The following is a 55,421-nucleotide window of genomic DNA, read 5'->3' on the forward strand; positions in this document are numbered from 1 at the left end:
CCAAGCCGCGCCTCGAGGTCGCGCGACATTTCCTCCGGCAGGTCCCAGGACCCGCACACGGCCTCGCGGATGGGGAGCAGCGGAATGCGCTTCAGCTCGGGGAGGGCCAGGGGGATGAGCCGGGTGAGGAGCTGTGCCTGAGTCGTCTGGAGCCCGTCGAAGAAGACCTCCATGGCGGACCAGAACGCGTCCTTGCGCGGGTCCTCCTGAGCCGGTGTCTCGGGCAGGGCGAAGGCGGGGAGCTCCTTCGGGGTCGGCCTGCGGTCGTCCAGATGGATGACGGGAGCTGGCTCCTCGCGCTCTTTCATGGGGGCCCATGCTAGCGCGAGGCCCACCCGCCGTGTCGGCCTCCGCAACGTGCGGCGTAGACCTCAGGGGGGATTGAAGGTACCTGCCCTCCATTGTTCCAACGTTCTCTCCGCGGAGAAGCCCACCAGACCATCAACGTGTTGAGCGATTTCGGTAAGCACCCGTTCTCCCTCGTCTGGTGCGAACTCCAACACCGAGCCAGCAGCCCAACAACGGGTTCCCGGATCTGGATCATCGAGCAATTTCAGTAACTGGCGCTGCGCTTCGCTACCTCTTGCCCGCAGCTCCCCGCGAGCCGCCACGAGAAGATCGTACATGCGGTTTGCCTCCTTCGGCTTGCCCGCATGAATCACGCGCCATCTCTCGGCGGACAGGGTTCTGACCTTTTCGATCAACTCTTCCGTCGGGAGCTTCTTGATCTGCGCCTTCTTCATGGAATGACTCCGAACCGCTTCAGGATCATCAAACCAAAAATGCGCTGTTCTTCATAAGATCTCGTGCGGAGCCATTCGCGCACGACCATTCCCCCCGTGTCGTCGGACCTTGTCGAGTAGTACGCGCTTATCGCATCATGCTTGGCCTTATCTACGGCGATCACATTTTCCGTGTTGTGAATGGCCTCTGGACCAAAGCGCTCCACGTTGGGCTTCCGCTGTTCGACGATGTGGTGCCATGCCTTGTCCTCGCCAGCAGAGCCCATCGCACGCTTGAACGCGTCAAAGGATTTGAATGCGCGATGAAGGGGCTTACTCCCCTCCGGCTTCACGCCCGCTCCGCTCGAGGAGCGTCCTCCGCCTCCGTTCCACGCAGTCATGGACACGGCGTTGACTGGCAGCACAATGCGGAGCGCGCCCTCGTTCACGGAAACAATGGCCCGCTCGGCGCCGATTGCCGCATCCATCAGACGCAGGCCGGTTTTCATCTCGACCGTACGTGAGGCTTGCCCGAAGCCCGGCAACTTCGGCCCCTTCGATACGAGCGCCGCCGTTTCACCAATAGCAGCCGTCGCCACCATGACGAGAATTCGCACGCTATTGGGGCCGATGACTCTTCCGAACCTTTCAGCAACCTCCCGCAGCTCCGCGAAGCTCGAGGCTTGCGGCGCGTCTTCGTAGAGCTGCGCATAGGCTCGCAGGAGGTCGAAGAACTCCCATCCAAGGTAGCCCCACATGAGCACGGAGAACGCGAGGGCCGCGCCTTTTGTCACCGGCTCCGGCCAACGTACAACGGGGGGCACGAGGCGGACACCCGCAGCGGAACCTGGAGCCAAAACACCGCCAGCGTAGCCGAAAGATCGGAGTCACCGACCTGCACTGGCTGAAAGTCCGTGGGCAGGATGGAGAAGACGGCTTCGGCTTCCACTTCCCACGTTTCGGGCGAGTCGTCCGGAATGGGCTGGCGGTAGCGATATGCCGAGCCTCCGCCCATGGACCCGCCCGTGGCGCACGCTGTCACCAGCATCAACCCCGAGAGGGCTAGCGCCCCCCACGCGCAAGGGCTTCCATGAGGCCACGCGGAGAGAATTGACGAGATGCTTGAACATTGCCGCACCTTTTCCGGATGTAATGATTATGACCTCTTGGTGCGAGACCCGCGTCTCAGTCCCGGTTGCGCAGGAGCGATTCAGGGCGCACGGCGGACGGGTTGCGCCAGTCGGCGAGCCGCTCGGCCAGATCCTCGTCCCCCTCCTCCCGGGCCCGGGCGAGGAAGGCCTCGTACACGTCCTCGCGCACGTAGACATAGTCCCGATCCAACCGCACGGGCCCGGGCAGGCCCTCCTGCGTGGGCGCGTAGGCCATCCACTCGCCATCGCGCACGCCCCACACGAGCCTCCCGATCCGGGTGCGATCCAATCCCGGCTCGGGGGCCCAGGCCATGGCCTCGTGGCCGGTGACATGGTCGTAGAGGAAGTTCATGCCCTGGTGCGCGATGAGCAGCCCGGGCAGGGGCTGGGGGATGCGCGAGATGAGCGCGCGATAGCGGCCGTACGGAGGCGTCGCGCCCGGCTCGAAACCGAAGCGAGCCAGAGGCAGGAGCGCCAGCGTCACGAGCGCCACGGCCCCGAGGCGGAGCTGGAGCCCCGGCCGCGCGGAAGGCAGGGCGAGCAGCACCAGGGGCGCGGCGAGCAATGGCGCGAGGAGCGAGATGCGGTAGCCGAGATCGAGCACGTCCCTGCGCCAGAGGGGGAACAGGCACACCGCGAGCGGGAGCACGAGCCCCATCACGAGCGGGCGTGACTCCCTGCGCCGCCAGAGGAGCACGGCCCCGCACACGAGCCCGAGCCACGAGGCGCCCAGCTCCACCTGCTGGGGCAGCCAGGTGTGGCGGAGCGCGAAGTACGGGAAGGGCGGAGGCACACCGGGGGACAGGTCGAGCTGCGAGGAGACGCGCTCCAGGTCCTTCGGGTGCAGCAGGTTGGGCAACACGGTGGTGAGCACCGCGAAGGAGGCCACGCACAGCACGCCCATGAGGACGAGGGGCCACTTGCGCTCGGGAGCCGCCCCACGCCCGCGCAGCACGAGTCCCAGCCCCGCCCCCACCGCCCCCAACCCGAGCAACGAGGCCCCGAGCCGGTGCGCCGTAGCGGCGAGCAACACCGCCACCAGGCCCCCGAGCATCGCCCCCCACCCGCGCCGGCCGGACACGACCCAGGCGAGCACGACGAGGAGCGGAGCCACGGCCCCGAGCGTCTTCGGAAAGTCCCCGGCGAGGTGCGTGAGCGTCGGAGACGCCGCGGCCCAGGCCGCCAACCCAAAGGCCGCGGGATACCCCCGCCCGAGCGCCAACCCCGCGAACCACGCGGCCGGGACACACAGCGCGGCGAGCAGCGCGCTCACGGCCTTCACGCCCACGGGCCCACCCAAGACGGCGCAGCCCAGGGCAATCACCCGGAGCACCCAGCTCGCGTCGCGGACGTGGAAGCGTCCCTCGGCGAGCCAGTGCTCCACCTGGACCACGTAGTAGTAGCCGTCGGTACCGGGGGGTTCGGGACTCTCCAGCAGCAGCGACAGCCGGACGAGGAACGCACCCACGGTGAGCGCCGCCACCACCGCGGCGGCGCTCCAGCTCCTCGACTCAGGAGGTCGGGAGGTCAATCTTGAAGCCCGAGCGCTCGAGCATCTGCTTGAACTCGCCCTTGGCGATCGCCTTGATGTAGGCGTCGTTGGGCTCGCACAGCTTCTTCTTCACCAGATCCAGCAGGGCGTCGTTGAGCGTCTGCATGCCGATGCCGCGCGACGTCTGCATGATGGAGGGAATCTGGAACGTCTTGCCCTCGCGGATGAGGTTGGCCACCGAGTTGGTGCACAGGAGCACTTCCTGCGCGGGCACGCGGCCTCCGCCGATCTTCTTCACCAGCATCTGCGAGATGACGCCCTTGAGGGACTCGGAGAGCATCATGCGGATCTGCTCCTGCCGGTCCGCGGGGAACTGGTCGATGATGCGGTCCACCGTCGAGGGCGCCGTGTTGGTGTGCAGCGTTCCGAAGACGAGGTGGCCCGTTTCGGCCGTTTCAATCGCGATGGCGATCGTCTCGAGGTCTCGCATTTCGCCCACGAGCACGATGTCCGGGTCCTCGCGGAGCGCGGCGCGCAGGGCGTTCTTGAAGCCATGCGTGTGGACGTGCACCTCGCGCTGGTTGACCAGGCACTTCTTGTTCGGGTGCACGAACTCGATCGGGTCCTCGATCGTGATGATGTGGTCCTCGCGATTGCGATTGATGTAGTCGATCATCGCGGCGAGGGTCGTGGACTTACCCGAGCCCGTGGGGCCCGTGACGAGCACCAGGCCCTTGCTCAGGAAGCACAGGTCGAGGATGTGCTTGGAGAGCCCCATTTCCTCGGCGGTCATGATCTTCGTGGGGATCTGCCGCATCACCGAGCCGATGCCCTTGCGATCCTCGAAGACGTTGACGCGGAAGCGGGCACGATCGGTCTCGTGGGCGAAGTCCGTGTCGCGCGTCTCCTCCCACTGCTTCTTGTTCTTCTCCGGCGCGATGCTCCAGAGCATGGCCTTGAGGCGATCGGACGTGAGGGGCCGGTAGTCCTCCTGCGGCTGCATGTCACCGTCGATGCGCAGCATGGGGACCACCTGGCTCGACAGGTGGAGGTCCGAGGCCTTCTTGTCGAGCATGCGATTCAACAGCGTAAGCAGGGCCTGCCCCGCGTCCGAGTCCGGCCCGTCCTGGGGCGGAAGCACCTCGATGGAGGACTTCGCCTCGACGGCGGCGGGAGCGGCCGGGGCCTTGGCGGCGGCAGCGGGCGCGCGGGCGGCGGCGGGAGCGGCCGCGGGCGTCCGGGCCGGGGCGGCGGGCGCGGCGGAGACAAAGGCCCCACCGGTACCGCGAGCCGCCATGTCCATCATGTCGGACGGGGAGGCCAGCTCCAGCTTCTCCTCCCCGGACGAGGGAGGCAGTTCCAGCGCTTCCCGGGCGGACGGCGCCGCCGCGACGGTGTTCACCGCCGTCTGCGAGGGCGAGGCCTTGGAGGGCACCAGCGCCACCTTCATGTGGCCGCCGACGTACTGCACCTTCACCTGCACCGCGCCGGAGGGAGCGGAGTACGCGAAGGTGGAGACCCCCTCGGCGGGGAAGCTGCCGCGCATGTCCGCGGGCAGGATCTCCGAGAGCGCGCCGATGATCTGCTGTGAGTTGAGCCCTGCCTTCACCATGGGCACGTTGCCCGAGGCGGTACGCAGGGTGATGCCGCTGCCGGTCTCCAACATGATGGCGACACCGGCTTCCTTGTAGAGCTTCTCGATGAAGGCGTCGAACCGAGCCATGGCTTCTCAGCGGCGAAGGGTTTCCACGTAGGCCACGTGGCGTTTGTTGATGAGAGCGACCCGCTCCCCCTCCAACAAGGGGAAGAACGGAGGCGCGCTGTTGTTGAGGTAGTCGGTGAGGCGCGAGTGGGCCTCGGGCAGCACGTACGTGATGAGCCCGCGCAGCTTGGTGCCGTCCACCATCGTCACCTCCACCTCGTGCTCGGTGGGGATGGTGAACTGGTCCACGGCGTTGGGCTCTATCTCGGCGGCCACGCGCACCAGGGCGAGGTTCTCGCACCGCACGAACGTCATGGCGTTCGTCCCCGCGTCGATCGCGGGGATGAATTGCGAGCCGCTGTTGTTGAGCAGATCCGAGAGCCGCTCGCCACCGGAATACCCGGCAGCGGCTTCGGCGAGGAAAACGAGCACGTCACGCGAGGAGCCGCCGGGCAGCACGAACTGGGCCGCTACGCGTCGCTTGGGAACGGAGAGGGATTCCAGCATAGGGGGGTCAGGGCTGTGCGTTGTTTAGCACATCCGCCGACGCCCCCCAGAATCCCGACGCGGGGTGAGCACGTCTCCCACCCCCCGTGTCAGCTCACAGACGCAGGCCGACCTGGAGCCGGTACGTCACGCCAGAGAGCGGTAGGGAGCCCACCGGGAGAGGGGCCGAGCGGATGGGCTCCTCCTCGGCGTTTTCGGGGGGCGTGGGCGCGAGCGCGTCGAAGCGGGCGTCGGGCCGGAAGCCGTACCCCACCCCGAGGTCCACGACGAAGGCGGAGCTGGCCGCGTCGCCCTGCCGGGTGGGGATGAGCAGCGACACGCCCAGCAGCGCCGTGGCGGAGAGCTGCCCGGTGCGCTGGTTCAGCGCGGCGAGCTCCAGCTTCAGCCAGTCGTGGCCCACCAGCACCTGGGCATAGGGCTCGAAGGACGTCCCCACGCGCACGCGGTACGCGGCCCCGGCCTCCACGCCCACCAACCCCAGCCTCGCGGTGGTCACCTGGTGCAGCGGCGCGGAGGTGCCCCCGGTGAGGAAGCCCCCCTCCACCTCGAGCCGCCCCGTGGGCAGGAGGAAGGAGTAGCCGGCCCCCACGCGGAACAGCGGCAGGTGATCGTTCTCGTCCACCAGATCATAGGCATGCGCGGTGCTGACCTGGCCGGCGTAGCCCAGGCGCAGCGTGAGCGGCACGCGGGCCGAGGCCACCACGGGCGAGAGCACGGCGGCCAGCAGCAGGACGGCGCGGACAGCGGGAAGGTGTCTCATGATCAGGGGCCCTCCGAGGCGCGGGCGAGCTCGTCCGCGAGGGTGAAGTAGCGCACGCGCTCCGCGGCGCCGCGCTCGAGCCGGTCCGCGGGAATCAGGGTGACGTCGCCCAGGGTGGGCTCGGCGTGCTGGGCGGCGAGCAGGCCGCTCGCGGGCAGGTAGTGCAGCGCGGTGATGGGGGCGTCCAGGGTGACCTGGTCGATGGCGAGCGTCTCCACGTCCAGGCGCGCGAGGACGGGCTGGCCCTGGGGCGCGAAGTACAGCCGGCCCCGGTCCGCGTCCATCACGTCCGCTCCAATGGCGCGCGACACGGGGATGGGGCTGATGCGCACGCGCAGGCGGGTGTCCTCCTCGCGCACCGTCACCACGGAGAGCGCGGCGCCGCCGGTGGAGCCCACGCTGGGGTGGCGGAACACGGCCGCGCCGAGCGCGTCACTGAAGCGCACCGCGTCGAAGCCGGCGCTGAGCAGCACCGTGCCGTTCTTGCCGGAGACGACGTCCCAGGCCACCACCGTGCGAAGCTTGCCCTCGTAGAACAGCGTGCGTCCGTCCGAGAGCACGTGGGCCTTCGTCAGGGGCGCGCCCAGCGGCAACCGGGGCCCGTCCTGGAGGCCCCGCGCGTCGAGCACCCTCGCCTCCTGGCTGCCGGCGTAGACGGCCAGCACCGAGCGCTCCGAGGCCGGGGCCGCCTCGGGTGGAAGCTCCAGGTCGCTGAGCCCCGTGCCCCCGGCGAGGAAGTTCACCGAGGCGAGCAGCTCGTCTCCCTCCTGGGCCAGCTCCACCGCGAAGACGTCGTCCATGCTGGAGAGCCGCAGGAAGAGCACGTCCCCGCCGCGCGAGAAGAGCGCCTCCTGCACGGACACCTCGGGCTGCGTCTCCGACAGGCGCGTGGGGATGCGCTTCGGGGCCCGCCGTGGGTGCTTCGCATCGAGCACCACCACGCCCCGGTCCAGGGTGATGACCACGTACTGCCGGTCCTCGTGCGGCGGGGCGAAGACGACCGAGCGCGGCGCGAGGCTCTCCGTGCCCAGCGTCAGCCGCGTCACCGAGCGCGCCTCGGCATCCACCACCGCCACCTCGTTGAGGTTGCGCGCCACCACGTCCGGGCCCAGGCTCGCGGTGCTGTAGGTGAGCAGGCCGTAGCGGCTGTCGTCGCTGAAGGTCAGGGTGTCATAGGCCCCCGGCAGCTCCAGCGTCCGCACGTCCCCGCTGTCCACCGAGACGAGCTGCAGCACCGGGTGGCGCTGATCTCCAGCCAGCACCGCCACCTGCTCGCCCTGGAGGCGCACCGCCCTGCGCGCCCCATCCGAGATGGGAAGCCCCTGGGACTTCCCGCCCGGGCGCACCGCCACCACCCGCTGCGTCTGCGGCACCACCGAGACGAGCGCCTCGCCCGTGGTGAGCAGCGGCAGGGGCTCGAGCTTGCGGGTGTAGAGGTCTCCGCGTCCGCCACACCCGGCCGCGAGCAACAGCACCGCGGGCAGCCACCGTCGAACGATTCTCATGGGTTCACTCGATCCGCGAGTTGAGGGTGAAGCCGGTCACGGTGCGGATCTGGCTGTCGTCGAGGTTGACGAAGCTGATGCGCCCGGCCGGATGGAGCTGGGACACGAAGATGCGGTGGCGCGTCTCCCCGGCGTCGCCGGAGAAGCCCCCCGCGAAGGCCGGCGGCGAGGCCAGCGAGACGGAGCGGGACACGAGCGTCGACAGGTCCACCGCGTCCACGCCGTAGCGGCGCTCGGTGTCACTGCGCAGCGTCACTCCGGCGAAGCCGCCGCTGGAGGAGAAGGCGAGCTGCGCGGGCTCCAGCGCCCCGGTGCGGCGCAGCTGGAGGTAGCCAGTGGCGAGGTCGAGCACCGAATAGCCCCGGTCCGCGTCCACGGCGCGCTCGTACGGGTCTGTCGCCGGGGAGTCGGGCTGGGGCTTGTGGACGATGACCGCCGTGCGTCCGTCCGCCGAGAGGGCCACGCGCTCCACGCGCTTCTCCAGCGGGTAGCGGGTAACGGTGCCCGCGGGGAAGTCCACCCGCGTCAGCGACTCGTCATTGAGGACCGTGGTGTACACCAGTGCGAAGCGCGCCCCACCCGCTCGCGGTGGCAGCACCACCTGGCCCACCGAGGCCCCCGGCACATCGAGCAGCTGGATGCCCGAGGGGTCCTCGAGGTCTCCGGGCAGCTCGATGAGGGCGAGCTGGCTCGCGGTGCGCAGCGCGGCCACGGCGCCCGAGCCATCGGGGAGCAGATCCACGTCCGTGGCCACCTCGGGCAGCGTCGCGGTGCGGAAGGCCGTGCCATCGAAGGACGCCAGCAGCGGCGCGGTGGTGGAGCGCAGCAGGACGCGCCAGGCATCCGGCGTGGCCACCACCTCGCGCGAGGCGACGTCCTGCGACATGGCCTCCGGCAGGGGGATGCGCAACGGCAGCGGCTGCTCGCGCGGAGCCGTGAGGTCCATCACCGTCACCGTGCTCTTGGCGAAGACGTAGGCGCGCGTGGCCACCCCACCCTCCAGCCGGAAGAGCACGTCCGTGACGCGGAAGCCGGCGGAGCGCTCGAGCACCGTGCGCTCGGCGGGCTCACCGCGACGCACCGCGCGCAGGTCCACCAGCGACACCACGCCCTCGGCGCCGGAGCCGGGAGGCGCGGAGGGATCCGGCCAGGCCAGGGCGTACGCGCCATCCGCGGACACACTCAGGCGCCCGTAACGGCGGCCGAGCGGAACGCGCAGCACATGCGACGGCAGCGTGTTCGAGTCCACCACGGACAGCGAGGCCTCCACGGAGGACAGCGTCACCGCCGAGTCCTCGCCGGGCACCACGGCCACGTCCACGGGCGAGGCCCCCACCGGAATGGCCTCCAACGTGAGCGTGCGAGGGTCGATGCGCGTGAGGCTGTTGGCGCTCGGGGAGAGCACGTAGACGTAGCTCTTGCTGGCCAGCGGCGGGCGCTCGCTCGACTCGTCCTGTTCGTCCTCGGGCGGGACGCAGGCGGACCGCGTACAGGTGTAGCCGGCCGGGCAGTCCGCGGCCGTCGTGCAGACGGCGGGCGCGCCTCCACCACCTGAGTCACCGGGCGCACCGCTTCCGTCGCCCGTGCCTCCCTCGAATGCATCAGAAGAGGCACAGCCGGCGGCTCCGAGCGCCAGCAGGGTCAGGGTCATCCATCGGGAAAGGACTCGCGACATCGTGGCTCCAGGGGGAAAGGGCCAGCGGCGGGGGGCGTAGCATTTTGGATGCCCGGCACCTACCCCGTGTCTTCGCGGGTTTACGTGGCGCCATAGCCGGGGAAATCTGACACCCCCGTCAGAGATGGCGCGACTTGCGTGTCAGGGTGTCTCTGACTGGAGGGCAGGTGCGGGCGGGCCTCCAGGCGCTCGGCACCGTGCACATCTTCCTGGGGCCGCAGGTGCATGCCGGGAGGCCCGCTCATGGCTGGCGAGGAGCAGAAGGTCCGCCGTTCACATCGTTCCACCGCCCCTCGGGAGCGCTACGGGCCCCTGCTGTGGACGCTGCTGGGACTCGGGGTATTGGCGGTGGTGCTCTTCGTGCCCCAGGTCAACGGGAAGCTGATGGGGGCGCTGCGCTACACGTGGCGGCACTTCTTCTTCTTCACGTGGCTCGGGCTGTGCGCGCTGCTGCCGAGTGCCCTCGCCGTCGCGCACCGCATGCGCAACAACCGGCGCTACGTGGGCGCCCGCCAGGAGATGCTGCGCTGGTACCTCGTCGCCGCGCGCCACTACGCGAGCACCCGGGGCCGCTACGAGACGGCCCGCATCTTCACCGCCGGCCTCGACAAGGAGGTGGTGGCGCAGAACCAGCCCAGCGTCCTCATGCTGCTGTGCGGTGGAGCGGCGCTCGCCCTGCCCTTCCTGCTCGTGGCCACGCTGTCGGCGACGTACATGTTCCCGGACGTCGTCAACGAGCCGTCCCTGCGCCAGGCCGTGACGGGGGACTTCAAGGAGGGGCTGCGCGGGCTCGTCTTCGCGGGCTACGGCGTCTACGTCTACACGCTGCTGCTCATCATCCACCGCATCCAGGCGATGGCCCTCTCCTCCGAGTTCCTCTTCGGCACCACCCTGCGCGCCCTCATCACCCTGGTGCTGGGCTTCGTGGCCGGGCAGGTGCAACTCCTCCAGGCCGTGGGCACGGACAATCAGGCCGGCTTCCTCTACTTCGTCCTGGGCGCCTTCCCGAGCTGGGCCCTCCAGGCGCTGCGCCGCCGGGTGCTGTCCATCTTCCAGCCCACCGTGCCCAGCCAGGAGGCGCTGTCGCTCGAGTACGTGGACGGCATCAACGACCGCATCGCCGAGCGGCTCGAGGAGCTGGGCATCTCGGACATCCAGCACCTGGCCACCACGGATCCGGGCGAGCTGACGCTGCGCACGCTCTACCCGCTCGCGCGCACGCTCGACTGGGTGGACCAGGCCATCCTCATCACCTGTCTGCGGGACAAGATCGGCCAGGCGCGGCTGACGGGGGTGCGCGGGGCCATCGACATGCGCGAGGTCTTCCAGGAGGCCCGCTGGCGCACCGAGGACGGCACCCAGGCCACCGCGCTTCACGCGGGCGAGCGCGCACGGACCCTCTTGCAGGACCTGGCCACCCGGAGCGGCCTCACGCTGGAGGCCCTCTACAACATCGGAGCCCGGCTCTCGTCGGACTACCCGGTGGACTTCCTCGCGTACCTGCGCAACCGCGGCAGTCTGGCCTGGCCGTTGCCCGCGCTGATGGAGGCCATTGGCCGGGCCCTGGAGGACAGCGGCCTGCGCACCGGCGCCGAGCCCGGCCCCGACGGCGTCCCCATCGGTCCCTTCGAGCCCCAGCGGCTGGAGGCACCCGAGGTCCAGAAGCACTTCGGAGCTCGGCTCGCCGAGGAGCTGCGGCCGATGTCCCTGGAGTGGACGGGGAGCTTCGAGGAGCTGCGGGACGCGAACAGCTACGAGGAGCTCTACGACCTCCTGCTGGCGCGCATCGGCATGAGGCCGCACGAGCCGTCGCAGCCCCTCGTCCCCTCGCCTCCCGGGCGCCGCTCCAGGCTGCCGCGCTGGCTGCAGCGGGCGCATTGAGCACGTGCGGGCGTATCGAGGGCGGGGGCTTTATCTGTGATTGCACGGGCGGCGGTGATCGCTCATCTTCCGCCGCCATGAAGACGTTCCGTTCCATCAACCCCGAGCTCCTGCCCAAGCACTTCGAAGCCGAGAGCGTCGAGAAGCGACTCGATGACCGGTGGGAGGCCGAGGGCATCCACCGCTTCGATCCTTCTCGCTCGCGCGAGGAGACCTTCGTCGTCGACACGCCGCCGCCGACGGTGTCGGGCTCGCTGCACGTGGGCCACATCTTCAGCTACACGCACGCGGACGTGATCGTCCGGCAGCAGCGGATGCTCGGCAAGAACATCTTCTACCCCATGGGCTGGGACGACAACGGCCTGCCCACCGAGCGCCGGGTGCAGAACTACTTCAACGTCCGCGTGGACGTGCGCACCCCGTACGAGCCCGGTCTGCGCATGGAGCAGGTCTCGGCCGACGCTTCCAAGCAGCCGCCGCGCATGGTGTCGCGCCCCAACTTCATCGAGCTGTGCCACCAGGTGACGCAGCAGGACGAGGTGGCCTTCAAGGCGCTGTGGCGGCGCATCGGCCTGTCGGTGGACTGGAACGAGGAGTACGCCACCATCAACGACCACAGCCGCAAGCTGGCGCAGCTGTCCTTCCTGGACCTGTACGCCAAGGGCCACGCGTACTCGGTGAAGGCGCCGACGATGTGGGACGTGGATTTCCAGACGGCCGTGGCCCAGGCCGAGGTCGAGGACCGTCCGCAGGCGGGCGCGTTCCACGACATCGAGTTCGGCGTGGAGGGCTCGGACGTGCGCTTCACCATCGCCACCACGCGGCCGGAGCTGCTGGCCGCCTGCGTGGGCGTCACCGCTCACCCCGACGACGAGCGCTACAAGGGCCTGTTCGGCAAGCGTGCCATCACCCCGCTCTTCCGCGTCCCGGTGCCCATCTTCCCGAGCGAGCTCGCCGACCCCACCAAGGGCACGGGCATCCTGATGGTGTGCACCTTCGGTGACGCCACGGACGTGCTGTGGTGGCGCCAGCAGAAGCTGCCGCTGCGGCAGATCATCGGGCGCAACGGGCGGCTGATGCCCGTGACGTTCGGAGCGCCGGACTGGGAGAGCCTGGAGGCCTCGGCCGCGAATGGCTTCTACGCGGGCCTGCAGGGCAAGTCGGTGAAGCAGGCGCGCACGGCCATGGTGGAGCTGCTCCGGCGCGAGGACGCCGCCGCGAAGCCGGGCCAGGGCGTTCCCCTCCAGGGCGAGCCCAAGCCCATCCAGCGCGACGTGAAGTTCTTCGAGAAGGGAGATCAGCCGCTCGAGTTCATCTCCACGCGCCAGTGGTTCGTGCGGCTGATGGACAAGAAGGAGCAGATGCTGAGCTTCGGCGACAAGGTGCGGTGGCACCCCGAGCACATGGGCTCGCGCTTCCGCAACTGGACGGAGAACCTACAGCTCGACTGGTGCATCAGCCGCCAGCGCTACTTCGGCGTGCAGTTCCCCGTGTGGTACCGGCTCGACGCCGAGGGGAACCCCGACTACGACAAGCCCCTCCTCGCCCCGGCCGAGCGCCTGCCGGTGGATCCGACGGTGGACGTGCCGCCGGGCTACGACGCCTCGCAGCGGGACAAGCCCAACGGCTTCACGGCCGAGTCGGATGTGTATGACACCTGGTTCACCAGCTCGCTGACGCCGCAGATCGCCTCGCGCTGGGAGCTGGACCTGAAGCGCCACCGCCAGCTGTTCCCCGGCGACATCCGGCCGCAGAGCCACGAAATCATCCGGACGTGGGCCTTCTACACCATCGCCAAGGCGATGCTGCACGAGGAGACCATTCCCTGGAGCCACGTGCTCATCTCCGGTTGGATTCTCGATCCGGACCGCAAGAAGATGTCGAAGAGCAAGGGCAACGTCATCACGCCCATGCATCTCATCGAGAACTACGGCGCGGACGCGGTGCGCTACTGGGCGGCCTCGGCGCGGCTGGGCACGGACACGGCCTTCGACGAGAAGGTATTCAAGGTCGGCAAGCGGCTGGTGACGAAGCTCTTCAACGCGGGCAAGTACGTGTTGAGCCAGACGGCGCAGGAGCACCCCATCACCCACGAGCTGGACCGGGCCTTCGTGGCGAAGCTGGCGAGCGTGGTGGAGGCGGCGACGGCGTCCTACAAGGACTTCGAGTTCGCGCCGGCACTGGCGAACACGGAGAGCTTCTTCTGGTCGAGCTTCACGGACACGTACCTGGAGCTGGTGAAGGCACGGGCGCGCGGAGAGGGCTCGGGAGGCGAGGAGGCGCGGGGCTCGGCGGTGGCGGCGCTGCGGCTGGGGCTGAACGTGCTGTTGCGGCTGTTCGCGCCGGTGCTGCCCTACATCACCGAGGAGGTGTGGGGCTGGGCCTTCGTCGAGGAGACGGGGCACAAGAGCATCCACCGCGCGCCGTGGCCGGACGCGAGGACGTTCGAGGGCATCGCGAAGCCGGAGAACGCGGCCTCGTTCCAGCTCGCCGAGGGAGCGCAGCAGGCGATCAACAAGCGCAAGAGCGAGTCGGGCGCGGGCGTGGGCCGGGCGGTGACGCGGATGAAGCTCGCGGGCAACGCGGCGACGCTGGCGGGCTTCGAGCGGGTACGGGAGGACGTGCTGTCCGCGACCCGTTGCCAGAGCGCGGAGCTGGTGGAGAAGGCGGACCTGGCCGACGGCACGTTCGAGATCGTCGAGTTCGAGCTGGCGCCCGCCGCGGAGAAGGAGAAGGCCCCGGAGCCCACCGAGGGCTGAGGACCGTGGCGTAGAAGCGGGGCTGGCCAGGGAGACTCTTGGCCAGCCCTACTGGGCCTTGTACGACTTTTAGAGCGCGACGAGCGACGCCACGGCCCGATGTCTCGCGTGCTCGGCCCAGCCCTGGGGCGTGGCATTGAAGGACGTGTCGAGCGCCGCGCGGTCAGCGCCCCGGTCGAGGAGGAGCGACGCGACCTCGGCGTGCCCGCGCAGCGCGGCCCAGTGGAGCGGCGTCGCGGAGTGATCGAACGGCGGCCGTGCGTTCACGCTGGCTTCCCGGTCGAGGAGCCAGGCCGCCGCGTCCCGGTTGCCGCCGAAGCTCGCGAAGATCAGCGCGAGGCCCAGGATGTCGGCGTGCGAGGCGGGGCGGTCGCGCACCACGCTGTAGTGGACCAGGGCATGCGCATCCGGCGCGAGCGTCCCGTCGTCGCGCACGAACCGCGCCATCAGGTCGATGCGGCCGAGCCCCGCCGCGGTCACGAGGTCATACCGGGCGCCGTGCTCGACGAGGAAGCGCGCCGCCTCGGCTTCGCCGTAGTAGAGCGCGCCCACGAGCGGCCCACCGTTGCGGAAGTCGATGTTGGCGCCGCGTGCGAGCAGCAACTCGAGCAGCGGCCGCTGGTGGCCAGCGCGGCGGGCGGCGTCGCTGGTTGCCACCAGGCCGAGCGTGCTCCACCCGATGTCATCGGGCTGCGCGGGCCCTGGCCGCGTGGCGGCGTCGACCTCGGCTCCGAGCTCGAGGATGAGCCGGGCGAGCCCCGTCGTCTTCGCCGGCAGTGGCCGGATGAACGGATTGCCAGCGACGTGGTGCAACAACGTCACCTCGTGGAAGTAGCCGCGGTAGTGGCCCTCGGCCGACGTCACGCGCGCATGCGCCAACGAGGGTTCAGCGCGCAGCAACCGCTCGAGGGCCCCGGCATCTCCCGCGTAGAACACATCCAGCGCCGCTTCGAGCTCCGCCATGGGGGCGAAACGCTAACATGGCTCGCCCAATGGCCACTCCAGCCTGGACCCATCGCACGGCGGTCGTCTTCATTCCTCCCGCCGAGGTCTGGCCGCCCATCCAGGCCATCCGCCGCGCGCATGATCGCCAGGTCCAGCGCTGGATGCCCCATGTCACCCTGCTCTACCCCTTCGCGCCCCGCTACGAGCTGCCCAAGCTGCTCCCCGCGCTCGAGGCCGCCTGCGCCGCGCTGAGCCCCTTCGAGGCGACCCTCGCCTCGTTCCACGTCTTCCAGCACCGCTCCGACCGGAGCACCCTCTGGCTCGCCCCCGAGCCTCGCGAGGCCTTCGCCCGCGTCCAGGCCGCGCTCCAGGCCGCTGCCCCGGATTACGCCCATACCTCGCGCTTCTCGGGTGGCTTCACCCCGCACCTCAGCGTGGGCCAGTCCGGCGGCGCCGAACAGGTCGCGGCGCTCCAGGCCCGGCTGAGCGAGACGTGGACTCCGCTGGTGTTCCAAGCAACGGAGATCTGCCTCATCGCTCGCGAGGGCAATGGTCCCTTCGAGGTGGTCCGCACCCTTCGGTTCGGCGCCGAACACCCGCCGGGCTGAGCCGCGACAACTCGCCGCAGGGCAATGGCCCGCCCTGGCCGTAGAGTGTCCCCGTCATGTGGAAGTCCTCCCTCGCCGCCGTCCTGTCCGTGGCCTCCCTCGTCCTCCCCACGGAGGGGCTCGCCTGCGCGTCCTGCGCGTGTGGCGATCCGACCCTCACCACCATGGGAAACGAGCAGCCTTTCGCCGGGCGCCTGCGGCTCGCCTCCCAGGTGCGCGCCTGGGGCCTGACGACCGGACAGGAGGCCGTGGACGCCGTCGCCCTGCGCGAGCTGCGCATGGACCTCTCGGTCGCCTACGCCCCCCTCCCCTGGCTCTTCCTGTCGGCCACGCTGCCCCTCCAGACGCGCTCGGTGCAGCAGGTCAGCCTCTCGCGCGAGACGGCGTGGGGAATCGGGGACATGGAGGTCGGCGCCAAGGTCTTCGTCTTCCGCGATCGCGACTTCTCGCCGGACCATCTCATCGGCGTCTTCGCCGGAGCCCGGCTTCCCACTTCCCCCTCGGTGCATGACGCGGAGGGCGTCCCCCTGTCGCTCGATGCCCAGCTCGGCACCGGCTCCGTGGACCCCATCCTGGGCCTCTCCTATTCGACCTTCCGCGCCGATTGGTCCTTCCTCGCCAGCGCCACCGGCTACCTCCCCACGCGTGGCCGCGAGGGCTTCCGCGCCGGCGCCTCCCTTCGCACCTCCCTGGCCGCTCAATACCAGCCGAGCTCCAGGTGGGCCCTGCGCCTCGCCGTGGACGGCCGTCTCGAGGGCCCCAGCGATACCCTCGGCGTCCGGGACCCCGAGGGCAGCGGCTTCCTCGCCTTCGTCTCCCCCGACATCCTCTTCAGCCCCGCCTCGGATGTGGTGCTGGAGCTCGGGGTGCGCGTGCCCGTGCTCAACCTCCTGCAAGGCCACGTGCTGCAGACCCCCATCCTCCAGGCCACCGTCGCGTACGACTTATGAAGCACCTCCCCGCCCTCGTCCTGCTGGCTCTCTGCGCGTGCGGCTCGCGCGAGGAGGGCATCCGGTTGCACCTCTCGCTCCAGCTCCGTCCCTCCCGGGAGGTCCAGACGGAAGGCGCCACACGCCAGTTCACCACCGCCCAGGGCGAGCAGCTCACCCTGACGCGAGCCCACGTCACCCTGAGCAGCGTGGAAATCTTCCCCTGCCAGACGAGCAGTGCATGGCGGTGGCTGCGAATGCTCTCCCCCATCGGCACGGCCGAGGCCCATGAGGCCGGCAGCCCGCGGCGGCTGGGCATTCCGCACGTGAGCGGGCTGGAGCTCGCGGACGGAGAGTCGCTCGCGCTGGGCACGCTGGAGCCACCTCCGGGCAGCTATTGCCGGGCGCGGCTCGTCTTCGCTCCAGCGGACGAGGACGCCGAGGGCCTGGCCCCCGGAATGGACATGGAGGGCAAGACGCTGCTGCTGGAGGGGCAGCTCGTGCCCGAGGGCGGAGGACCCGTGCGGACCTTCCACCTGGAGACCGCCAGCCTCACCAACGCCGAGGTGTGGCTGGAGGGGCTCTCGCTCACCCCGGAGGCGCTGGAGGCGAGCCGCACCGTCCACCTGGCCTATGACACGTGGCTGGACGGAGTGGACCCCGCGTCGCCCGGCGCCGCCGAGCAGGCGCTGCGCAACGTGGCCCGCTCCGCCACCATCGGACCCTGAGCCCCCGGTAGTGCGGGCTCAGCGCAGCTCGGTGCGCTCGAACACACGGGCGCCGAGCCCCAGCGCGCCCCACGAGCCCACCAGCGCCACGGCGAGCGCGACGAGCGCCAGCACGGGCACCGACGCATCGAACCAGAGCAGGTTCGGCCCCAGGGCGATCAGGTCGCGCAGCCGCTCACGGCCCTCGTACACGTCGGGGCGGTAGAGCAGCAGCACGGTGGGGATCATCGGGAGCATCCACAGCGCGAACGCGATGAGGAGTCCCTGGAACGCATCGCGCACCCGGAGCAGCGGGACGACGAGCACGGAGAGCAGGAGCACCGACTCGGCCGTGAGGATCAGCCCGGAGCCGATGGCGCCCGCCACGCTGACGGTGGCGCCCTCCCCGGTGAAGGGCCGCACGAGCAGCCCCATGGCCAGGGACATGCCGGCGCCCACGGCCCAGGTGGCGAGCAGGATGGGCGCGACTCGGGCCACCAGGAAGGCCCGGCGGGAGATGGGCTTGCTGAGCAGCAGCTCCAGGGAGCGGTTCTCGCGAGGCTCGACGAGCGCCCGCATCAGCGAGGTGGCCCCGAAGAAGAAGGTCAGCACGGAGACGGCGGTGTACTCGTTCAGCAGGACGACGGCACCGAGCCCGCGAATCAGGAACGCGCGCTCCATGAAGGCATTGACCGCGGCGGGCAGGAGCGGAATGAGCACGGCCGTGAAGGCGACGATGCCAAGGCCCACGAGCAGGAACACGAGGAGCCCCCAGCCGATGGCATGGCGGGCCTCGAGGAGGCGGTAGCGGTGAAGAGTGGCCTGCATGGGAGTCACACCTCCAGGTGGCGCACCCGCAGGGCGCCGAGGGCGAGCACGGCCACGTTCATCCCCAGCAGGATGGCGATGGGTGTCAGCACGTGTCCGGGGCGCAGATCCTCCACGTGGCCGAGCACGGAGATGCCCTGGGTGATGGGGTTGAGGAGGGACAGCCCACTCCACGCCGGGTTGTAGAAGCCGATGAAGGCCATGCCCACGAACAGGCTGAGTACCAGCAGGCTCACGAGCGCCGCCAGCGAGCGCCGCTGGACGAGCACGGCCACGAGGGCGCTGAAGCAGACGGCGAAGAACGCGGCGAAGAGGTGCACGGACATCGAGGCGAAGAAGAGCCCCGGGCGGAACCCCGGCAGACTCCGGAGGAGCAGGGGCGCGGCCACCAGGTGCGCGCCGATGTAGAGCATCGCCATGACGGCGCAGGCCGACAGCGTGCGCACCAGGTAATAGGCGGCGGGCGACACGGGCTTGGACAGCAGCACCGACAGCTGTCCCGTCTCGCGCTCGCGGATGAGCAGGCTTCCCGCGAGCACGACCCCGAGGATGTTGATGAGCTTGTTCATCACCAGATCCGTCCAGATGAACAGGAACAGGATGGACGGGTCCGACGTCGAGAACCACCCCTGCAGGGCCGACACCACGTGCGCGGGAGGCTTCGCGGCGATGAAGGGCATGGCGATGACGCCGTAGGCCACCATGCCCGCGGCCAACCACGTCTTCCGCTCGCCGAGCGTGGCGCGCACGTCGAGCCAGAGGAAGCGCGCCCTCATGCGGCCCTCCGCGCGAGCGACAGGTAGAGCTCGTCCATGTTCGCCGAGCGGTGCTCGCTCTTGAGCGCCTCGATGGGCCCGAAGGCGACGAGCCGCCCCTGGTGCAGCGCCGCGACGCGCCGGCACAGCGTCTCGATGTCCGACAGGATGTGGCTGGAGAAGAGCACGGTGACGCCGCGCTCGGAGGACAGGCGGCGCAGGTGCTCGAGCAGCTCGTGGCGGCCGAGCGGATCCAACCCCGAGGTGGGCTCGTCCAGCAGGAGGATGCGCGGCTCGTTGATGAGGGCCTGGGCGAGCCCCACCTTCTGCGTCATGCCGGTGGAGAAGCCACCCAGCTTCCGTTCCGCCGCGTCCGTCAGCCCGAAGAGCTGGAGCAGCGATTGGATGCGCGCCTCGGCGACGCTGGCGTCGAGGTCGAACATGGCGCCGACGTAGTGGAGGAACTGGCGCGCCGTCATGTGGCCCGGGAGCGCGTAGCTCGCGGGGAGGAAGCCGCACTGGCGGCGCACCTCGAGGCTCTCGCGCACCACGTCGTGGCCGAGCACCCGGGCACTGCCCGAGGTGGGCCGCGTCAGCCCGAGCAGCATCCGCAGCGTGGTCGTCTTCCCCGCGCCGTTGTGCCCCATGAAGCCGAAAATCTCTCCGGGCTCCACGTGGAAGCTCACTCCGTCCACGGCCCGCACCGGACCGTAGACGCGGGTGAGCCGATCTATCTCGATGGCATGCATGGCCTTGCCTCCTGGAGTCGTTACAAGGGAATCGCCAGCACGAGGTCGCGCTGGAGGTCGCCGCCGAGGGGGAACATCGTCTCGCCCACCTCGGTGAAGCCCCAGCGCGCGTAGAAGGCGCGGGCGCGGAAGTTCCGCTCCCAGACGCCCAGCCAGAGCACGTCATGGCCTCGGGCGCGGGCCTCGTCCAGGCAGCGTTGCATGAGCGCCGCACCCACGCCAGCTCCCTGGAAGGGCCTGTCCACGTACAGCCGCGCGACATGGAGGGGCCGGCGGCCGGGGACACCGGGCTCGGGCTTCACCTCCTCGAGCAGGGCGAAGCCCGCGGGAGTCCCCCCCGCCTCCGCGATCAGGAAGGTGCGATGGGGCTCCCGCAGCTCCCGCTCCTGGAGCGCGGGCGAATAACTCGCGGCCAGATAGGCCGCCATGTCCTCGGGCCGGTTGTCGGCGGCGAAGGTCTCCCGGAAGGTGCGCTCGCCCAGCTCGGCGAGGAGGGCGGCATCGGAGGGAGTGGCGATCCGGAGGGTGAGGTCGAGCGCGCGGCGCGATCCGGAGACGGTCATGGGCACGGGCGAGAATACCCGTCCCATGACTCGCGCACCTCACTGGCGAGGCGCGTCGTCCTTGAGGCCCGGCGCGGTGGCCGGCTGCCCGGCGGGCGGCTTCACCGCGAAGGGGCTCGGGGGCGGCTTGCGGGCGAAGGGATCCGCCTGGGAGAGCAGCCGGGACGAGGCCTGCCGCGCCCAGGTGGAGAGCTCGCCCGGCTCCACCACGGCGGAGCTCCGGCCCAGGAGCTTCCGGGTGCGGAGCTCCACGAGCCGCACCTCCGCCGCGAACCGTCCCGAGGCGAGCGGGCTCAGGCGCAGGTGCAGCAGCCGGGAGGCCCCGGAGAGCCCGGGCGCCGCCAGGAGACAGCGCGGGTCCTTCTCGCAGCCCTCGCCCCGGGACTTGAGGTAGCCGCCCAGCTCCACATAGGGCGTCTCGAGCTCGAGGCCGAGCTTCCGCCCCGTCTCGGTGGCCACCTTCTCCAGGGTGGAAGCCGCGGCGGTGGACACGACCGCCAGGGACGACGCGGACGGGGACGGCGGAGCGGGCGGAGCCGCCGGGCCGGGTTCAGCCGAGAGCAGAAGCAACGTGAGCGCGGTGATCAGCATGAGTGCCCTCCCCTACCAACCATAGCTCGCGAGGAAGCCGAGCGTCGGCCCGCCGCCCAGCGTGGTCCGGGCCTGGTAGCCGGCCTGGGCGCCGACGAGGATGGAATCGGTGAGCTGGTAGTGCACGCGGTAGAGCAGCCGCACGCCGACGGGGCCCGAGGGCACGTTCGTCACCTGCACGGCGGCGCTCATGGGGAAGCGCCGCACGGTGTCCCAGGCGAGCCGGACCGTCCCCGAGCCTCCGAGTCCCGCCGTGTACTCGCCCTCGAGCTCCGCGCGGGCGCCCGCGGGCTGGCCGATGCGCAGCTTGCCGCCGAAGCCCGCCGCGAAGCCGCCCGCGTTGCCGCCGAGCACCAGGCGCAGGCCGAGGCCGAAGTACGGGCTGAAGCCCACGTCCAGCTCGGAGAAGCCGTAGTCGAGACCGGGGCGCAGCTCGGGCAGGGCGCCCCCGGCCGGAGCCTCCATGTCGAAGGGAGGCGTGTGCGAGCGCAGGTGGCCCACGCCGATGCGGATGGAGTCGATCCGCAGGCCGCCCACCTCGGTGAACAGGCGGTAGAGATAGTCCGCCTCCAGCCGGTAGTAGTGGTCCGAGTAGCGCGTGCCGTTGATGACGGTCGCGCCATAGTTCACGTACTCGCCGAAGGCACTCACGCGCGAGCGCCGCTGGCCATACACCTCCATGAGCGACTCGCGCTCCAGCGTGTACGGAGTCACCTGGATGAGCACGGGATACGGGGACGCGGCGCTGGCGAAGCGCACCGACTCCACGCCGTCGGTATCGCGGACGGTGAGGTAGTACTCCATGGGCACGCGCTGCTCGGGCGCCACGGGAATGACGGCGGCATAGGTGCCATCGGAGCTGAGCTCGAAGTCCTTGTCGTGGAAGTCCGTCTCACCGGCGGTGCGGTAGTGGGCGACGAGCGCCCCGAGGCGCCAGGCCGGAGCCACCTCGGAGCGGAGCACCAGGTCCTCGCCCGCGGAGACCTGCGCGACGGGGACGTGCCGCACCTCGAGGGGCTCGGCGGGTGCGGCGGGCTGGGTGGCGCTGGCCGGCGGCGTGGCGCTGGCCGGCGGCGGAGTGGTACTGGCCGGCTGCGGCGGAGCGGCGAGCAGCGCGAGGAGGCAGGTGGCGGTGGAAAGGGTCATCATCGAAGTCGTTCTCCCGGAGTCCGCTACCAGTGGAAGGTGGTGCCCACGCCCAGGCCGAACCCGGAGTGGTTGATGTCGCGCAGCTGGTAGCTCACGCGGCCGGAGACATCGAGCCAGGGCGTCACCGAGCGGCCCAGCGTGTAGATGAGGCGCACGCCGAGGTCCTCGCCGATGGGCTCGTTGGTGACGACGACCTCGCCGCTCATGGGCCAGCCCTTCACGGCGTCCCAGGCGAGCGCGAGGCTCACGCGCTGGCCGATGTTGGCGATGGTGGCGCCGCGGATCAGCAGGGACGTGCCCGTCTCGCTGCCGATGCGCAGGCCGAGATCGAACCCACCCTTGAGGCCGTCCCGGGTGACACCCGCGCTGCCCTTGAGCAGCAGCGCGAGGGACGGGTGGAGGCGCAGCTCCAGCTCGCTGTAGCCATAGGTGAAGCCCACGGGCTCGCCGGGCTCACCCGAGTCGAGCAGCTCCTTCGGGGTGCCAATACCCCGGTAGTTGCCGAAGCCCACGCGCACCGCGTACAGGGCGGTGTTGACGCGGTAGAGGAAGTCCGCCTCGAAGAGGTTGTAGACGTCATTGCCCTTGAAGCGGTTGAAGTCGACGTACTCGTCGCTGATGCGCACCTGGCTGCGGTGGGCGAGCTCGATGCGCTCGTCCCGGGGCGGCCGGTTGAGCTCGATGAACTGCGGGCGGCTCGCACTGCCCGTCGCGGCGAGCGTGGCCCCCTCGGGCTCCACCGCCTCGACGTAGTACTCGATGCCCGGCTCCTCCGCCGTGCCCGCGGGCAGCGTGGCGCGGAAGTGGCCCTGGGGCTCGACGGTCATGTGCACGGTGCGGAAGGTGGGCGAGCCCTTCTGGCGCCAGTGCACCATGGCCGCGCGCGGCGTGGGGCCGGCGAGGCTCGAGAGCGACACGGTGATGGCCTCGTCGGTGAGGGCACTGAGGGGAGCGCTCACCCGGAGGACGGGCGCCGTGGGCCGGGCGATCGCCTTCGCGAGCGCGGCCGACGCGGGCGTCGCGCGCAGGATGGCGATCTCCGCGCGGATGGGACCGACCAGGTCCGTCTGCGGCCAGGCGGAGAGGAAGTCCTCCCACACCTTCGCGCGCTCGGCGGGAGGCAGCTTCAGGGCGGCGTTCCACGCGGTGCGCAGGGCGGTGCGCTCGGCGTCGGACGGGCCTCCGGTGGAGGGCGCGGACGCGGCGGGCGCCTGCGTCGGAGCGGACGTGGCGGGCCGCGGCTCGCGCGGCGCGAGCACGTTCACCGGCTCCACCTCGTCGCCGACCTCCAGTTGGGAGAGCAGCTCGTCCGAAGCGGCGATGCGCGAGAGCGTCTCACCGGCCTCGAGTACCTCCACCTCGCCGAGGAAGAAGCGATCGCGCATCACCTTGCCCGTGGCGGGGTGGCGCGCCTCGACGACGCGGTAGACGCGCAGACGCTCACCGGGCTGGGCGGCATCCGCGCGCCCGAGGTCCACGAAGGCATCCGGGCCCTCGATGCGCAGCACGTACGCGGGGCGCGTCGCCGCGAGGGCGGGGACGGACAGGAGCAGCAGGAGAAGCGGGAGCCTCATCATCACCTCGGTAGGGGGCGGGCGTGTCCTTGCGGACTTCATGCCAACCACCGGACACTACCAAGACTCCCTCCAGGGACGAGCCCAACGCTCCCGGAGCCGCACGCGGGCTTCACGGCCCCCGTGCAGCGCGGTTCACACCTGTGCAGCTCACTCCCGGTAGAGGTGGCGCCGGAGGAAGCCGAGCGCGCGGCGCCAGACGTCGTCCCAGTCCTGCGGGCGCATCATGTGCTCGGACTCGGGGTACTCGAAGTGCTCGACGTGCAACCCGGGGTGCCACTGCCAGATTCGGTGAGCGAAGTCGCGGGACCCATGCGGAGGGACGACGGTGTCGCGGCCGGCGTTGAGCAGGAGCAGCGGGTGGCGGGCGCAGTCCCACGGGCGGTGGACGGGCGCGTGGCCCATCAGCCAGCCAATCTCATCGGTGATGGGGCCCTCGCGGGGAGTCCAGTCCGGTGAGCCGAGGATGGACACGGTGGCCTGGACCCGCGAGTCATTGGCCGCCACGGTGAGCGCCGTGTACGCGCCGAAGGAGATACCGGCGACGCCGATGGGCCAGTGCCCCTCGTGGGCCACGTGGTCGATGACCCGGGACACGTCGTGGGCCGACTCGCGGACGGCGTGGAGCAGGCGGGCATGGAACTCCGGAGGGCCGAGCCGCGCCATCTCCTCGAGCCACCCATCGCGCCGGGCGCCGTGGTGCGGAGCGTCCACGCCGATGGCGGCCAGGCCCCATTGGGCGAGCGCGTCCAGCTCCCAGCGGTTGGCGTCGGCATTCGCATGGAGCCCATGCAGGACGATGACGGCCGGGCCGGGGCGGGGCTCATGGTGCGTCTTGAGCACGGGGATACGTCCATCCACGAAGAACCGGTATTCGTCGGGCATAGGGAGGGAGAGTCTACCGGGGAGACGGACACGGCCCACACACGGGACATTGGCCAGGAGAGCGCGGGGCGGCTAGAACCCGGTCCGCTCCATGGCTCCCCCCAGCCCCGTCTCCCCGAATCCCCCCTCGCCCGACGGCACGGGTGGCGTCCGCGTGCAGCTCTCCGGCCTCCGGCGCTCCTTCCCGGGAGGCGTTCCCGTCATCGAGGGAATGGACCTGGACCTCGCCGCGGGCTCCTTCGTGGCGCTGGTCGGCCCCTCGGGCTGCGGCAAGTCCACGCTGCTGCGCCTGGTGGCGGGGCTGGACAGGCCGGACGCGGGCACCGTCACCTTCTCCCCTCCCCTCGAGCGCACCCGGGGCGCGCGCAACCCCATCGCCTACGTCTTCCAGGACGCGCACCTGCTGCCCTGGCGCTCGGTGCTGGACAACGTGGCCCTGCCGCTGGAGTTCGCCGACGTCCCGGCCCCCGAGCGCCATGCCACGGCGCACGCGATGCTCGAGCACGTGGGGCTCGGCGATGCCACCGCGCGCTTCCCGGCCGAGCTCTCCGGCGGCATGCGCATGCGCGTCTCCCTGGCCCGGGCGCTCGTCACCCGCCCCCGGCTGCTGCTCCTGGACGAGCCCTTCGCCGCGCTCGACGAGCTCACGCGCAACCGGCTGGACGACCAGCTCCTCGCGCTGTGGAAGGAGCTGGGGATGACGGTGCTCTTCGTCACCCACTCGCTCTCGGAGGCCGCCTACCTGGCCGAGCGCGCCGTGGTGCTGTCGCGGCGGCCCGCGCGGGTGATGCTGGACCGGCCACTGGCCCTGCCCCGCGAGCGCCTCCCCGCGCTGCGCGCCGAGCCCGGCTTCGCCCGCGAGATGGGCCTGCTCCTCCAGGCGCTGGAGCGGGGAGACGCGACATGAACACCTCGGCCCTGCGCGCGGCCCTGGCGCCGCTGACCGCCTTCGCCGTGTCCCTGGTGCTCTGGGAGGCCGCGACGCGCGTGCTCGCCATTCCCATCTGGCTGCTGCCACCGCCCTCGGCCATCGCCACCGTGGCGGTCCGCGAGTCGGCTCCGCTGCTGAGCGCGGCGCTCACCACGGGCCGCTCGGTGCTGGTGGGCTTCGGCTTGAGCACGGTGGTGGGAGTGCTCGCCGCCATCCTGCTCTCCTCGTCGAGGCTGCTGGAGCGGGCGCTCTCCCCCTACGCCCTCTTCCTGCAGACGGTGCCGATCGTCGCCATCGCCCCGCTGCTGGTGCTGTGGTTCGGGCCCGGGGCGCGCGCGGTGTCCGTGTCGTCCTTCGTCGTCTCGCTCTTCCCCGTCATCGCCAACACGCTGGCCGGGCTGCGCTCGGTGGAGCCGCCGCTGAGGGACTTGTTCCGCCTGTATGGGGCGCGCCGGCTCGCCACGCTGTGGAAGCTGGAGCTGCCCGCCGCCATGCCGAGCCTGTTCACCGGCCTCCGGGTGGCCTCGGGGCTGGCCGTCATCGGCGCCATCACGGGCGAGTTCGTCGCCGGTTTCTCCGAGGACGCGGCGGGCCTGGGAATCCTGGTGCTGACGGCGTACCGGCAGTTGCGCACGGACCTGCTCTTCGCCGCGGTGCTGGCGGCCACGGTGCTGGGACTGGCACTGTTCGCCGCGGTGAGCCTGACGGGCTCGCGGCTGCTGAGGCGTTGGCACCCCTCGGCGTCGGGCGAGTGAGAATCCGTTTCTTCTGGAGGGAGCGACAAGTGAGAGGACGTCTCGTCGGATGGCTGGGCTGTGTGGCGCTGCTCGTGGTGATGGGGGCGTGCTCCCGCTCGAAGGAGGCCCCGAAGCAGCCCGAGGGTACGGACACGGGGGCTGGCGCGCAGGCGGTGCGCACGCCCACGAAGGTGAAGCTGGCCCTCAACTGGGTGCCCGAGCCCGAGTTCGGTGGTTTCTACGCCGCGCGGGAGACGGGGGCCTTCAAGCGGGTGGGCCTGGAGACGGAGATTCAGGGCGGTGGCGCGGGCGTGCCGGTGGTGCAGATGGTGGCCTCCGGGCAGGTGGATTTCGGCATCGCGGGCGCGGATGAGCTGCTCACCGCCCGGACGCGCGGTGTGGATGTGATTCCGCTGTTCGCCGTGTACCAGACGTCGCCGCAGGGGATCATGGCGCACGCCTCGCGAGGGGTGAAGAGCATCAAGGACGTGCTCGCCTCGGGGACGATCGCGCTGGAGCCCGGCCTGCCGTACGCGGCGTACCTGAAGAAGAAGTATGGCTTCGACAAGGTGAAGGTGGTGCCCTACGACGGCGGCGTGGCGCGCTTCGTAGCGGACAAGGATTTCGCGCAGCAGTGTTTCATCACCTCGGAGCCCGTCGCGGCGCGCAAGCAGGGCGCGGATCCGGTGGTGTTCCTGGTGGCCGACGAGGGCTTCAACCCGTACGTGGCCGTGGTCATCACCCGCCGCGAGCTGTGGAAGGAGAAGCCCGGGCAGGTGAAGGACTTCGTGGCGGCGGTGCGCGAGGGCTGGCGCTCGTACCTGGACAACCCGGGGCCGGCCAACGGGGTGATGGGGAAGCTGAACACCACGATGGACGCGGAGACGTTCGCGGCGGCGGCGGCGGCGCAGAAGCCGCTCATCGAGACGGAGGAGACGAAGAGCAAGGGGCTGGGGGCGATGAGCCGCGAGCGGTGGGAGACGCTGGGGAAGCAGCTCGTGGAGCTGGGCCTCATCGACAAGGCGCCGTCCGTGGACGAGTTCCTGATGCCCGAGTTCACGGGGCCGGCCCCCAAGACCTCTCCGTAATTTGAGAGGGATTGAAGTCTCGCGAAGGGTGAAGCTCGATGCGCGCCAGCTCGAGCTTCACCCCGCCGCCCAATAAATCACATACAAAGCCCGCTAAAACAAACACAAACAAATACGCAAACAACAACCACGCAAATCAAACACAAACACATACAAACAAAACACGAAGCAAGAAACAAGCCAGACCCCAAAACAAACACATACAAAGATCAAAACCATACACGAAAACCATACACGAAAAGCAAGAATCGGTGATTATTTATTGTATGCGATTACCATTGGCGCTGGACCTACATCCACCCCCAGTGAGAGCGGTAGACTCACAGGTGCCGAAATGTAGGCACGATATGCCTCCCGCAATGTGCGAACAGTCGTGAAATGTAGGCACGAATACCCTGACATGGGAATCCCGAAACATGCTGAAATGTAGGCACGGATACCGTCTGGCAGTCCGCGTCAGTAAATGTCGCGAAATGTAGGCATGGTATGTCGACGCTGAGGTGCCCGAGAAAACCGGAAGGGACGTGACCATGAACCGCCCTCGCCCTGCCCTGCTCGCACTCGCCTACCTGGCCTTCGTGAGCCTCGGGTTGCCGGATGCCGTGCTCGGCGTCGCCTGGCCGTCCCTGCGCACCACGTTCGGCCTCCCCCAGGCGGCGCTCGGCGCCTCGCTGGCCGTGGCCGCCTCGACGTACTTCATCTCGGGCATGCTCGCGGGGCGGATCATCCGCGCCGCTGGAATCGGCCTCCTGCTCGCCGGCAGCACCGGGCTCGTCACGCTCGGGGTCTCCGGTTACGCGTCGGCTCCGGCCTTCGCCCTGTTCCTGGCCGCGGCCGGCATCGTCGGGTTCGGGTCGGGCGCGGTCGATGCCGGGCTCAACACGTATGCCGCCCACCACTTCGGGGCGCGCCACATGACCTGGTTGCATGCCGCCTACAGCACCGGGGCCGCGCTCGGGCCGGTGCTCATGACGGCGCTCCTCACGCTCGGCGCGGGCTGGCGGGCCGGGTACGCCATCATCGGCGCGCTGCTCGGAATCCTGGCGCTGGCCTTCACCGTGATGCGCCGGCAGTGGGACGCCGGGCCCACAAGCCCCCAGCCGGGCGAGACCCGGGACGCGCCCGGTCCGGAGCCCACGGGAGGCACGACGCCCACGGTCTCCGCGAGGGCCGCGCTGCGCCGTCCCACCGTCTGGCTGCAGCTCGCCGTCTTCTTCCTGTACTGCGGTGTCGAGGTGACGGCGGGCCAGTGGAGCTACACGGTCCTCACCGAGGCGCGAGGGATCGCCACGCCACAAGCCGGGACGTGGGTCAGCGTGTACTGGGCGAGCCTGCTGGCCGGGCGCGTGGTGCTGGGCTTCGTCATCGAGCGGGTGGGCGCCGTGCGGATGTTGCGGCTCGGCACGGTGACGGCCGTGGTGGGCGCGCTCCTGTTCACCCTCCCCTGGCTACCCGGTGCGCTGGGGCTGGCGGTGCTCGGCTTCTCGCTGGCGCCCATCTTCCCGGGGCTCATGAGCGAGACGCCCCGGCGGGTCGGAGCGGACGCCGCCGCGCACGCGGTGGGTTTCCAGGTGGCGGCGGCGACGCTGGGGGTCGCGGCCGTCCCGAGTGCCGCCGGGCTCATGGGCGAGTGGCTCGGGCTCGGGGCCGTGGCCCCGCTGATCCTGGGCGTCGCGGTGCTCCTCGCCGGGGTCCACGAGGTGCTCGTCGCGACGGCCGATCGTCCCGCCGCGCGCGGCTGAAGCGGCTCAGCGCGCGTCCTGGCGCACGCGCATGAGTCCCTCCTGGGTCACGGACGCCACCAGGCGGCCATCGCGGGTGAAGATGTGCCCGCGCGACAGGCCTCGAGCGTTGCCCGCCCACGGGCTGTCCATGGCGTACAGCAGCCAGTCGTTCACGCGCACGTTGCCGTGGAACCACAGGGCGTGGTCCAGGCTGGCCATCTGCATGTTGCGCTGCATGAAGCTGGCGCCGTGCGGGTTGAGCGCGGTGGTGATGAGGTTGAAGTCGGAGGCGTAGGCGAGCACGTACTTGTGCACCTGCGGATCCTCCGGCAGCGGCCCGTCGGCGCGGAACCACACGTACTTGATGGGCTCGCGCCGCTCGGGGTTGAACGGATCCACCGGCATCACCGGGCGGATTTCGATGGGCTTGGGGCACAACAGCTTGTCGCGCACGCGCTCGGGGATGAGGTGGGCGTTGCGCTTGAGCAGCTCGAGGTCCGAGGCGATCCCCTCCGGCCCGGGCACGTTCTCCGGCATCTTCGCCTGGTGCTCGAAGCCGGGCTCATCACCCTGGAAGGACGCCATCAGGGTGAAGATGGGCTCGCCCTTCTGGACGGCCACCACGCGGCGGGTGGTGAAGCTGCCGCCGTCGCGCACCCGGTCCACCGTGTAGACCACCGGCCGGCTCGCGTCGCCGGAGCGCAGGAAGTAGCCGTGCAACGAGTGCACGTGGCGCTCGGGCATCACCGTCTGGCTGGCCGCCGAGAGCGCCTGGCCCAGCACCTGTCCGCCGAAGAGCTGCCGGTAGCCCAGGTCCTGGCTCCGGCCCCGGAACAGGTTCTCCTCGATGGGCTCCAGCTTCAGCATCTCCAGCAGATCTTCCAGAACCTGACTCATCGCGTCACACCTCCGCTGGGGGCGATTTATGGAGGAATTCGAGGCACTTGGCCAGTGGCTGACACACCGGCGAGCGCCCCGGGGGCCGTCAGGGTGACCCGTACACTGGACGTCCAACCCCATCACTCCTGGAGGTAACCATGCCCACGCGAATCCTGGTGGTAGCCGGCTATTTGATGGGACTGCTCGGAGCCCGCCTGGCACACGCCGCGGGGCTCGAGGACGTGTTCGGACGCCCGGTGCCGCTCGGCCAGGGGCGGCCGGCGGTGGTGCTGTACGCCAACCGGGACACGCGCGACGTGCTGCACGAGCACGCCGTGCGCTTCGCCTACGAGCTGCGCGACGAGCACCCCATCATGGTGGTGCACGTGGACCTGCGGGGCGTGCCCGGCTTCTTCATGGGGGCGGCGAGCCGGGAGCTGCGCCGCATCCACGAGGAGTCCGTCCACCGGGCCCGCGAGCTGTTCCGCGCGCAGGGCCAGCAGCCGCCCGCGGACCTGGAGGACTCGCTCTTCCTGGTGGCCGACTCCAACGGCGAGCCGCACCGCGCGCTCGGACTGGAGAAGGGCTTCCACCAGGTGCTCGTCCTAGCGATGAGCCCCTCGGGCCGGGAGCTCGCCCGAGGGCCCTTCCCCCAGGCCTCGAGCACCATCGGTCAGGTGCTCGCGCCGTTCACCGCGCAGCTCACGGCGAGGTGATCGTCGTCTCGACCACGGGGCACTGCACCTCGCGGGCCTGGAACGCCTCCAGGCTCCGGGGCACATCCGCCTGCTTCTCGGCGACGTCCAGGAGCCTGCCCTGGAAGGCGATGCGATAGCGCCCCGGCTGCTTCAGCTCGTAGGCCTGGGAAAGCTCGACCTTGCCGTCCACGGACGCCCCCGGGGCGATCGTCACGTAGTGCTCCGCCGAGGGGTTGCCGCGCTTCTTCATGGGCCCCTGGTAGGGCACCTCGGTGCCGTCGCGGGTCACCTGGAAGTCATTGCCCCACAGGCCCTCGAGCGGCGTGCGCCAGGTGAGCACGAACAGGGGCTGCGCGGTGCGGTTGGTGAGCTGGAAGCGCAGCTCCACGGGCTGGCCGGCGCGCACGCTCGCGGGCGCGCTCAGCGCACACTCCAGGGTGGGGGCCATGGCCGGGTTCTCCTTGGGGGGCGGGGCCGCCTGGGGCTCCGGGGCCGGCGGCTGGGACGGAGGGGGCTTCTGCTCCGAGGCCGGGGGCTGCTCGGGCATCTCCTTGCGCGCGCACGCGCCCCCGCCGAACACCAGGCAGCACAGCGCGACCCAACTGACATATCCACGAGTCATGGAACCGGGATTCTCCAGGCGCGTCCGGGATGGGAGCCCATGCGCCAGAAAAGAAAAACGGGAGCGTCTCCGCTCCCGTTTCCCATCAACTCTCTACCCTACCCGAGCTTACGGCAGGGAGGGGTTGTTCTCGGCGATGTACTCGTGGTTGTCCGCGTTGTCCAAGGCGTTGGTCGGGTTGGAGATCGCGAGGCTCTTGGCGCCGCTCTGGCCGTAGACCCAGTCATCCGTGCCGGCCACCACCGTGAAGTGGCTCATCTCGTGGATCAGCGTGCCCGCGCGCGAGTCCGTGCCCGTGTTGGGGGCGCTCCAGAAGGCGCCGCACACGTAGATCTTGTACGGGGAGGCCGGGTACACGTAGGCGTAGGTGCCGGTGTCCGTGCAGGAGCAGTCCACCACGACCGCCGAGTTGGCGAAGGCGTTCTTGATGTTGGTGAAGTGGTTGCGCGCCGTGGTCAGCCGGGTGCTCGTGTAGGAGCCGAACCAGGTGGTGTAGCGCGTGGTGCCCGAGGCGATGCCGTTGAGGTACGTCGAGGTGTTGTTCGCGTACGTCTTGGCGCTGTTCACCGCGGTGCTGACCGAGGTCTGCTGCGAGCTGGAGCAGAGCGAGTAGGCCAGGCTCTGGCCGGTGACCGTGCCCTGCGCCTGGATCTCGGGCTGGCCGCTGGCACGGCCCTCGATCCACAGGTTCACCAGGTTGGAGTCCAGCTGCGCGGTCTTGGTGAGCACCATGCTGTGCTGCTCCAGGCCGTGCGCCGAGTAGCTGATGGTGTAGTTGCCGCTCTCGGACAGATCATACAGGCCGGACACGGGGGCCGAGCCCGACACGCTCTGGCCGGGGGCCAGGACGATGAAGTCCTCGGCGCGCGGGGCCACGCGCTTGAAGTGCGGACCGATGTACTCCACGGCCTCGCCGTTGCGCTGCACCGAGAAGAGGCCCTCCTTGAGGCCCTCGCCGCCCGGGACGTACCACTTGAGCAGCCGCACCGGCTGGGCGGACACGTTGGTGAGGGTGACCAGCACCGACACGTCCTCGCGGGCGCTCAGGGTGCTCTTGGTCACCGACAGGCTCACCTGGATCTCGCCAGCGGCCTGCTGCTCCACCTGCTCCGAGGCCGTCTCGCCCTCCATGGGAGCGCCGCACGCGCCCAGCATGGAGACACCCACGAGACCGCCGACCAGCCACTTGAAACCGCGAACGTTCGTGCTCACGCAGTGACTTCCTTTCGAAGAACCGGTGGCTCCTGGCCACCCCGGTTAATCGATGCTTATAGCACATTCGAGGAATTCGTCTAGTCCTGAATTTTCATGGAATTCAAGAAAGGAACCCGGTGGGTCAACCCGGGGCGGGGGGGCACGACAACGCGTGAAGTCAACGCCGGGGCAGTCAACACCCGGAAGTCACTGGCCTCGGGCCTGGAAGTGAAGGGGCATGTTGCTTTCTCATCTCACGGTACAATCGCGCCCGCCCATGCCCCCCGCCCCCCCAATGACCGCGCCCGCGACCATTCCCCTCCAGTTCCCCAAGCAGTTCCGCGGCATGTTCCAACGCGTCGAGTCCACGTACCGGCCGCTGTTGATGGAGGCCCTGAGCAAGGTCCACCAGATTCCCATCCCCGAGGAGCTGCGCCCGTTCTTCGACCACATCACCGTGGAGAGCAACCAGCCGTCGTTCATGCTCGTGCCGCTGATGTTCCTCGCGGCGGCCGAGGCGTCGGGGGGCATCACCCAGCGGCACGTGGACGCCCTGCCCACGATGCTGCTGTGCATGGAGGTGACGGCCGTCGCCGACGACACCGTGGACCGCACCCCCATGCGCTCCGGGAGGATGACGTTCGCCCGGCGCTTCGGTGACGCGAGCGCCGCGCCCTTCACCGGTGCGCTGGTGGCGCTCATGGCGGAGCAGTCCGGGCGCTGTCCGGCCGAGTTCGTCCAGATGACGATGCGCTACATGCTCGACATCTTCGCGATGTTCCTCTGGGAGCGGCAGAACACGTACCCGGAGCCGGCGCTGTTCGATCGCTGGCTCGCGCACCGCTACGCGGAGACCCAGGTGGCGACGGCCTACGCCATCAACACCGCCCTGGCCCTCAACGGCCGCGCCGCCCTGCCGGACGCCGCGGTGGAGAGCTTCAGCGCCATCTTCCAGGACGTGGACGACATCGTCGGCATCCTCGAGCGCCGGGACGAGAAGGGGGAGAACGATGATCTGCAGATGGGCATCGTCACCCGGCCCCTGCTGCTGACGCTCGCCCAGCAGCCCGAGCTCGTCCAGCAGGTCGAGCAGTTGTGGCGGGACTACCACCGCCTGCACCGGGCCTCGCTGGTGGACTTCCAGGAGCGGCACGCGGAGCTCGCGGAGCGGACGCGGCCCCTCTACGAGCGCCTGCGCGATGCCATCCTGGAGATTGGAATCCCGAAGGCCGTGCGCTGCATGGCCGAGGATCTGCGCCGCTGCGTGGAGGAGACCCCGGCGGTGCTCCGCCCCTTCGTGCGCGAGCTGGCGCTCTCGGTGGCCGATCGCCTCCGCCGCTGCGAGCGCCCGGACCTGGATCAGATCATGGACGAGTGCTTCCGCCAGCAGCCGGAGGAGGAAACGGTCCTCCACCTGCCGCGCAAGGCGCCCCGGACGATCTGCGTCTATTGCTCCTCGAGCGACGTGGTGGAGCCGGTCTGGTTCGAGCTGGCCTCGGCGCTGGGGGCGGCGATCGGCAAGCGCGGGGACAAGCTCATCTTCGGCGGCGGCAACACGGGCTTGATGGGGGCGGTGGCCCGCGCCACGCACGAGAACGGCGGCGAGGTCATCGGCGTCATCCCGGCGGTGATGCACGGCACGCCCTATGTCTTCGACCAGGCGCACGAGCTCGTCGTCACGCATGACCTGCGCGCCCGCAAGGCGGCCATGGAAGCGCGGGCCGATGCCTTCGTGGTGCTGCCCGGCGGCTTCGGCACGCTGGACGAGACGCTGGAGATCATCGCGGCCAAGCAGATGCACCAGCACCGCAAGCCCATCGTCTTCATGAACGCGCAGGGCTTCTGGGAACCGCTCGTCGGCCTGTTCGAGCACCTCTTCCGGGAGCGCTTCGCCAGCGCGCAGCACCACCGCCACCTCTATCACCTGGCCCAGGAAGCGGAGGGTGTGTTCTCCTACCTCGACTCCTACGTGCCGCCGCCCTTCCCCGCCAAATGGTTCTGAACCCCGACCTGAACCGAGGAGAGCGGTCCGTGAAGAAGATCACGTTCGTGAGCACCAACCGGGGGAAGGCCAAGGTGCTGGCGGAATGTGTGGGGGCCGCGGGCTACGAGCTGGAGCGGCTCGAGCTGCCCATCATCGAGCCGCAGGGAAGCACGCTGGAGGCCGTCGCGCTGGACAAGGCGCGGCAGGCGTTCGCGTACTTCGAGGAGCCCCTGGTGGTGGAGGACAGCGGCCTGTGCGTGGACGCACTGGCGGGCTTTCCGGGCCCGGTGACGAAGTACATGCTGGAGACGATCGGGGTGGCGGGCCTGTTGCGGCTCGTCCACGGGCAGCCGACGCGGGCGTGCCGCTTCTCCGGCGCGCTGGTCTACGTGGACGCGGATGGCACGCCGCACACCTTCCTGGACAAGCAGGCGTCGGGCCTCCTGGCGCTGGAGCCGGACGCGGCGCGCAGCGCGGACGCCTGGTCGGCGTTGTGGAACGTCTTCATCCCGGACGGGGCCACGCGGCCGCTCTCCGCGCTGTTACCGGCCGAGCGCGGCGCGGTGTTCGCCCGGTGGCAGGAGCACTCGGTCTACGCGCAGTTCGCCCGGTGGCTGGCACGGCGGGAGGCCCGCATCGGGGTGAAGTCCGGGACGGGCGAAGGCTGAGCGCCCGGGCTCCCTCGCGGAGGCCCCCGGGCCGCTCGCGCCGCCTCCTCGAGGCAGAGGCGGCGGGCAGCCCGATCCCCACGCCCGCCCCGCTCAGGAGGCGGCGCGAGCGTCGAGGATGGCGTTGAGCTGCTTGGACAGCTGGGTGAGCACGTTGGCCGTCTGCAGCGTCTGCGTGGAGCTGATCTCGGACTGACGCGCCGTCTGGGCCACCTCCTGGATGGCGGTGTTCACCTGCTCCACGGCCGTCGTCTGCTGCTGGGTGCTCAGCTCGATCTCCCGGGCCACGTCCAGGTTGGCGCGCACCAGCTCCGCGATGCGCCGGAAGCTGCCGGCCACGTCGGAGAACTGCTTCGCGCTGCTCTGCACCGCCTTGGAGCCGTCCTCGGTGGCCATGATGGTGGTGTTGGAGGCGGCGCGGATCTCATCGATGAGCACGCGGATGTCCTTGGTGGCGCTGCCCACGCGGTCCGCCAGCTTGCGGATCTCCTCGGCCACCACGGCGAAGCGCTTGCCGTGCTCGCCGGCCCCGGCGCTCTCGATGGTGGCGTTGATGGCGAGGATGTTCGTCTGCTCGGCCAGCTCGTTGATGATGTCGAGGATGCCGCCGATCTCCTGGGAGCGCTTGCCCAGGTCCAGCATGTGGTTGACGATGGCATCCACCTGCCGGCGCACCGTGTCGATGGCCTCCTGGGCGTGCAGCACCGTGTCGTTGCCGTTGCGGGCGGCGCCAGCCGTCTCGTCCGCCACGCGGGCCACCTGCTGCGCGCTGGAGGCGATCTGCCGCGAGGTGGACAGCAGCTCCTTGACGGTGGTGGAGATCTCCGTGGTGGCCGAGGCCTGCTCGCGCGCGCCGGTGACCTGCTGCGAGGCCGCCGAGTGCAGCTCGGTCGAGGAGCCCTGCACCTGGGTGATGGCCGTCTCCAGCTTGCGCTCCAGGCTCCTGCCGATGAGCAGGGCGATCATCCCGCAGAACAACAGGAGCCCGACGCCGTCGATCATGAAGTACTGATCCAGGTCACGCACCTGCTTGTCCGACTCCCCCGCGCGCTCCGTGAGCAGCTGCTCCTCCTGCTGGCGCAGCTCGGCCATGGCCTTGCGGATGCCGTCCATCAGCTGGGCGCCGTCGCCGGTGTTGAGGCGGGCCAGGGCGGCATCGAAGCCCTGGGTGCGGCGCAGCTCGACGTGCCGCCCCACGCTGACCAGCTTCTGCTCGATGAGGCCCTTGAGCGCCTCGAGGCGCCGCTGCTGCTCGGGCTCCTTGGCGATGAACTCGCTCAGGCGGGTGAGCTGCTTGGGCAGCTCGCCCTGGGCCGCGCGGAAGGGTTCGAGAGAGGCCTCGCTGCCGGTGAGGACGTAGTCGCGCTCCGCCGCATCCGCGTCCTTCACTCCGGTGAGCACGCGTTCGAGCTGCCCGAGGCTCTCGTGGCTGCGAAGCACGACGGCGGAGGCGTTCGTGAGGGTCTGGATGCTCTGGCGCGTCAGGAAGACGAAGGCCCCGAGCAGCAACGACATCAGGAACAGACCCGCGTAGAACTGCCGCCCCACTGTCCATCTCGAAAACATCGTTCGCGTCTCCTCGGCCGGGCGAGCCCCCCCGGCAGCCAATCCCCGCGCAGTCTATGACAATCGCGGGCGGAAAAGACGAAGGGCCCGGAACCTTGCGATTCCGGGCCCTTCTTGTTGGCGAGGAGTACGGGACTTGAACCCGTGGCCTCCGGCGTGACAGGCCGGCGTTCTAACCAACTGAACTAACTCCCCACAGCACCTCTCCCCTGGAGGAGAAGCCGAAAGCCCTGGAGTCCACCGCGAAGTGAGGCTCCAGGGCCTTCTGTATGGTCGGGGCGACTGGATTTGAACCAGCGACCACTTGCACCCCAAGCAAGTGCGCTACCAGGCTGCGCTACGCCCCGATGTGTTGCGTCCCAACGCGTCAGCGGCGTCGAGATGGGCTGCCTTATGCCGTTCCCAGATTCATAGGTCAAGTACGAGATCGGGCAGCCCTTCAAAAACTCATTCGGCCTTGGCCTTCATTCCACCAGCGGAGGCCTTGTACTCCTCGACCTCCTCCAGCTCCTCGTCCAGCTCCTCGGGATCCAGGCCGGCGGCCTCGGCGGCGTCGGCGGCGGCGTCCTCGGCGGCGTCGAGCTCGGAGTGGTTCTCCGGAATCTGCTCGCCGTTGAGGGCGGCCTTGAGGACGGCGCTCGGCCGGAAGGTCAGCACGCGGCGAGCCGAGATCTCGATCTCCTTGCCCGTCTGGGGGTTACGGCCCACGCGCGCCTTCTTCTGGCGCACCTGGAAGTTGCCGAACCCCGAGACCTTGATCTTGTCCCCGCGCTCCAGCGTCTCCTTGAAGGTGTCGAAGACGAGCTCGACGATTTCCGCCGACTCCTTCTTGGAGAAGCCGACCTTCTCGTAGACCCCTTCGATGATGTCCGCCTTGGTCATGCGAGTACCTTCGCGCCCCTCTCTGAGGTGAACCCGGCGGACTGTGACAGCCTTCCCTGACAGCTGTCAACCCACCGGTTTCACTCAGGTTTTCCCGCGAGCCTCCACTTCAGGTACGCAGGGCGCCACCCAGGCGCTGGTTGACCTCGGAGATGATGCGCTGGTGGGCGGCGCCCACCTCGGCGTCTGTGAGCGTGCGCTCGGGCGAGCGGTAGCGGATGGCGTAGGCCAGGTTCTTGCGGCCCTCGGGGATGGGCTTGCCGGTGTAGACGTCGAAGATGAGGGCGTCCTCCACCAGGGGGCCACCGACCTCGAGAATCACGCGGCGGACCTCGTCGTTCTGGAGCTCGAGCGGCACCACCACCGCCAGGTCCCGGAGCACGGCGGGGAAGCGCGGCAGGCCGCCCCAGGTGGGGACCAGCCGGGCGGCCGCGTAGAGAGGCGTGGTGTCCACCTCGAAGGCGAACACGTCCCGGGGCAGCTCCAGGGCCTTGCTCACGCGGGGGTGCAGCTCGCCCACGTAGCCGAGCACCGTGCCGTCGGCCAGCTCCACCCGGGCGCAGGCGCGGGGGTGGTAGGCCGGAGCCTCGGCGGCGACGAAGCGCGCGCCGTCCACGTGGAGCGCGTGCAGTACGGCCTCCAGGGCGCCCTTGGCGTCATAGAAGTCCGCCCGGGCCTCCTTCTGCGTCCAGGTCTTCCCACCGCGCACGCCCCACACGAGGCCTCCGAGCCGGGACACCTCGCGCGCGGCGGGGCGCTGGCCCTGGCCGCCCTCGGGGTCCTGGAAGTAGGCGCGGCCCATCTCGTACACGGCCACGGTGTCCACCTGGTGCCGCACGCTGCGCGAGAGGTTCTCGAGCAGGCCCGGCAGCAGACTGGTGCGCATCACCGACTGCTCCACGCTGAGCGGGTTGAGCAGCGCCACCGGCTTGTCCTTGCCGCCCAGCACCTCCAGCGTGCGCGGCGGCACGAAGGAGTAGTTCACCACCTCGCTCAGGCCCATGCCGGCCAGCGCGTGGCGGGTGCGGCGCTCGGCCTCGGTGGCGGCCGGCTCGGGGGCCAGCTCGGCGAGGCCCCGGGGCAGCCGGGCGGGGATGTTGTCGTAGCCGTAGACGCGGGCGAGCTCCTCCATGAGGTCCTCCTCGCGCTCCACGTCCACGCGGGCCCGGGGCACCTCGAAGACCGTCTCGCCCTTCCCTTCCGCCACCGACCGGAAGCCGAGGGTGCTGAGGATGCGGCGGCACTCGGCCTCGGGAATGTCCACGCCCAGCAGCTTCTCCACGCGGCCGTAGCGCAGCGTCACGCGGCGAGGCGGCTGAATGGTCGGGTGCACGTCCACCCGGCCCGGGGCCACCGTGCCCCCGGCCAGCTCGGCGATGAGGGCCGCGGCCCGGTCCACCGCGGGGATGACGGCATCCAGGTCCGCGCCGCGCTCGAAGCGGTGCGAGGCCTCGGTGTGCAGGCCGTGGCGCTTGGACGAACGGCGGATGCTCGAGGGCTGGAAGTGGGCGGACTCGAGAATCACGCGCGTGGTGCTCGCGCTCACCTCGCTGTCGGCGCCGCCCATCACGCCGGCCAGGGCCTGGGCCCGGTCGCGGTCGCAGATGAGCAGGTCCTCGGGCGACAGCGCCCGCTCCTTGCCATCGAGCGTCGTCATCTTCTCGCCCGGCTTCGCGGTGCGGACGATGATCTCCTGGCCCGCCACCTTGTCGAGGTCGAAGGCGTGCAGCGGCTGGCCGTACTCGAGCAGCACGAAGTTGGTGACGTCCACCACGTTGCTGATGGGACGCACCCCGCAGGCCTTGAGCCGCTCCTGCAGCCACTGGGGCGAGGGGCCGATCTTCACGTTCTCGATGACGCGGGCCGCGTAGCGCGGGCAGCGCACCGGATCCTCGATGCGGACCTTCACCTTCTCGGAGGCGGGAGCGCCGCCCTCGGCGAGCTTCGGCTGGGGCGGACGCAGCTCGGCGCCCGTGGCCACCGCCACCTCGCGGGCCACGCCCAGGTGCGACAGGGCATCCGGACGGTTCGGGGTGACGTTGACCTCCATCACCACGTCATCCAGCCCGAGCGCCTGGGCGATGGGCGTGCCTGGCTTCAGGTCCTGCGGGAGGATGAGCAGGCCGGAGGACTCCTCGGAGATGCCCAGCTCCTTGGCCGAGCAGAGCATGCCGAAGCTGTCCACGCCGCGCAGGGGGGCCTGTTTGATCTCCACGCCATTGGGCAGCTTCGTACCGAGGGTGGCCAGCGGCACCTTGTCGCCGACCTTGAAGTTCTTGGCGCCGCACACCACCTGCAGCATCTCCGGGCCGCCCATGTCCACCTTCGTCACGGACAGCTTGTCCGCGTTGGGGTGCTGGACGGACTCCTTGATTTGCGCCACCACCACGCCGCGCAGCCCCTCGCCGGGGCGCTCGAGGCCTTCGATCTCCAGCCCCACGGCGGTCAGCTTGCGCGCGAGCTCATCCACGCTCGCCGGCAGCGCCACGTAGTCACCGAGCCACTTGACCGAGATCTTCATCAGAACTGCTCCAGGAAGCGCGCGTCGTTCTCGAACATCATCCGCAGGTCGTCGATGCGGTAGCGCAGCATGGCGATGCGCTCCACGCCCATGCCGAACGCGTACCCGGTGACCTCGGTGGGATCGTACCCGCTGTACTTGAAGACGTTGGGGTGCACCATGCCGCTGCCGAGCACCTCCAGCCAGCCGGTCTGCTTGCACACGCGGCAGCCCTTGCCGCCGCACGAGGTACAGGAGATGTCCACCTCGGCCGAGGGCTCGGTGAAGGGGAAGAAGGACGGACGGAAGCGCGTGCGCGTGTCCGAGCCGAAGAAGGCCTTCACGAAGGCGTCCAGCGTGCCCTTGAGCTCGGCGAAGCTGACGTCCTTGTCCACCAGCAGGCCCTCCACCTGGTGGAACATGGGCGTGTGGGTGATGTCCGAGTCGCGCCGGTAGACGCGGCCGGGCATGATGGCGCGGAAGGGCGGCTTGCGATTGAGCATGAAGCGCACCTGCACCGGGGACGTGTGCGTGCGCAGCAGCGGCGAGCTGTCCGCCTTCTTCGCGTGGCCGAGCGAGGACTCGTCCACGTAGAAGGTGTCCTGCATGTCGCGCGCGGGATGGTCCTTCGGGAGGTTGAGCGCCTCGAAGTTGAAGTAGTCCAGCTCGATCTCCGGACCGTGGGCCACCTCGAAGCCGAGCCGCTGGAAGGTGCGGACGATGTCCTCCATCGTCCGGGACACCGGGTGGCGGCTGCCGGGGGAGAGGGAGCGGCCGGGCAGCGTCACGTCCAGCCGGGGGCCGCGCAGCTCGGACTCGAGCGCCGCGTCCTCCACGCGCTGGACGGCGTCGGCCAGGAGCTTCTCGATCTCCGCCTTCACCTGGTTGGCCACCTCGCCGAGCGTGCGGCGTTCCTCGGGGGGCAGCTTGCCCATGCCACCGAGGACACCGGACAGCTCACCCTTCTTGCCGAGGTAGCGGATTCGAAGCGCCTCCACCGCGGACGGCTCCGAGGCGACGGAAATCTCCCGCCGCGCCGCGTCCGCGAGCGCCTGCAAGCGGTCTCGCATGGGACTGTGCCTCCCTCTCCCGGCCGTGCCGGGGCCAAAAAAAAGGGCCGCCCGAAGGGGCAGCCCGTTTTCAAACCCGCGGGCGTCACGGCCTTCCCAGGAAAGCCGTGGCCACCCACTCTCGATGCCGGCCAGTACGGCCGGCCGTCATGCTCAGGCCGCCTTCGCGATTTTGGCGACGGCGGCAAAACCGGCGGGATCCGCCACGGCCATGTCGGCCAGGACCTTGCGGTCCAGGGCGATCTTGTTCTTGGCCAGACCGGCGATCAGCCGCGAGTAGGACAGGCCCACGGTGCGGGCGGCCGCGTTGATGCGGACGATCCACAGCGAGCGGAAGTTGCGCTTGCGAGCGGCGCGGTCGCGAGCGGCATAATCCAGCGCGCGCTCCACGGCCTGGTTGGCCCGCTTGTAGCAGTTCTTGCGACGGCCGCGGTAGCCCTTGGCAAGCTTCAGAATCCGATTACGACGGCGACGAGCCTTGAAACCCTTTTTGACGCGCATTGCAAACTCCTGACTTCGGTGAGGTGTTTGAAAACCCCCGGCTCCGGCTCAATGGCCGCACCGATAGGGCCCTCTGTACTGCGTGCTGCTTAGTTCGCCCCGTTGGGGAAGAGCTCCAGGCGCACCTTCTTGGCATCCATGTCCTTCAGGTGCCCGGTGCCGCGGTGGTCGCGCTTGGTCTTCTGGGACTTGGCGTGCGTGAAGAGGTGCTTGCCGAAGGCCTTGCCGAACTTCACCTGGCCCGACTTCTTCACATGGAAGCGCTTCTTGGCGCCGCTACGGGTCTTCATCTTGGGCATCTTGCGGTTCCTTCCTTCAACTACCCATCCGCCGCAGCGAATCGCCGTCAGCGAGTGTCACGGGCCGCCAGTTTGAAGCGGGCGGCCAGGTCCAACTATTTCGTACCACCGGTCTGCAGCACCGGAGCGCTCGCCATGGGAGCAGGCATGGGGGCCTGAGCCTCCGCCTGCGCCTCGAGCTTGTTGGCCACCGCCGCCTCGCCGAACTTGCCGTAGTCCATGATCTTGCAGACCCTGGGAGTAGTTACCCCCCTCGGAAGGGGGGCAAGATACTTGCCAGACGCGGGGAGTCAAGGGCTCTCGGGGTTCCCTGACCCGGAGTGAATCAGGACGGGAAGGCCCCTTCCTTCTCCAGGAGGGCCTCGAAGGCCTCCAGCTTCATGGTCTTGAGGTCCTCGCCGCCGTAGCGCCGGGGGGAGACGCCCCCGCCCTCCACCTCGGTGTCGCCGATGACGAGGGTGAAGGGGATCTTCTGCAGCTGGGCGTCGCGGATCTTCGCGTTGAGGCTGAGGCCGCGCTCGTCCATCTCGATGCGGTAGCCCTTGGCGCGCAGCTGGTCGCGCACCTTGAGGGCGTACTCCCTCTGGCGGTCCGCCACGGTGACGAGCATGCCCTGCACGGGAGCGAGCCACGCCGGGAAGGCACCGGCGAAGTGCTCGATGAGGATGGCGATGAAGCGCTCGAAGGAGCCGTAGATGGCGCGGTGCAGCACGACGGGGCGGTGCGCGGCGTTGTCCTCACCCACGTAGGTGAGGTCGAAGCGCTCGGGGGCCTGGTAGTCCAGCTGCATGGTGCCGAGCTGCCACTTGCGGCCGATGCTGTCGGACACGTCGAAGTCGATCTTCGGGCCGTAGAAGGCGCCATCGCCCGGCTTGAGCTCGTAGGACAGGCCGAGGCTCTCCAGGGCGCTCTTGAGGCCCCCTTCGGCGCGATCCCACTGCTCGTCGGTGCCGAGGCGGTTGGCCGGGCGGGTGGACAACTTCACCGCGTAGGAGAGGCCCACCGCCTTGTAGACGCGATCCAGCAGCTGCACGAAGCGCCGGACCTCGTCGGCGATCTGGCTCTCCATGCAGTAGATGTGGGCGTCGTCCTGGCAGAACTGGCGCACGCGGGTGAGGCCGCCCAGCGAGCCCGCCGCCTCGTTGCGGTGGAGCACGTCCTGGGTGTGCAGGCGCAGGGGCAGGTCGCGGTAGCTGTGCTTCTTGAAGCCGTAGTAGATGTGATGACTCGGGCAGTTCATCGGCTTCAGCGAGAAGTCGTGCTCCCCCGACTCGCTGTCGAGCACGAGGAACATGTTCTCCTTGTACTTGCCCCAGTGGCCGCTCGTCTCCCACAGGCCCTTGTTGTAGAGCAGCGGGGTCTTGATCTCGACGTAGCCGGTCTCGCTCGTCAGCCGGCGCATGAAGGCCGCCAGGGTGTTGTAGAGCGTGGTGCCCTTGGGGGTCCAGAAGGCCGCGCCCGGCGAGTACGGGTGGAAGTGGAAGAGATCCAGCTCCTTGCCCAGCTTGCGGTGGTCGCGCTTGCGCGACTCCTCCATCCGCGTGACGTACTCCTGGAGCGCCTTCTTGTCGAAGAAGGCCGTGCCGTAGATGCGCTGGAGCATCGGGTTGCGATGGTCTCCGCGCCAGTACGCGCCGCTGGTGGACAGCAGCTTGATGACGCCAATCTTCCCCGTGGTGGGCGCGTGGGGCCCCAGGCAGAAGTCCACCCAGTCGCCGTGGGTGTAGAGCGTGAGCGTCTTGGCGCCCTTGGCCGCGATGTCCTTGACGATCTCGACCTTGAACTTCTCGCCCTTGCCCTCGAAGAGCTTGATGGCCTCGTCCATGGACACCTCGGTCCGGACGAAGGGGTGGTTCTGGGCGATCTCCTTGTTGGCCTCCTCCTCGATCTTCTCGAGGTCCTCGGGCGTGAAGGGCTTCTCGCGGAAGAAGTCGTAGTAGAAGCCCTCCTCCGTCGACGGGCCGATCGTCACCTGCGTGCCCGGGAAGAGGCGCTGCACCACGGCGGCCACCACGTGGGCGGCGTCGTGCCGGATGAGGTCCAGGCCCTCGGGGCTCTTGGAGGTGAAGATCTGGAGCTTCACGTCCTCGTTGAGAGGACGGGCGAGGTCCATGTCCTCCCCATTCACGCGCGCGAAGAGGGCGGCCTTGGCCAGGCCCGCCCCGATGCTCTCACGCACGAAATCGCCGATGGTCGTGCCCCGCGGCGCCTGCTTCTGGGTGCCATCCGGGAGCGTCACGGTGATCTGATCCGACATGCGAGACCTCGGAAAATGAAGCGGGCGGCAGGCTGTTGAGCCTGCCGCCCGCTGTGGAACCATTCAACTGAAGTGGGTCGTAGTGGGATCGAACCACTGACCCCTACCGTGTCAAGGTAGTGCTCTACCGCTGAGCTAACGACCCATCTGCCTCGGACTGCTGCCGTCAAAGGCGGGCGGGGAATAACAGCGGGCTCCCACAGCTGTCAAGGAAACACCGACAGGGGTGCCTCATCTTCCCCGTCGATTTTCGATCAACACGCGAGCGCGGGCCATGACGACGTCGAACATGGCCGGGGTGAGCCGGCCCGTCTGCGTGTTCTGCTGGCTCACGTGGTAGCAGCCCAACAGCATCGGCGCCCCGGGGAGGGACAGCTCCGCCCCGTGTCCGAACGAGGGCCTCGGCGTGGGAATGGCCACCCCCGCCCTGTCCAGCCAGGCGAGCGTCGCGTTCCAGGCGATGGCGCCCAGGGTGAGGACCACCTGGACCGGCAGCAGGGCCAGCTCCCGGTCCAGGAAGGGAGCGCACCGGACCAGCTCCTCCGGCAGGGGCTTGTTGTCCGGCGGCGCGCACTTGCACGGCGCGACGATGTAGGCCCCCGTCAGCGCGAGGCCGTCCTCCCGGTGCTCGCTCCGGGGCTGGTTGGCGAAACCCGCCCGGTGCAGCCCGGCGAAGAGGAAGTCCCCCGAGCGATCCCCGGTGAAGACCCGGCCCGTCCGGTTGGCCCCGTGCGCCGCCGGCGCCAGCCCGAGGATGACCAGCTCCGCCCGGGGATCTCCGAAGCCGGGCACCGGCCGGCCCCAGTACGTCCAGTCGCGGTAGGCCCGGCGCTTCTCCCGCGCCACCTGCTCGCGCCACTCCACCAGCCGGGGACACGCCCGGCAGGTGATGATCTCCTCCCGGAGGCCCGCCCAGCGCGCCTCGCCCGATTCCACGTCCTTCGCTTCCTTCGCTGCCTTGCTCTTCGCCACGGTGCCCTTCCCTAGCGCCCCGCCCTACCCCTCCGCCACCATCCACGCTCTGGGACGGCTCCGGGCACGGGCACGGAAGGCTCAGGAGTCCGCACGCTCGCCCGTGTAGAGGGCGGTCTTCTGGTAGCGCTCCACCACCACGCGCAGCACCACCTTGAGGATGGCCGTCGTGGGCACCGCGAGCAGGATGCCGGTGAAGCCGAACAGCTCGCCAAAGGCCAGGATGGCGATGATGACGGCCACCGACGAGAGCCCCACCTTGTCCCCCACCACGCGCGGGGTGATGACGAAGCCCTCGGCCAGCTGGGCGAACAGGAACGTGCCCGCCACCACCGCGAGCTGCCACGCCCCCTGCCAGGACAGCATCACCCCCAGCAGCGCCAGCACCACGCCCAGCGTCGTCCCCAGGTAGGGCACCATGTTGCCGAACCCGGCGATCACCCCGATGACGATCGCCATGTCGATGCGCGCGAACCCCAGGCCCGAGGTGTAGAGCACCGACAGGATCGCCCCCACCGTGAGCTGGCCCCGCACGAAGGCGGACAGCACGTCATCCACCTCGGAGAAGCGCCGGCTGACCAGCCCCACCGCCCGGCGCGGCACCAGCCCCTTCACCCTCGCCACCAGGTGCGGGTAGTCCTGCAGGAAGAAGAAGGCCAGCACCGGCACCACCAGCAGGCCCAGCAGCGTGGCCACGAAACGCGCCGTGTTGCCCGCGAAGCTCGCCAGCAGCCGCGCCGCCGTGGGCCCCGCGCTCTGCAGCAGCCCCGAGGCCCGCTCGCCCAGCTCCGTCATGCGCTGGCGCAACAGCTCCGGCAACGGGCGCCCCAACAGCTGCTCCACCTGCGGCACCACCCGCTTGCTCGCGCGCAGGAAGAAGTCCGGCAGCTTCTCCGCCTCGTCGCGGAACACGGGGATGAGGTACAGCACCGCCCCCGCCAGCAGCAGCGCGCACCCTCCAAACACCACGCTCGTCCCCACGGTGCGGTCGAGGCCCCGCCGCTCCAGCGTGGTGACGATCGGGTTGAGCCCATACGCCGCGCTGAGCGCGAGCAGCACCGGCACCGCCACCCCGCCGAACACCGACAGCAGCGCGAACACCAGCGCCAGCGCGCCCACCATGCCCGCCGACCAGGCGAAGTCCACCCGCCGGGCCTCGGCCTCGGAGAGCTCCACCTCGGGCTCCGGGGGCTCCACCGCCCTCAGTGGCACCTCCACCGGAACCGGGGACTCCCGCGTCTCGGGTGCCTTCACCGCGCGCGCCTTGCCTCTCTTGTTACGTCCGATGGGGTGCCTCCGTGCGTATTCTCTCATCAGACCCCGAACCCCGCTCCACTTCCAGACGTCCAGAAGTCAGGGCTGCTTGGGCGCACAAACCGCAACCACGCCTCTCGGGGCTCAGCCCCCGCCCTCGGGCTCCACGGGCCGCAACCGGATGGTCAGCCCGGCCCGGGCACTGCTGGGCTCGTAGTACGTGGTGTACGGCCAGAAGCCGTCCTTCTTCACGTCGATGCGGTGCAGCCCGCTGCCCACCTGGAGCCCGTTCGGCCCTCCGCCGAAGTCGGTGCACACGCCCTGCATCACCCCGTCCAGGTACACCTCCGCATCCGAGGGCTCGCACCGCAGCAGCAGGTTGCCGTCCCGTGAGCGCCGGGAGCGCAGCACCTCGCGCGCCCGCTCCGCCGCCGGGGAGTCCACCTGCTCGGGCCCCGTGGCACACCCGAGCACCAGCCCCCCGAGCACCAGCGCCACCCGGTGCCCCCTGCCCCACTTCCCACTTCGCACCGTCATCACCGCGCTCCTCGCCTCCCGCTACTTGATGAGGATCGCCACCCGGCCCTCGGCCAGGAGACTCGGGTCCAACCCCCCGAGCACCTTCGCCGCGTCCGGCCCCAACTGGAGATCCGAGCCCTCGAGCTTCGCCGCCTCGAGCACCAGCGGCTTCGCGCCCACCAGCTCCGACTTCCGAGCCTCGTCGAGGCTCTTGAAGAAGCCGGCCACGCCCGTGGTCTTCCGGGCCTCGGCCGACAGCGACTCCACGCCGTAGAGCGGCTGGCCGGACGCATCGAGCACCCGTGGCGCCAGCACCGGCGTCATGCCCAGCTTGCGCGCGTCCACCACCAGCCCGGTGTGCTTCGCCTTGGCGTCCTTCTTCGTCTCGGCGGGCTTCGCCGTCTCGGCGGGCTTGCTGGTCTCGGCCGTGGCGGGAGTGCCCGCGGCGGCCGGCGGCACCAGCACCGCGGTGAGCGCCCCGAGCGGCACCTCGACCTCCAACTGCACGCCGCTGTCCGAGTAGTACCGCTTGCGCACGACCTTGTAGCCGCGCAGCACGTCCTCGATCTGGCGGCGGGTCTCCTCGCGGGCCATCTCATCGCCCACGGTGCGATCCGCGCGGACATGGACTCCCTTCGCTTGCGTCAGCAGATCCGCGAAGGCGTCCTCCTTCGCCGAGCGCTCCGCTCCCAGCCTCGCCTGCGAGGGATTGGAGGCCTTCACATCCGGCGGACCATCGCCCGTCACCCGGAGGACCTGCCGCTGCCAATCCACCCCGTTGCCCTGCGCCAGCGCCGACAGCGGAGCCGCCAGCACGAGCGCCCACAGTGCACGCCTCACGTGAATCCTCCACCCTCTCGTTCTCGGGTGGGCGGATTCAAACGACGGGCTCCGAGCCGGGTCAAGGCGCTCGCGCCCGCACGTCCTCCAGTGGAGCGCGGCTCAGTGCCCCTCCTGCGTGGTGCGTGTCACGTAGTCATCAATCAACCGGCGGTGCCGCTGGGTGAGCAGCGTGAAGCGCACGCCCGAGCGCTCGTCCTCGCGGGCACCCGCCTCCACCCACTCACGCACCACCTCGCCCTCGGCGTAGATGACCTCCTCGGAGCCGGGGAGCTGGAACTGGAGCCCCACGCGGCGCGTGTCGTGCTCGGGCTCGAGCAGGCGCGCCAGGCTCACGCCCTCCTGGGAGATGTCCGCGGCGCGAGCCAGATACGGCACTCCGCCCATGTACTTGTTCAGGTAGACATCGAGGGGCACCCGCGTGTTCTTCCGCTTGTCGCTCATCTCACACCCTCCCGGTGGCTCGGCCGCTACAGGACGCCTCCGTCCTGCTGCGGGATGTCGCGAGGGTAGACGCCCGCGAACAGGTCGCAAGAAAACGACCGACGGGAAGACCCGGAGCGCCCTATCCTTCCGCCGCCATTGAGAAAGGTGGTTGCACACACATGCGATTCGGAATGTTGGCGGCAGCATTGCTCGGCCTCGCCGGGATGCAGGCACAGGCGCAGGGAGCGGCGGCGCAGGCCCCCGCGGGACAGGGACAGCTCAAGACCGAGGAGGACAAGACGCTCTATGCGCTCGGCCTGTCGATTGGCCGCAGCATCAAGGTCTTCGACCTGAGCCCGGCCGAGCTGGAGATCGTCAAGAAGGGCATGGCCGACTCCATCACCGGCGCCAAGCCGGCCGTGGAGCTGGAGACGTACGGGCCCAAGCTGCAGGGGCTCGCCAAGGCGCGCGGCGAGCGCGTGGGCCAGAAGTACCTGGAGGAGGCCGCCAAGGAGAAGGGCGCCGTCAAGCTGCCCTCGGGCATCATCTACAAGGAGCTCAAGGCCGGCACCGGCCCGAGCCCCAAGTCCACCGACACCGTGAAGGTCAACTACCGCGGCACGCTCACCACCGGCACCGAGTTCGACAGCTCCTACAAGCGCGGCGAGCCGGCCGAGTTCCCCCTCAACGGCGTCATCCCCTGCTGGACCGAGGGCGTGCAGAAGATGAAGGTGGGCGGCAAGTCCCAGCTCGTGTGCCCCGCCAAGCTCGCCTACGGTGAGCAGGGCCAGCCTCCGACCATTCCGCCCAACGCCACCCTCGTGTTCGAGATCGAGCTGCTCGGCATCGGCGGCCAGGGCGCGGATGTGCCCCGCGCTCAGCCCCAGCAGCCCAAGAAGTAGCAACACCGTTGGAGCCGGGGTGAGGAGCTCGAGGCGCGAGATACCCTCACCCCGTCCCTCTCCCGAGGGGAGAGGGGAAATGGGCGCTCACCAGGGCACGGGCCTGCGGTTGCGGAAGAAGCCGCCCGTCGGGCCCTCGGGAGGAAGCGTCGCCGCCCAGACGATGACGTCCGCGCCCCGCTCGATGCTGCGCGCGGCATGCGGCCCTCCCATCTGCGTCCTCACCCAGCTCGGACAGACCGCGTTGACGAGCAGGTTGCGAGGCTCGAGCTCCTCGGCCAGCAGCCGCGTGAGCGCGTTGAGGCCCAGCTTGGAGACCCGGTAGGCCGACTCCGGCCAGCCCCTGTCCGCGTACACGCCGGCGCGCACGTCCTCGACGAAGCTCCACTCGAGCGCCACCAACCGCTCCTTGGACGGAGGCGGATCAAAGCGCCGCTGGAGCGAGTGCGGATAGTCCTTCAGCTCGGCCAGGGCGCTGGACACCATGACGATGCGCCCGTGCTCCTCCATGAGCGGCAGCAGGCGCTCGGTGACGCGCAGCGGCCCGAGGAAGTTCACGGCCACCGTGTACTCGGCGACGTGGGCGTCGAAGCCCTCCATGGCGATGCCCGCGTTGTTGACGAGCGCCGTGAGCCGGATCCCCTGTTGCTCGAGGCGCCCGGCGAGCCTGGAGATGCTCTCCGGCGAGGCGACATCCAGGAGCGCGAAGTGCACGTCGAGCCCCTCGGAGCGGAGCGCCTCACAGGCCCGCGGGCCCTCGGCGGCGTCGGGGGCCGTCAACCACACCCGCCAGCCGAGCTGTCCGAGCTGCCGGCAGGTCTCCAGTCCCAGCCCGCGATTGGCCCCCGTGACGAGGACCGTTCCCGTTCCCTGTTTCATGCGGCCGCCCCTCGGCTCGGGAGAGACCTCCACTCTCGCCGTGCCCCCGCCTCGCTGACAAGGGGGGGCCACCCAGGGGCGGAAGTGCTCAGCGGAGCGCGGCTTCCGTGGCCCGCAGCAGCGGCTCGGCGCTCACGGGTGCTCCCGTGGCGTTCGTCATCCACACGTCCGGTGTCAGCGAGCCCTGGCTCGCCATGCGCTCGAACTCCGCTCCCAGGTTCCCCGACTCGTGCAGGTGCTCCTCGAGCTGGAACGCGATCAGGTGCCCCAGCGGATAGTCCGTCAGGTACAGGGGATACGAAATCATGTGGCTGTAGATGCCGAGCAGCGGCGTCCCCTGCCCTCCCAGCACCGGCGCGTAGTAGCGATCCCACGTGTCCCGCGCGATGCCTACCACCGCCTCGCGCAACTGGGCGGGCGTGGCCTCCGGGTGCTCGTACATCCAGTGCCACACCGCGATGTCCACCAGCGCCACCCCGGCGATCTCCCACGTCTGCCAGAAGTCGTTGAGCACCCGCTCCCGCTCGCTCGCCGCGTCCGGCTTCGCCTGTCCCAGCAGCTCCAGGTCTCTGGCCTGGAAGACGAAGGCGAGCGCCTCGGTGAAGGCGTTGTTGGGCACTCCCGCGAGCAGCGTGTGGTCCACCTCGTAGAGCGAGAACACCTGCTCCACGTTGTGCCCCAGCTCGTGCACCGCGATGTTGTAGCCCTTGTAGTCCATGCCGTTGGGGCCCACGCGCGTGCGCAGCCGCGGGAAGTCCCCGCGCCGCATCGACTGCATCGCGTGCCCCGCCCCGCGCGCCGGATCCACCCGGATGTGCTCCGACAGGAAGGCCGCCTTCTCCTTCGAGAAGCCCAGCCCCTGGAGGATGCGCGGCAGGTCCTTCGCGAAGGCCTCGGGCGCCGGGTAGCGCTGGCGCGTCAGCTTGTCGAGCTCCGCCTCGGGCAGCTTCGCGTTCGCCTTGAAGCCCGCGTACCAGAGGTCCTGCGGCTCCAGCTTCCGCCCCAGCCGCTGTTCGATCACCTTCGCCACCTTCGGCACCAGCGGCGACGTCAGCACCTGCTCCAGCAGCGCCTTCACCCGGGCCTCGGGCAGCTCACGCCCCAGCTCGAAGCTGCGGGCAATCGCCGTGGGCGCCACCGGCACGTACGGGTCCTCGCGCCGGGCCGCCTGGAACTGCGCCAGCAGCTTCGCGTAGCGCACGTCGTCCTCGCGCTTGCCGTCCAGCACCACCGGGCGCTGAGGCGCATCCGCCTCGAGCTCCTCGGCCGGTGCCGCCTTCACCTCGTTGGTGAACGGATTCCAATCCACCCGGGGGTTGTCGATGACCGCCGCGGGAATGGCCTGCGTGACGATGCGCTCCATCACCTGGATGATCATCCGCTGCTTCGCCACGCCCTCGGGATCGGCGTACCGGGACTTCAGCTCGTCGCGCAGGTTCCAATGGCTGATCAGCCGCATCCCCTTGGGGAAGGGCCGGTGTCCCTGGCCGTCCACCAGGTGGTGCATCCAGACGTTGTACTCGGCGATGTAGAGGTCCGCGGCCGCTCCCGCGCGCGCCGACGCCTGCCGCACCTCCGCGGGCACACGGCGGTTGAAGCGGCCGGTGAGCCGGGCCTCGGCCCACTGGCGGCGCGTGTAGCCCGGGCCCTTCTCCATCCGCTCGGCCAGCGTGGTGAGCGGGAAGTTGAGCAGCGCCACGAAGCCCACCTTCGACTGGAAGAGGTCCTCCGTGGTGTGCGCGCTCGGGTCATACGCCGCGAGCAGCGGATCCACCGGCAGCAGCGGCCCCAGGTCCAGGTCGGTGGGGCGGCGCAGCTCGCGGCCAATCTCATTCATGTGCCCATCGAGCTGCTCGAAGGCCGCCTCCAGCCGGGCCAGGGTGGCGTCGAGCTGCTTGTCGTCGGCGATGAAGTACTCACGCGCGAAGGAGGCCAGGTCCCCGTCCTCCTCGCGCCACAGCACGGCCACCTGCTCCACCCCGCGCTCGATGCGGGCGCGCTGCGCCTCACCATGACGGGCCACGAGCTCGGCCTCGAGGGCGGAGAGGTTGGCGGTCTGCTTCACGGGACGAGCCTCCGCGGACGGAGCGCCCGCCTGGACATGGGGCTGGCCGGACGCGCAGCCGAGCACGGCCAGCAGGGGAAACACCGGGGCACGCTTCAGGAGGAACCGGGACGAGGGGAAGAGCACGCGGAGACTCCAGACATGAAAAAGGGCCCGGCCCCAACGGGTCGGACCCTTTTCAAGAACAACTAGACGAAGAGAGCCGGATCAGGCGGCGCGAACGTTCTGCGCCTGGAGACCCTTGGGGCCCTTGGCGAGCTCGAACTCCACCCGCTGGCCCTCGGCCAGGGTGCGGAAGCCATCCATGTTGATGGCGGTGTGGTGGCAGAACACGTCCTCGCCACCGCCGTCCTGCGTGATGAATCCGAAGCCCTTCGCATCGTTGAACCACTTCACGGTACCAGTCGCCATTTGCTCTCTTCTTCTTTCAGACGGCAGGCGCGGAAATCGGCCTCCCGGCTCGGCTGGATGAGGCCCAACCGAGCGGGCGTAAATGTAAGCGGGGCCGTTACCCGTGTCTACTCCCGGGCCGCTTCTACCAGCCGCACTTCTGGCCCTTGTTCTGCTCCTGGAGCCAGGCGCGCAGGGGGGCGAAGTACTCGAGGATGGCCGAGGCATCCATCTCCCGCTGGCCGGTGAGGGCCTGGAGCGCGTCCGGCCAGGGCTTGCTCGCGCCCATCTCCAGCATGGCCTGGAGCCGCTTTCCAGCCTCCTTGTTGCCGTAGATGGAGCACTCGTGGAGGGGGCCCTTGAAGCCGGCGGACTGGCAGAGCGCGCGGTGGAACTGGAACTGGAGGATGCGCGCCAGGAAGTAGCGCGTGTACGGGACGTTGGCGGGCACGTGGTACTTGGCGCCCGGATCGAAGTCCTGCTCGGAGCGCTCCACCGGCGCGCGCACGCCCTGGTACTTCTCGCGCAGCTCCCACCAGGCCTTGTTGTACTCCTCGGGCTTCACGCGGCCGGAGAACACCTCCCAGCGCCACTGGTCCACCAGCAGGCCGAAGGGCAGGAAGGCCACCTTCTCCATGGCGTCCTTCATCTGCAGGTTGATGAGGCCCTTGTCGCCCTTGGGGATCTCCTTCAGCAGGCCCATCTGCTTGAGGTAGCCCGGGGTGATGGAGAGGGTGATGGCATCGCCGATGGCCTCGTGGAAGCCGTCATGCGCGCCCTGCTGATAGAGCGCCGGGAGCGTGTAGTAGTACGTGTAGTAGTAGTCGTGGCCCAGCTCGTGGTGGATGGTGACGAGATCCTCCTCGGTGGGCTTGATGCACATCTTCACGCGCAGGTCGTTGTTGTACGTGACGTCCCAGGCGCTGGCGTGGCACACGACCTCGCGATCCCTCGGCTTGGTGAGCTGCGAGCGCTCCCAGAACGTCTGCGGCAGCGGCTTGAGCCCGAGCGAGGTGAAGAAGCCCTCGCCCGTCTTCACCATGCGCACGGCGTCGTAGTTCTGCTTCTTCAGCTCGGCGTCCACGTCCAGGCTGGGCTGCCCCTTGTAGGGCTCCACCAGGTTGTAGATGTTGTTCCACTCCTGCGCCCACATGTTGCCGAGCAGGTGCGCGGGGATGGGCTTGCCGGCGGGCACCTTGTCCTCGCCGTACTGCTTGGCGAGGCGGGCGCGCACGTAGCAGTGCAGGTCGTCATAGAGGGGCTTCACCTGCCCCCACAGCCGCTGGGCCTCCTTCTCGAAGGCCTCGGGCGGCATGTCGTAGTTGGAGCGCCAGAGCGAGCCCAGGTCCTGGAAGCCGATCTCCTGGGCGCCCTCGTTCGAGATGCTCACCAGGTTCTGGAAGAGCGGGCGCATCGGCCGGGAGATGGTGTGCCAGCCCTGCCACACATCGAGCAGCTCGTCATAGTTGCGGCTCTTGGCCATCAGGTCGGACAGCTCCTCCAGGTCCTTGCACTGGCCCTTGCCGTCCTTGCCGCAGTACTTGCCCTTGCCGTAGAGGCCCTCGAGCTTCGCGGCGATGGTGGCCAGCTCCGAGCGCTTCCGCGCATCGCTCGGGGCGACCAGCGCGGAGGACACGCGCAGCAGGTGCAGCGTGCGCGCCGTGTCCGCGTCCAGGCCCTGGAGGTCCTTGAAGCGCGCGGCCTGCTTGATGGCCTGGTTGAGGTAGCCCATCACCTCTTCGTTCACCGTGGCCGCGTTCCGCTCGGTGTCGTCGGTGATGTACGTGGACTTGATCCACTCGGCGGTGGACTGCTTCACCCAGAGGCGCTTGAGATCCTCGTTCACGCGGGTGGAGAACTGGCGCGCGTCCTCGGCCGTGGGCTGCACCTCGGCGGGCTTCTGCGGTGCGGCGGGAGGCGTGGGGGCTTGGGCCGCCTCGGGAGGCGCGGAGGTGGAGCCGTGCGCCGAGGACGCACAGCCGGAAGCGGAGAGCAGCGGCGCGACCGCGAGGGCCGTGCGCAAGAGGTACCTGACGGGAGAGGTGCGGTTCATGGCGGGGCCGGAACCTAGAGGAAGGGCCTCGTGAAACGCACCTCCAAAGTGCGGCGATGGGAATTCCTGACGCAGTGCGAAGAGCGCCAGGTCTCTGGGATTCCCACCCGGCTGACGCCCTCGCGCCGAATGCGATAAGAGGGACCACCGATGTCCCTGCTCCGTCGCGCCCTGCCCGCCCTTCTCCTCACGCCCCTGCTCGCCTGCGGTCCGAGCCAGCCGGATGCTCCCGACTGCTCCCGCTTCGAGTTCCCCATCTCACCGGCCCCCGCGAGCGCGACTCACGTGAGCTGCACGAGCACCCGCTGCGGAGACGGGCTGAACCCGCCCACCAGCGGAGATCACTGCTCCAGCACCCTGCCCTGCCGGGTCTACGACACCGAGCAGAACCGGTGCGTGTGGCTGCACAACATGGAGCACGGGCACGCGGTGTTCCTCTACAACTGCCCCGAGGGCTGCCCCGAGCTCGTCTCCACACTGGAGGCCATCCGCACGGAAGCGGCGGTGGGGAGCAACGGCGTGACTCGCGCCGTGGTCGCCCCGGACTCGCGGATTCCCAATCGCGTGGCGGCGCTCCTGTGGCGGGTCTCGTATGTCGCGGACTCGGCGGACCCGGACGCCCTGCGCTGCCTGCTGCAATTCCAGGACAAGTACGCGCCCGAAGCCGGGCTCGCCTGCACGCCATGAGCCCGTCCACCACCCACGAGCGCGTCCGCGCCATCGACTGGCTGCGCGGCATCGCGGTGCTCTTCATGGTCCAGTGCCACGCCCTGGTGCTGCTCACCCCGGAGCTGCGCCAGAGCCAGACGACCAAGGCCCTGCTCTACGTCGACGGGCTGGTAGCTCCCGCGTTCCTCTTCGCCGCGGGCTTCGCGCTCGCGCTGCTGCTCGTCCGCAGCGCCGCCAGTGGCAAGCAGTTCGAACGGCTCGGACGCAACCTGCGCCGCACGTTGCAGGTGCTCGGCGTGGCCACGCTGGTCAACTGGATGTGGTTCCCCCTGTTCCGCGAGCCGAAGTGGCTCGTGCGTCTGGACATCCTCCACTGCGTGGGCCTGTCGCTGCTGCTCGTGCTGCCCATCGCCGC

At 69.7% G+C, this 55,421-nt stretch carries 52 protein-coding genes, 3 tRNA genes and 1 pseudogene (1 of these 56 running past the window's edge); 15 read left to right on the forward strand and 41 right to left on the reverse strand.

The annotated features are described in order from the left end of the window. The 9 genes from ACJ8AN_RS10940 to ACJ8AN_RS10980 all read right to left on the reverse strand — a co-directional run. Positions 1–308, reverse strand: a 308-nt coding sequence (locus tag ACJ8AN_RS10940) for a hypothetical protein (protein ID WP_407755233.1), incomplete at its 3' end; no start/stop codon positions are given. A 63-nt stretch (positions 309–371) separates the two neighbouring features. Then, the gene (locus ACJ8AN_RS10945; protein ID WP_407755234.1) at positions 372–743 is read right to left on the reverse strand and encodes a DUF2019 domain-containing protein; all 372 of its coding nucleotides are present in this window, start codon (positions 741–743) and stop codon (positions 372–374) included. Then, positions 740–1,516 carry a hypothetical protein gene (locus tag ACJ8AN_RS10950; RefSeq protein WP_407755235.1) on the reverse strand — a complete coding sequence of 259 codons (777 nt, stop codon included), beginning with the start codon at positions 1,514–1,516 and terminating at the stop codon, positions 740–742. Before ACJ8AN_RS10950 ends, ACJ8AN_RS10945 begins: the two co-directional genes overlap by 4 nt. 391 nt (positions 1,517–1,907) lie before the next feature. Then, entirely contained in the window at positions 1,908–3,356 is a 1,449-nt protein-coding gene (locus tag ACJ8AN_RS10955; RefSeq protein WP_407755236.1) for a hypothetical protein, read from the reverse strand. Positions 3,357–3,384: 28 nt separating this feature from the next. After that, positions 3,385–5,088, reverse strand: coding sequence for a type IV pilus twitching motility protein PilT (locus ACJ8AN_RS10960; RefSeq protein WP_407755237.1), 1,704 nt, complete (start codon positions 5,086–5,088; stop codon positions 3,385–3,387). 6 nt (positions 5,089–5,094) lie between these two features. Then, complete coding sequence (locus tag ACJ8AN_RS10965) at positions 5,095–5,574, reverse strand: hypothetical protein (RefSeq protein ID WP_407755238.1); 480 nt, start codon at positions 5,572–5,574, stop codon at positions 5,095–5,097. A gap of 94 nt (positions 5,575–5,668) precedes the next feature. Beyond that, positions 5,669–6,334: an outer membrane beta-barrel protein gene (locus ACJ8AN_RS10970; RefSeq protein ID WP_407755239.1), complete on the reverse strand. Its 666-nt coding sequence runs from the start codon at positions 6,332–6,334 to the stop codon at positions 5,669–5,671. A gap of 2 nt (positions 6,335–6,336) precedes the next feature. Further along, positions 6,337–7,839: a hypothetical protein gene (locus ACJ8AN_RS10975; protein WP_407755240.1), complete on the reverse strand. Its 1,503-nt coding sequence runs from the start codon at positions 7,837–7,839 to the stop codon at positions 6,337–6,339. 4 nt (positions 7,840–7,843) lie between these two features. Continuing rightward, complete coding sequence (locus tag ACJ8AN_RS10980) at positions 7,844–9,490, reverse strand: YncE family protein (RefSeq protein ID WP_407755241.1); 1,647 nt, start codon at positions 9,488–9,490, stop codon at positions 7,844–7,846. A 267-nt stretch (positions 9,491–9,757) separates the two neighbouring features. Here ACJ8AN_RS10980 and ACJ8AN_RS10985 point away from each other — a divergent pair, with 267 nt between their 5' ends. Both ACJ8AN_RS10985 and valS read left to right on the forward strand, forming a co-directional pair. After that, positions 9,758–11,395: a hypothetical protein gene (locus ACJ8AN_RS10985; RefSeq protein WP_407755242.1), complete on the forward strand. Its 1,638-nt coding sequence runs from the start codon at positions 9,758–9,760 to the stop codon at positions 11,393–11,395. Positions 11,396–11,472: 77 nt separating this feature from the next. Then, the gene (gene valS, locus ACJ8AN_RS10990; protein ID WP_407755243.1) at positions 11,473–14,154 is read left to right on the forward strand and encodes a valine--tRNA ligase; all 2,682 of its coding nucleotides are present in this window, start codon (positions 11,473–11,475) and stop codon (positions 14,152–14,154) included. 69 nt (positions 14,155–14,223) lie between these two features. On the opposite strand, the gene ACJ8AN_RS10995 is transcribed toward valS, so the two are convergent. Continuing rightward, a complete protein-coding gene (locus ACJ8AN_RS10995) occupies positions 14,224–15,117 on the reverse strand; it encodes an ankyrin repeat domain-containing protein (protein ID WP_407755244.1) in 894 nt (297 codons plus the stop codon). A 17-nt stretch (positions 15,118–15,134) separates the two neighbouring features. On the opposite strand from ACJ8AN_RS10995, the gene ACJ8AN_RS11000 reads away from it, so the two are divergent. Genes ACJ8AN_RS11000 through ACJ8AN_RS11010 form a run of 3 tightly spaced genes read left to right on the forward strand, consistent with a single transcriptional unit; the run spans position 15,135 to position 17,364 of the window. Beyond that, a complete protein-coding gene (locus tag ACJ8AN_RS11000) occupies positions 15,135–15,707 on the forward strand; it encodes a 2'-5' RNA ligase family protein (protein ID WP_407755245.1) in 573 nt (190 codons plus the stop codon). A gap of 56 nt (positions 15,708–15,763) precedes the next feature. Continuing rightward, a complete protein-coding gene (locus ACJ8AN_RS11005; protein ID WP_407755246.1) occupies positions 15,764–16,657 on the forward strand; it encodes a transporter in 894 nt (297 codons plus the stop codon). After that, on the forward strand, positions 16,654–17,364 hold the full coding sequence (locus ACJ8AN_RS11010; RefSeq protein WP_407755247.1) for a hypothetical protein: 711 nt from the start codon (positions 16,654–16,656) through the stop codon (positions 17,362–17,364). The genes ACJ8AN_RS11005 and ACJ8AN_RS11010 overlap by 4 nt, the downstream gene beginning before the upstream one ends. A gap of 18 nt (positions 17,365–17,382) precedes the next feature. Here the strand turns inward: ACJ8AN_RS11010 and ACJ8AN_RS11015 are convergent, their stop codons facing one another. The 8 genes from ACJ8AN_RS11015 to ACJ8AN_RS11050 form a co-directional block, all read right to left on the reverse strand. After that, entirely contained in the window at positions 17,383–18,171 is a 789-nt protein-coding gene (locus tag ACJ8AN_RS11015; protein WP_407755248.1) for a hypothetical protein, read from the reverse strand. 5 nt (positions 18,172–18,176) lie between these two features. Further along, entirely contained in the window at positions 18,177–18,947 is a 771-nt protein-coding gene (locus tag ACJ8AN_RS11020; RefSeq protein WP_407755249.1) for an ABC transporter permease subunit, read from the reverse strand. After that, positions 18,944–19,675, reverse strand: coding sequence for an ABC transporter ATP-binding protein (locus tag ACJ8AN_RS11025; protein WP_407755250.1), 732 nt, complete (start codon positions 19,673–19,675; stop codon positions 18,944–18,946). Before ACJ8AN_RS11025 ends, ACJ8AN_RS11020 begins: the two co-directional genes overlap by 4 nt. A 20-nt stretch (positions 19,676–19,695) precedes the next feature. Next, positions 19,696–20,265: an N-acetyltransferase family protein gene (locus ACJ8AN_RS11030; protein ID WP_407755251.1), complete on the reverse strand. Its 570-nt coding sequence runs from the start codon at positions 20,263–20,265 to the stop codon at positions 19,696–19,698. A 12-nt stretch (positions 20,266–20,277) separates the two neighbouring features. Next, entirely contained in the window at positions 20,278–20,829 is a 552-nt protein-coding gene (locus ACJ8AN_RS11035; RefSeq protein WP_407755252.1) for a hypothetical protein, read from the reverse strand. A 12-nt stretch (positions 20,830–20,841) separates the two neighbouring features. Further along, positions 20,842–21,978 carry a hypothetical protein gene (locus ACJ8AN_RS11040; protein WP_407755253.1) on the reverse strand — a complete coding sequence of 379 codons (1,137 nt, stop codon included), beginning with the start codon at positions 21,976–21,978 and terminating at the stop codon, positions 20,842–20,844. Positions 21,979–22,001: 23 nt separating this feature from the next. Continuing rightward, positions 22,002–23,552, reverse strand: coding sequence for a hypothetical protein (locus ACJ8AN_RS11045; RefSeq protein ID WP_407755254.1), 1,551 nt, complete (start codon positions 23,550–23,552; stop codon positions 22,002–22,004). 150 nt (positions 23,553–23,702) lie between these two features. Next, positions 23,703–24,437 carry a dienelactone hydrolase family protein gene (locus ACJ8AN_RS11050; RefSeq protein ID WP_407755255.1) on the reverse strand — a complete coding sequence of 245 codons (735 nt, stop codon included), beginning with the start codon at positions 24,435–24,437 and terminating at the stop codon, positions 23,703–23,705. 91 nt (positions 24,438–24,528) lie between these two features. Here ACJ8AN_RS11050 and ACJ8AN_RS11055 point away from each other — a divergent pair, with 91 nt between their 5' ends. The 4 genes from ACJ8AN_RS11055 to ACJ8AN_RS11070 all read left to right on the forward strand — a co-directional run bounded on the left by ACJ8AN_RS11055 (position 24,529) and on the right by ACJ8AN_RS11070 (position 28,935). Next, on the forward strand, positions 24,529–25,344 hold the full coding sequence (locus ACJ8AN_RS11055) for an ABC transporter ATP-binding protein (RefSeq protein ID WP_407755256.1): 816 nt from the start codon (positions 24,529–24,531) through the stop codon (positions 25,342–25,344). After that, on the forward strand, positions 25,341–26,123 hold the full coding sequence (locus ACJ8AN_RS11060) for an ABC transporter permease (protein WP_407755257.1): 783 nt from the start codon (positions 25,341–25,343) through the stop codon (positions 26,121–26,123). The genes ACJ8AN_RS11055 and ACJ8AN_RS11060 overlap by 4 nt, the downstream gene beginning before the upstream one ends. Positions 26,124–26,152: 29 nt before the next feature. Further along, positions 26,153–27,193 carry an ABC transporter substrate-binding protein gene (locus ACJ8AN_RS11065; RefSeq protein WP_407755258.1) on the forward strand — a complete coding sequence of 347 codons (1,041 nt, stop codon included), beginning with the start codon at positions 26,153–26,155 and terminating at the stop codon, positions 27,191–27,193. A 530-nt stretch (positions 27,194–27,723) separates the two neighbouring features. Continuing rightward, complete coding sequence (locus tag ACJ8AN_RS11070) at positions 27,724–28,935, forward strand: MFS transporter (protein WP_407755259.1); 1,212 nt, start codon at positions 27,724–27,726, stop codon at positions 28,933–28,935. 6 nt (positions 28,936–28,941) lie between these two features. On the opposite strand, the gene tesB is transcribed toward ACJ8AN_RS11070, so the two are convergent. Further along, positions 28,942–29,814: an acyl-CoA thioesterase II gene (gene tesB, locus ACJ8AN_RS11075; RefSeq protein WP_407755260.1), complete on the reverse strand. Its 873-nt coding sequence runs from the start codon at positions 29,812–29,814 to the stop codon at positions 28,942–28,944. A gap of 140 nt (positions 29,815–29,954) precedes the next feature. Between tesB and ACJ8AN_RS11080 the strand changes: the two genes are divergently transcribed. Then, a complete protein-coding gene (locus ACJ8AN_RS11080; RefSeq protein WP_407755261.1) occupies positions 29,955–30,512 on the forward strand; it encodes a hypothetical protein in 558 nt (185 codons plus the stop codon). On the opposite strand, the gene ACJ8AN_RS11085 is transcribed toward ACJ8AN_RS11080, so the two are convergent. Together ACJ8AN_RS11085 and ACJ8AN_RS11090 are read right to left on the reverse strand one after the other, a co-directional pair. Next, entirely contained in the window at positions 30,499–31,116 is a 618-nt protein-coding gene (locus ACJ8AN_RS11085) for a protease (RefSeq protein ID WP_407755262.1), read from the reverse strand. The genes ACJ8AN_RS11080 and ACJ8AN_RS11085 overlap by 14 nt on opposite strands. 108 nt (positions 31,117–31,224) lie before the next feature. Then, positions 31,225–32,328 carry a M35 family metallo-endopeptidase gene (locus ACJ8AN_RS11090; RefSeq protein ID WP_407755263.1) on the reverse strand — a complete coding sequence of 368 codons (1,104 nt, stop codon included), beginning with the start codon at positions 32,326–32,328 and terminating at the stop codon, positions 31,225–31,227. A gap of 328 nt (positions 32,329–32,656) precedes the next feature. Between ACJ8AN_RS11090 and ACJ8AN_RS11095 the strand changes: the two genes are divergently transcribed. Continuing rightward, positions 32,657–34,312, forward strand: coding sequence for a TIGR00730 family Rossman fold protein (locus ACJ8AN_RS11095; RefSeq protein ID WP_407755264.1), 1,656 nt, complete (start codon positions 32,657–32,659; stop codon positions 34,310–34,312). 29 nt (positions 34,313–34,341) lie between these two features. Continuing rightward, on the forward strand, positions 34,342–34,962 hold the full coding sequence (locus tag ACJ8AN_RS11100; protein ID WP_407755265.1) for a non-canonical purine NTP pyrophosphatase: 621 nt from the start codon (positions 34,342–34,344) through the stop codon (positions 34,960–34,962). Positions 34,963–35,055: 93 nt separating this feature from the next. Here the strand turns inward: ACJ8AN_RS11100 and ACJ8AN_RS11105 are convergent, their stop codons facing one another. The 16 genes and pseudogenes from ACJ8AN_RS11105 to ACJ8AN_RS11180 all read right to left on the reverse strand — a co-directional run bounded on the left by ACJ8AN_RS11105 (position 35,056) and on the right by ACJ8AN_RS11180 (position 48,066). Then, positions 35,056–36,528, reverse strand: coding sequence for a methyl-accepting chemotaxis protein (locus tag ACJ8AN_RS11105; protein ID WP_407755266.1), 1,473 nt, complete (start codon positions 36,526–36,528; stop codon positions 35,056–35,058). Between the two features lie 118 nt (positions 36,529–36,646). Further along, positions 36,647–36,723, reverse strand: a tRNA-Asp gene (locus ACJ8AN_RS11110). Positions 36,724–36,798: 75 nt separating this feature from the next. Further along, positions 36,799–36,875, reverse strand: a tRNA-Pro gene (locus ACJ8AN_RS11115). A gap of 196 nt (positions 36,876–37,071) precedes the next feature. Continuing rightward, positions 37,072–37,410: pseudogene (locus ACJ8AN_RS11120) on the reverse strand (integration host factor subunit alpha); the annotation flags it as partial. Positions 37,411–37,519: 109 nt separating this feature from the next. Then, positions 37,520–39,931, reverse strand: a complete 2,412-nt coding sequence (gene pheT, locus ACJ8AN_RS11125) for a phenylalanine--tRNA ligase subunit beta (protein WP_407755267.1) — start codon at positions 39,929–39,931, stop codon at positions 37,520–37,522. Then, a complete protein-coding gene (pheS, locus tag ACJ8AN_RS11130; RefSeq protein ID WP_407755268.1) occupies positions 39,931–40,980 on the reverse strand; it encodes a phenylalanine--tRNA ligase subunit alpha in 1,050 nt (349 codons plus the stop codon). Before pheS ends, pheT begins: the two co-directional genes overlap by 1 nt. A 153-nt stretch (positions 40,981–41,133) precedes the next feature. Continuing rightward, positions 41,134–41,481: a 50S ribosomal protein L20 gene (rplT, locus tag ACJ8AN_RS11135; protein WP_407755269.1), complete on the reverse strand. Its 348-nt coding sequence runs from the start codon at positions 41,479–41,481 to the stop codon at positions 41,134–41,136. A gap of 89 nt (positions 41,482–41,570) precedes the next feature. Further along, positions 41,571–41,780: a 50S ribosomal protein L35 gene (gene rpmI, locus ACJ8AN_RS11140; RefSeq protein WP_407755270.1), complete on the reverse strand. Its 210-nt coding sequence runs from the start codon at positions 41,778–41,780 to the stop codon at positions 41,571–41,573. A gap of 95 nt (positions 41,781–41,875) precedes the next feature. After that, positions 41,876–42,001 (reverse strand): hypothetical protein, encoded by a 126-nt coding sequence (locus ACJ8AN_RS11145; RefSeq protein WP_407755271.1) that lies wholly within the window; start codon positions 41,999–42,001, stop codon positions 41,876–41,878. A gap of 104 nt (positions 42,002–42,105) precedes the next feature. Next, positions 42,106–44,037, reverse strand: coding sequence for a threonine--tRNA ligase (gene thrS, locus ACJ8AN_RS11150; RefSeq protein ID WP_407755272.1), 1,932 nt, complete (start codon positions 44,035–44,037; stop codon positions 42,106–42,108). Between the two features lie 73 nt (positions 44,038–44,110). Continuing rightward, positions 44,111–44,182: transfer RNA gene (locus tag ACJ8AN_RS11155), tRNA-Val, on the reverse strand. 86 nt (positions 44,183–44,268) lie between these two features. Then, positions 44,269–44,973, reverse strand: coding sequence for a uracil-DNA glycosylase (locus ACJ8AN_RS11160; RefSeq protein WP_407755312.1), 705 nt, complete (start codon positions 44,971–44,973; stop codon positions 44,269–44,271). Positions 44,974–45,090: 117 nt separating this feature from the next. Further along, positions 45,091–46,263 carry an AI-2E family transporter gene (locus tag ACJ8AN_RS11165; protein WP_407755273.1) on the reverse strand — a complete coding sequence of 391 codons (1,173 nt, stop codon included), beginning with the start codon at positions 46,261–46,263 and terminating at the stop codon, positions 45,091–45,093. Positions 46,264–46,407: 144 nt separating this feature from the next. Continuing rightward, positions 46,408–46,800 (reverse strand): PEGA domain-containing protein, encoded by a 393-nt coding sequence (locus ACJ8AN_RS11170; RefSeq protein WP_407755274.1) that lies wholly within the window; start codon positions 46,798–46,800, stop codon positions 46,408–46,410. A 21-nt stretch (positions 46,801–46,821) separates the two neighbouring features. Next, positions 46,822–47,622, reverse strand: a complete 801-nt coding sequence (locus ACJ8AN_RS11175) for a hypothetical protein (protein WP_407755275.1) — start codon at positions 47,620–47,622, stop codon at positions 46,822–46,824. 102 nt (positions 47,623–47,724) lie between these two features. Next, complete coding sequence (locus ACJ8AN_RS11180) at positions 47,725–48,066, reverse strand: PilZ domain-containing protein (RefSeq protein ID WP_407755276.1); 342 nt, start codon at positions 48,064–48,066, stop codon at positions 47,725–47,727. Between the two features lie 161 nt (positions 48,067–48,227). Between ACJ8AN_RS11180 and ACJ8AN_RS11185 the strand changes: the two genes are divergently transcribed. Then, a complete protein-coding gene (locus tag ACJ8AN_RS11185; protein ID WP_407755277.1) occupies positions 48,228–48,950 on the forward strand; it encodes an FKBP-type peptidyl-prolyl cis-trans isomerase in 723 nt (240 codons plus the stop codon). Positions 48,951–49,037: 87 nt separating this feature from the next. On the opposite strand, the gene ACJ8AN_RS11190 is transcribed toward ACJ8AN_RS11185, so the two are convergent. From ACJ8AN_RS11190 to ACJ8AN_RS11205, 4 genes are all read right to left on the reverse strand, one after another. Then, positions 49,038–49,829 carry an SDR family oxidoreductase gene (locus ACJ8AN_RS11190; RefSeq protein ID WP_407755278.1) on the reverse strand — a complete coding sequence of 264 codons (792 nt, stop codon included), beginning with the start codon at positions 49,827–49,829 and terminating at the stop codon, positions 49,038–49,040. Between the two features lie 88 nt (positions 49,830–49,917). Then, positions 49,918–51,894: a hypothetical protein gene (locus ACJ8AN_RS11195; protein ID WP_407755313.1), complete on the reverse strand. Its 1,977-nt coding sequence runs from the start codon at positions 51,892–51,894 to the stop codon at positions 49,918–49,920. A 207-nt stretch (positions 51,895–52,101) separates the two neighbouring features. Continuing rightward, on the reverse strand, positions 52,102–52,305 hold the full coding sequence (locus tag ACJ8AN_RS11200; RefSeq protein WP_309892065.1) for a cold-shock protein: 204 nt from the start codon (positions 52,303–52,305) through the stop codon (positions 52,102–52,104). 124 nt (positions 52,306–52,429) lie between these two features. After that, entirely contained in the window at positions 52,430–54,337 is a 1,908-nt protein-coding gene (locus tag ACJ8AN_RS11205; RefSeq protein WP_407755279.1) for a M2 family metallopeptidase, read from the reverse strand. Positions 54,338–54,487: 150 nt separating this feature from the next. On the opposite strand from ACJ8AN_RS11205, the gene ACJ8AN_RS11210 reads away from it, so the two are divergent. Beyond that, positions 54,488–55,024: a DUF3105 domain-containing protein gene (locus ACJ8AN_RS11210; protein WP_407755280.1), complete on the forward strand. Its 537-nt coding sequence runs from the start codon at positions 54,488–54,490 to the stop codon at positions 55,022–55,024. Then, positions 55,021–55,421: the 5' portion of a heparan-alpha-glucosaminide N-acetyltransferase domain-containing protein gene (locus ACJ8AN_RS11215; protein ID WP_407755281.1), read on the forward strand. 703 nt of this gene lie beyond the right edge of the window; only the first 401 of its 1,104 coding nucleotides appear in the window; the start codon lies at positions 55,021–55,023; the stop codon falls past the right edge of the window. The genes ACJ8AN_RS11210 and ACJ8AN_RS11215 overlap by 4 nt, the downstream gene beginning before the upstream one ends.

The sequence above is a fragment of the Archangium sp. genome, from assembly GCF_045802675.1.
Lineage (GTDB): Bacteria > Myxococcota > Myxococcia > Myxococcales > Myxococcaceae > Archangium.

What these genes read in the sequence shown, in the direction of transcription:
- ACJ8AN_RS10945 (WP_407755234.1), bottom strand. Translation starts at nt 743, where the DNA reads ATGAAGAAGGCGCAGATCAAGAAGCTCCCGACGGAAGAGTTGATCGAA.
- ACJ8AN_RS10960 (WP_407755237.1), bottom strand. Translation starts at nt 5,088, where the DNA reads ATGGCTCGGTTCGACGCCTTCATCGAGAAGCTCTACAAGGAAGCCGGT.
- ACJ8AN_RS10965 (WP_407755238.1), bottom strand. Translation starts at nt 5,574, where the DNA reads ATGCTGGAATCCCTCTCCGTTCCCAAGCGACGCGTAGCGGCCCAGTTC.
- ACJ8AN_RS10970 (WP_407755239.1), bottom strand. Translation starts at nt 6,334, where the DNA reads ATGAGACACCTTCCCGCTGTCCGCGCCGTCCTGCTGCTGGCCGCCGTG.
- ACJ8AN_RS10975 (WP_407755240.1), bottom strand. Translation starts at nt 7,839, where the DNA reads ATGAGAATCGTTCGACGGTGGCTGCCCGCGGTGCTGTTGCTCGCGGCC.
- ACJ8AN_RS10980 (WP_407755241.1), bottom strand. Translation starts at nt 9,490, where the DNA reads ATGACCCTGACCCTGCTGGCGCTCGGAGCCGCCGGCTGTGCCTCTTCT.
- ACJ8AN_RS10985 (WP_407755242.1), top strand. Translation starts at nt 9,758, where the DNA reads ATGGCTGGCGAGGAGCAGAAGGTCCGCCGTTCACATCGTTCCACCGCC.
- valS (WP_407755243.1), top strand. Translation starts at nt 11,473, where the DNA reads ATGAAGACGTTCCGTTCCATCAACCCCGAGCTCCTGCCCAAGCACTTC.
- ACJ8AN_RS10995 (WP_407755244.1), bottom strand. Translation starts at nt 15,117, where the DNA reads ATGGCGGAGCTCGAAGCGGCGCTGGATGTGTTCTACGCGGGAGATGCC.
- ACJ8AN_RS11000 (WP_407755245.1), top strand. Translation starts at nt 15,135, where the DNA reads ATGGCTCGCCCAATGGCCACTCCAGCCTGGACCCATCGCACGGCGGTC.
- ACJ8AN_RS11005 (WP_407755246.1), top strand. Translation starts at nt 15,764, where the DNA reads ATGTGGAAGTCCTCCCTCGCCGCCGTCCTGTCCGTGGCCTCCCTCGTC.
- ACJ8AN_RS11010 (WP_407755247.1), top strand. Translation starts at nt 16,654, where the DNA reads ATGAAGCACCTCCCCGCCCTCGTCCTGCTGGCTCTCTGCGCGTGCGGC.
- ACJ8AN_RS11015 (WP_407755248.1), bottom strand. Translation starts at nt 18,171, where the DNA reads ATGCAGGCCACTCTTCACCGCTACCGCCTCCTCGAGGCCCGCCATGCC.
- ACJ8AN_RS11020 (WP_407755249.1), bottom strand. Translation starts at nt 18,947, where the DNA reads ATGAGGGCGCGCTTCCTCTGGCTCGACGTGCGCGCCACGCTCGGCGAG.
- ACJ8AN_RS11025 (WP_407755250.1), bottom strand. Translation starts at nt 19,675, where the DNA reads ATGCATGCCATCGAGATAGATCGGCTCACCCGCGTCTACGGTCCGGTG.
- ACJ8AN_RS11030 (WP_407755251.1), bottom strand. Translation starts at nt 20,265, where the DNA reads ATGGGACGGGTATTCTCGCCCGTGCCCATGACCGTCTCCGGATCGCGC.
- ACJ8AN_RS11035 (WP_407755252.1), bottom strand. Translation starts at nt 20,829, where the DNA reads ATGCTGATCACCGCGCTCACGTTGCTTCTGCTCTCGGCTGAACCCGGC.
- ACJ8AN_RS11040 (WP_407755253.1), bottom strand. Translation starts at nt 21,978, where the DNA reads ATGATGACCCTTTCCACCGCCACCTGCCTCCTCGCGCTGCTCGCCGCT.
- ACJ8AN_RS11045 (WP_407755254.1), bottom strand. Translation starts at nt 23,552, where the DNA reads ATGAGGCTCCCGCTTCTCCTGCTGCTCCTGTCCGTCCCCGCCCTCGCG.
- ACJ8AN_RS11050 (WP_407755255.1), bottom strand. Translation starts at nt 24,437, where the DNA reads ATGCCCGACGAATACCGGTTCTTCGTGGATGGACGTATCCCCGTGCTC.
- ACJ8AN_RS11055 (WP_407755256.1), top strand. Translation starts at nt 24,529, where the DNA reads ATGGCTCCCCCCAGCCCCGTCTCCCCGAATCCCCCCTCGCCCGACGGC.
- ACJ8AN_RS11060 (WP_407755257.1), top strand. Translation starts at nt 25,341, where the DNA reads ATGAACACCTCGGCCCTGCGCGCGGCCCTGGCGCCGCTGACCGCCTTC.
- ACJ8AN_RS11070 (WP_407755259.1), top strand. Translation starts at nt 27,724, where the DNA reads ATGAACCGCCCTCGCCCTGCCCTGCTCGCACTCGCCTACCTGGCCTTC.
- tesB (WP_407755260.1), bottom strand. Translation starts at nt 29,814, where the DNA reads ATGAGTCAGGTTCTGGAAGATCTGCTGGAGATGCTGAAGCTGGAGCCC.
- ACJ8AN_RS11080 (WP_407755261.1), top strand. Translation starts at nt 29,955, where the DNA reads ATGCCCACGCGAATCCTGGTGGTAGCCGGCTATTTGATGGGACTGCTC.
- ACJ8AN_RS11085 (WP_407755262.1), bottom strand. Translation starts at nt 31,116, where the DNA reads ATGACTCGTGGATATGTCAGTTGGGTCGCGCTGTGCTGCCTGGTGTTC.
- ACJ8AN_RS11095 (WP_407755264.1), top strand. Translation starts at nt 32,657, where the DNA reads ATGTTCCAACGCGTCGAGTCCACGTACCGGCCGCTGTTGATGGAGGCC.
- ACJ8AN_RS11105 (WP_407755266.1), bottom strand. Translation starts at nt 36,528, where the DNA reads ATGTTTTCGAGATGGACAGTGGGGCGGCAGTTCTACGCGGGTCTGTTC.
- pheT (WP_407755267.1), bottom strand. Translation starts at nt 39,931, where the DNA reads ATGAAGATCTCGGTCAAGTGGCTCGGTGACTACGTGGCGCTGCCGGCG.
- pheS (WP_407755268.1), bottom strand. Translation starts at nt 40,980, where the DNA reads ATGCGAGACCGCTTGCAGGCGCTCGCGGACGCGGCGCGGCGGGAGATT.
- rplT (WP_407755269.1), bottom strand. Translation starts at nt 41,481, where the DNA reads ATGCGCGTCAAAAAGGGTTTCAAGGCTCGTCGCCGTCGTAATCGGATT.
- rpmI (WP_407755270.1), bottom strand. Translation starts at nt 41,780, where the DNA reads ATGCCCAAGATGAAGACCCGTAGCGGCGCCAAGAAGCGCTTCCATGTG.
- ACJ8AN_RS11145 (WP_407755271.1), bottom strand. Translation starts at nt 42,001, where the DNA reads ATGGACTACGGCAAGTTCGGCGAGGCGGCGGTGGCCAACAAGCTCGAG.
- thrS (WP_407755272.1), bottom strand. Translation starts at nt 44,037, where the DNA reads ATGTCGGATCAGATCACCGTGACGCTCCCGGATGGCACCCAGAAGCAG.
- ACJ8AN_RS11170 (WP_407755274.1), bottom strand. Translation starts at nt 46,800, where the DNA reads ATGACGGTGCGAAGTGGGAAGTGGGGCAGGGGGCACCGGGTGGCGCTG.
- ACJ8AN_RS11180 (WP_407755276.1), bottom strand. Translation starts at nt 48,066, where the DNA reads ATGAGCGACAAGCGGAAGAACACGCGGGTGCCCCTCGATGTCTACCTG.
- ACJ8AN_RS11185 (WP_407755277.1), top strand. Translation starts at nt 48,228, where the DNA reads ATGCGATTCGGAATGTTGGCGGCAGCATTGCTCGGCCTCGCCGGGATG.
- ACJ8AN_RS11190 (WP_407755278.1), bottom strand. Translation starts at nt 49,829, where the DNA reads ATGAAACAGGGAACGGGAACGGTCCTCGTCACGGGGGCCAATCGCGGG.
- ACJ8AN_RS11200 (WP_309892065.1), bottom strand. Translation starts at nt 52,305, where the DNA reads ATGGCGACTGGTACCGTGAAGTGGTTCAACGATGCGAAGGGCTTCGGA.
- ACJ8AN_RS11205 (WP_407755279.1), bottom strand. Translation starts at nt 54,337, where the DNA reads ATGAACCGCACCTCTCCCGTCAGGTACCTCTTGCGCACGGCCCTCGCG.
- ACJ8AN_RS11210 (WP_407755280.1), top strand. Translation starts at nt 54,488, where the DNA reads ATGTCCCTGCTCCGTCGCGCCCTGCCCGCCCTTCTCCTCACGCCCCTG.